Origin of the sequence: Rhodococcus sp. KRD162 (genome assembly GCF_017168335.1) — a bacterium.
Classification (GTDB): domain Bacteria; phylum Actinomycetota; class Actinomycetes; order Mycobacteriales; family Mycobacteriaceae; genus Rhodococcoides.
In genome coordinates this window covers 1-41,324 of sequence record NZ_JABFAU010000050.1, presented here as the reverse complement: position 1 = coordinate 41,324, position 41,324 = coordinate 1, and the positions used below count along the sequence as shown (strand labels likewise).

The window sequence follows — 41,324 nt, the reverse complement described above, 5'->3', positions numbered from 1 at the left end:
GGGTGGGGGTGGCGGTATTTTCCGGTTCGACCCATACCGGCGCCTGAGCGGGTACTGCAGGTTCGGGTACTGCTTCAGTGGCAGGTGCGGGGTTCGTCTGGGCTGCGGGCAGTGGTGCCGCGGCCTGAACGGTGGCGTGGTCTTCGGCGGGCGAGCCGCCCTTCTGATATCCGAGGGTGGGGGTGTCAGACACCTTCAGCTCTGTCTTCGACGGATTGTTCAGAGGTTCTTGGGTGATGCTCGCCTTTTCGGAGATGATGATGAACTGACTTTTGGTCGATTCTTCGACGTGTGCGATTGCGGAGCCGCCGAGCCACAGGGCGGGGGTGCCGTGAACTCCGACGGCGGACCGGCCTCGTGCTCGGAGGCTGGCGTGGTCCCCGTAGATCTCGACGATCGTCGCGTCGTACGCGTTCGCTCGGGCGGAGTCGAAAATGGTTCCCTGGCTGAAGTTGTGGAACGAGCCGACGGAGATGTCGCGAAGCTCGCCGAAGGATCTGTCGTTCAGGGTGAGGTGGCTGCGTTCGAAGCCGACCGCTGAGGACTTGTTGTTGCAGATGACGGAGGCTTGTTGGTATGCGCGAACTTCTGCGTCGTCGAATGCGAGCACTCGGACTTCGTCGTGGGCGTAGACCTTCGCGGTGCCACTGGCATAGACGGTGCCTTTGCCGTAGGCGTGGAGTATTCCGCCGTCGATGGTGATGGTCCCGAAGTCGTACACAGTGATGAGGTCGTCGTTGGTGACTGACAGCTGCGGGATGTATCCGCGGATCTGTGAGACTCGACCGCCGTGGACTTTGCGGTAGTTCACGAGTGTCGGCGATTCGTCGAACTCGCGCTGAAAGCCAATTCCGTCAACGATATTCACTGTGTGTCTCCTTCGGTGCTTCGCGAGAATGGGGGTGATTGCAGGAAAGATGAGGACCAGTCGAAGCCGGTCAGTGCCGTCTCGAAGAGGTGGAGTTGGCTGTGAACCGTGGCGAGGTCTTCGAGCGCGCGGTCCTCGTCGACAACCGCTCGACTCTTCCTCAACAGTTCGTCGTCCGCGGTCGTGGGGGCCGGTTTTCGGTGTTTCCAGTCAAGCTCGTGCACAGCCAAACCCATCTCGTCGACGACGGCACGAGCGACACGCAGTGCACTGTCATGGGTGAGGGACGTCGGGTCGATCGTTGTCACCGTCGCGAAGGCGAGGGGATACAAGGATTCCAGATCGTCCAGGGCACTGAGTGTTCGAGCGTGCTCGATCAGTGCGATCACCCGCGAGAAATGCCCGATGTGGATTTCACACAGGGCAGTCCGTGCCATCGCAGCCTTGTACTCGGCACCGGCAGCAGTGTCGGTGTCGTTGATCTGGCTGGCAGTGCGGTGGTTCGCGCTCACTGGGCCTGAACTGCCGTGATCTTCCACTGCCCCTCAGGCGTTTTCGGAACGGTCATGGTTTGGCTCCACGTGGTGACGGTCGCACCGTCGGCTTCGACGAAGCGGACGGCGACTGCGAACTTGTCGGCTTCACCTGTGGGGGTGATGTTTACGCACCACGGGGTGTCCACCGGCATCGACAGGATGCTGTTGGCGAGCTGCTCCTCGGTGGCCACTGACGGGGAGGGGACAGACAACTCGGCCATCTGGCGGGCGTCACGGGCATTGAAAAAGGCGTGCTCGTAAGCGAATATCGCACCTTCGGCGGATTCTGTGTCCCCCTTGCCGGAGCTTTCGCTCTGTTCGGCCGATCGAATCTCTTTGCACCCGAGAATCGAACTGCTGCTCGAGGTGTCGATCGTGCCTGGCGTTTGGGGACTGAGTGCGCCTGCGGGGCTACCACCATCGGCGCCCGGCTTGTCGGAATCGCCGCTGAAGATCGACACGACACCGAAGGCCAGGCCCACCACTAACGCCGCCGCGGCTATACCCGCTCCGCCGATCCGCAGTTTCTTCTGCACCTCAGGGTCGGACCACCTCGATGGCATTGCGACAGAATCGTTTTCGTCGAGCCATGTGTTGACCGGTTGCTTCACCGATTTCCTCCATAAAAAGGGGTGCGGGCACCCGCCGTGAGAACGGGTCTCTGGCGGATGCCCGCACCTAGTTGATCAGTGTCGTCAGGCGGGAAGAACCGGCAGATCGATCACGATCACATTAGGGATCGTGGGCAGTGGAACGACCGGCAGATCGATCTGCGGGAGTTCGATCCGCGGAAGCTCGATCTGCGGCAGCGGGATCACCGGCAGGACAGGCGGAGCGGGCGGGTAGACGGGAACCACCACGGTGTCCTGAGGGGCAGTCCACTCCACATGCGGAGGCGTCCAGGGTGCGTCGGCTGCGACGACGACGGGCACCGACGGCACGTTGTTGACCACGATGGTCGTGATGGGTGCCGGTCCGGTCGGAGCTGCGGGCTCGGTGGTGCCGCCGCCAGCGTTGCCGCCGGTGTTGGCGCCAGCGTTACCACCCGTGGTGCCGCCGCCGTTGCCACCGGTGTTGCCGCCGCCTGCATTACCGCCGGTGCCGCCACCCGTATTACCGCTGGTGTTGCCACCGGTGTTTCCACCTGTATTACCGCCGGTGTTCCCTCCCGTGTTGCCGCCCTCTCCGGACGGGTTCGTCGGAACGGTTTCCCCGCCGGGGACCTGCGGATTGGTGGTCTCGCCGCCGTTGCCGGGGACCTGCGGGTTCGTGGTCTCTCCACCATTGCCGGGGACCTGCGGGTTCGTGGTCTCGCCGGGCGCCTGCGGGTTCGTCGTCCCGGGCGCCTGCGGATTGGCGGTCTCCCCGCCCTCACCGGACGGGTTCGTCGGAACGGATTCCCCGCCGGGTGCCTGCGGGTTCGTCGTGCCAGGTGCCTGCGGGCTTGTGGTCTCCCCGCCCCCCGGTGTCTGTGGATTGGTGGTCCCAGGCGCCTGCGGATTCTCCGGCGAAGCGAAGGCCGGAGACGCGCCAGCTCCGATGATCGCGACAGCAGCCGCTGCGGCGACGATCGTGCGCGAATAGTTGGTTCTCATGAATCGTTTCCCCTCAGGTTCCCAAACAAGCGTGTATCAGTTCGCAGTGAGTATATGCAGAAATGGTCACATAAATTCCACCCCAATCGAAGCCCTCGCGGTGCCAAATATGGGTGAGAAACTTCCGAACAGAATCGATAGAATGCGCAGTTGATAAATAACGCCGACAAGAGGGAGGTAACTGTGGCGGTAAAGCGAATCTTTTACACATGTCTTGGCGCATTGGTGGTCGGACTGATTTTGTCGGTCACCTCGCTGACCTTTGTAAACAACGCGGTAGAGCTGGGTTTTCTCACCGGGGTCGGCGGACGAAAACTGTTCGAAATCCCGTTCTCCGGAGGGGTAGGGATTGGAACCGTGAACCTCCTCCCCGTGGGCGGTTTGCTCGTCACAATTGGGTCAGCGGTGAACCTCCTCGCTGGGATACCCTGGGCCAACGGTACTGACGAAACGGAGTTGAAGTTATGAGCAGTCCTGAGCAATCTATCCAGCTCGATGATGACGTTGCAGGCGCGGCAGCAGGCGAACTATTGGGGGTCGCCACTCGCGTCGTAGAGATGAAGAAAAGATTCGTCGAAGCCGCAGAAGCCTTCGAGGCAGATGCGCGCCTTGACGGAGACGTCATGCCCGCCAGTAAGGCGACCGTGGATTTCTTCAAGAAAGCGGCCACTGAGGCAGGCAGCAATCTTGTAGACAGTTCGGACAAGCTCGAACAGATCGGCAACGCAATCAACGGTCGAATTGCCGAAGGCCAGTTCGAACAAGCGCAGACGGTCTCCGAGGTCGGTGCAGTCGATAGCGGAGGTACGCCTCGGTGACGGAAATCAGCTTCGACGCCGGTGCAGTGGGCGACACAGTCGCACACGCGAAAACGGCGTTGAATGACGCGCTCGGCGGCGAACGCGGTGACGTCAATGCCGATGATCCCCGGGTCGCTGAAGCTCTCGACAAGCTGAGCGGCGCGACACAGGAAGAGAAAGACAAAGCAGAGGGAACACTCGACAAAGGTGCCGGTGCCGCTCGAACGATGGAAGTGAGCGACGCCGAAGGTTCCGGTGCGGCCGGTGCCGTCCCCGTCGGCGGTGCTGCTGGAACGTCCGGCGCTGGCGTTGCTGGCGGTGCAGGTGCCAGGGTCCAGCCGAGTGTCCAGGTCACCCCGGCTGCGCTCGCGCAGATGTCGGGGTTGCAGCCGATGAGTCAGCCGATGCCGAGTCAGATGATGAACCCGGTGTCGAGTCCCGTCTCGAACCTGATGAACGCCGCGAACATGGTGGCGCCGTTGGCGCAGGCGGCAACTCAGGCCAAGGCTCCTACCTCGATGGCAGGCAAGGTCGCATTGAGTCCTGAACAGCAGGTCAAGCTCGCCGAAGCGCTGGCCGACAGAGGCGGCGACGTCTCTTCGTCCGAGGAGATCTCGCTCAACGCTGGCGGTGGCAGCGTCGCAGAGATAGCGAAATCGGTGGTCGCTGCCGACCTGCCTTACGCATGGGGCGGCGGAACGCTGGAAGGCCCGAGCCAGGGCATCTCCGACGGTGGCGGTGCCGCCGACGCGAATGGCGACTACAACAAGGTCGGCTTCGACTGCTCGGGTCTCTCCCGGTACGTGCACTACCAAGACACCGGGGTGGAAGTCCCTCGCACATCGCAGGCCCAGTACGCGGCAGGTACGGAAGTCTCCCTCGCCGAGGCGAAACCCGGCGACTTCGTGTTCCCCAATTCCAGCTTCAGCGGCGGCGGTGGTCCCGGCCACGTTCAGGTGTACCTCGGCGACGGAAAAGTCCTCGAAGCACCTCAGTCCGGCGACAAGGTGAAGATCTCAGAAATGACGCCTTCCGTCATCAAAAGGATGTGAGAGAAATGCACGAGTCTCTACAAACGATGGTCGACACTGCCGCCAGCGTGAGAAGGTCCGAAACGCGGATCCACGAGGCCTATCTAGAAGCAATGGGCGTAGCCGGAGACAACCCGGAGCATCCATCTGTTCTGGCTGTCGTTCAGCAAAACCGATTGACGAAGTTCGAGATCCACGAATCTGTGCTCGATTACTACCGCAATATGCCGCGGACGGCAGAGCGCGACCCGAACGTCGAACTCGCGATCTACATCAACGTCATCATCCGCGGCGCGTTCGAAGACTGGCATCAAGACCTCCAACAGCGGCTGCGGCAGTCATGAGCGGGCCTTTCGGCCAGTTCGCCGAAGAGATCGACAACGAAGCATCCGTCGTTGCAGCCGTGAACACCGAAGGCGTCACCGGCGCGTTCGGTGAAGCGTTGAACGAACAGAAGCAAGCGCTGAGCAGCAAATTGGACGAGTTCAGTGCCGTGCTCAGTCAACTCGAAGCCGTGGCGGAAGAACACAAGGCGACCGAATCGACCTTCGTCTCCACCGCCCCGACCCTCGCCGAGGTCGAGGCGGCTCTGCAAGAGCTTCAAGCCCTGCAGGCGGCGAGCCCAAGTGTGTCCAGCCCGGTCACGATGCTGCCCACCGTCCTCGACGTGTCGAACCTGGCGGCTGTTGAGGCCGCAAACCAGCGCTACACCGAACTCTCCCAACGTCGCCGGGACGCTGTCCGGGTTTTCCTCGAAGCGCAGGGGCGCCTTGGCGAGCAGATCAACAGCGCCATCATCCCGGGCGGACCGGACCGGCGTAGCGGCTCGGGCATTTCGACACCTGGATCCGGCTCCGGGGCATCTGTCGGTGGTTCAGGTGCCGGTGCAAGCTCAGGACGTGGTTCAGGCACGAGCAGTCCATCGTCAGCTGGTGGTGTGTCGAGCCGGGGATCGGATTCCTCATCTGAGAGTGCAGGAGGCGGCTCCGGTCGCGCGTCGGTGGAGGACGTACTGGCCTCGGGCACTCCAGTCGCGGCTGCTGGCGCTGGCGTGGCCCCGATGATGTATCCGCAGGCGGGGATGATGAACCAGCCGGGAATTACCGGCCGGTTCGGTCCGCAGGTCGTGCCGGGCTACACCCTTCCCGGGACAGTGACCAGTGCAGGTCAGGCGAGCACGATGTCCGACCGGGAGTTCAACAGCTTGCTCGACCGAATCCGGCCTGACCGGGCGGGAAGCAGTTCGAGTGCTCCGTCGTCGTCCTTGGGTTCCAGTGGTGGAGCTGGCGCATCCGGTGGTGGGTTGTCTGGCGGTTCCAGTGCTATTGCCGCGCCGCGATTGGTGCAACCGACGTCCTGGTCGAATGCATCGTCGCCGACCGGGGTGTCCGAGTCGCAGGCTGCGCGTGCTGCCGCGGCAGCGTCGCAGGCGTCTCCGTCGACTGCAGCACCGGCTGCCCGTGCGGGTGGAATGCCGATGGCTCCGATGGGGCCTATGGGCGGTAATCCCGGTGGGCCACCTAGAGATCCGAAAGATCAGCCGCAGATCAAGAATGCCGATCCTGACGTCTACGGCGACGACGTCAAAACCCTCGACCCGATCATCGACAACCAGAAAGGGAGGTTCACATGACCACGTCCATCGCTGATGCGCTCAACCCGTCTTCGACGTCGGGCAATGGAGGTCTGCTCGATGCGATCAGTCCGGATGCCGGGCTGCCGCAGTCCGCTCTTGCGAACCCTGTCAGCCAGATTCAGGCGTCACCGTCCGTCGTTCCGGAAGCGGCTCCTCCCTTTGGTGATGCGTCCGACTGGGGTCGGTGGGGTGCGGTGGCGCTCGGAACCACTGCGTTGGCGCCGAAGGTGTCCACGAATGTCACTGGGCCGCTGAAGGCCAGTGTCAAGGACAAGATCCGGCTCAACAATGCGCCGGAAGCTGTCCGCACGCGCGTTGCGGCGGTGCAGGCCGCGAACGGCACCTCGAAGGTGTCGATGCTGGGCAAGGTCAAGGACGGCACGGCCGGTGCGCGCAGTGTGTTCAGCAAGTTCGGTTCGAACGTCGCTACCAAGGCGACAACGGGTTTGGCGTCGAAACTGCCCGGTGGGCGCACGGTGGTGAACTTGGCGCAGGGGGCGCTGCGGACTGTCGGTCCTCGTGTCGGGCCGAAGGCTGCCGCGATGGCGGCGCGGATCGGACTGCGGTTCGCCGCGTTCGCGATTCCCGGCCCGGGCTGGGCTGTCGGCTTGGCGGTTTTGGCTGCGTCGTGGTTGTTCGACAGCAGTATGCGCCGGTTCGTGAACAACATGATCGGGAAGTTGTTCGGGACCAACAACTCTCCGGCGCTGGATGCGCCTCCCGAGCCTCCGCGTACCCAGTTCCTGCCGTTGACGCACGACGGTGACCGGGACTCGGTCATCGACACCAAGGACGCCGAGATGGTGGCGTTCAACGATGCGGCGTTCAAGTTCGACCCGGCGAAGGTGTGGCATCCGACCGCCCCGGCGATCGCGAACACCCCGACGTTCGAGGCGAGCACTGCGATCCTCGAGGAACTCACCGCGACCTCGACTGGGCTGCGGGAAGAGCTTGACGGCATCCTGCGTAAGTACCGCGACGAGCAGGTGGTTGCGAAGGCTTCGGTCGCGATGAAGCAGACTCTCGATTCGCTCGAGGAATTCGGGTCGGTCATTTTGCCGATGATGTCGAATCTCGTTGCCACGACCGCGAACGACACCAACAAGCTCTACATGGATTTGCGTGATGCGAACAGCTCTGCCCGTGAGGAGATTTCGAACTCCGGTGCCGGTTTGTTCCCGTGGACTGCGGATGTGGAAGCGAGCAACATGGGGCAGCTCGCGGGCAAGGTCGAGGCATTCGCGACGCAGCAGGACTCGTATCTGCAGGAAGCGGGGAAGACGTTCGCCGGGTGGACTCCGCCGGTCAGTGCATCAACGACACCCCTGGTGCCCAGCCTGCCAGGAACGAATGCCGATAGGAAGTCTGGGGCCGGGGTTCTCCCGCAGGCTGGCGCGGGTGGACAGTCGTCGTCCCCCAGCAAGATCAGCCCCTCGACCTCGAGCACCCCGATCACGCCGTCCGAATCCAAGTCCGGCGCGGACAGTGGAAAGTCGAAGCAGGACGTCCTGGACGCGCTGAAGGGTCTTGGTGTTCAGCCCGGCGCTGCGGCAAATCCGACGACGCCGACGAACCCGTTGAGTCAGTTGGGGAACTCGAACCCTTTGGGTCAGATGGGGAATTCGAACCCGTTCGCTCAGTTGGGGAATTCGAACCCGTTTGCTTCGCAGATGCAGAATCCGCTCGCGAATGCGGCGAATGGGTTGGGGTCGGCGTTGCAGCAGCCCGCAGAGTCGAAGCTCGACAAGTCGAAGCTGGAATCGAAGCTGCGTGATCTGATGGGCGGCGCCAAGGAAGCGAAGGCGGACAGCACTGTCGCTGACAAGTTGGCGAATGCCGAGAAGGACAAGAAGGGCAAGGACGGTGCAGCCGAGGCGGAGAAGAAGGACGGTGAAGTCGCCGAACCGGTAGCTCCCGCAACGAATGACGCGCCCCCGGCGGCACCGGCTGCGGCAGGCGGCGCGGCGACTCCGGCGGAGGAAGCGTTGCATTCGATGGATCCCGCCGCGGACGACACGAAGAGTGACGTTCCGGAGAAGAAGACCGCCGAAATCGGTGGGAAGATCGTGGAATTCGAGGATTCGCGTAGCGCGAAGATGGCGGAGATCTTGAACCCGAGTGACGGGACGTCGGCGCCGACGATCCAGGAAGCTGCGACGCAGGCGGGTTACACGTTGCCTCCGGTGGGGGATCCGATCGGCAGTATCGTTCCGACCGCGGATCTGCGTCCTGGTGACTTGATCATGGGTGAGGGCAACCACAATGGGCTGTATCTCGGTGACGAGAGGGTTCTCAGTGGCGGTGAGGTGCGCCCGATCGGCGACATCGCGCATTTCAGTGACGACGGTCAGGGCATTTTCCGTCTCGAGGATGCGGCAGCTCCGGCTCCGAATGCTCAGGCGGTAGATGGTCCGGCTCCGGCGCCGGGTGCTCCGGCTCCCGCGGTTGACGCTGCGGCTCCTGCTCCGGCCCCTGCTGACGCTCCAGCGCCCGCTGGTGCTCCGGCTGCGGAACCGCAGCCGAGCGAGAGCATGCCGTTGCCGCATGCGTCGATCCAGACCTCCGACACCACCCAAGGATCCACGCCAGCCGAGCCGTCCGTTCCGGTCGGCGACTAACGGAAGTAGTGACCCATGGCTGAAATTGTCGTCGACGAAGCTGAAGCGACCGCGGCGCTGGACCGCGGTCGCGGGCAGGTCGAGGAAGTCGCGAATGACGCGAAGTCGGACGAACCGCAGAGCGATGACCCGAAAGTCGCCGATCTGCTGCGGGCGTTGTCTGATCGGACGGCGGAAGACAGTGACCGCGCTGCTGACACTGCTACCGACGGTGCTTCTGCTGCACAGGGTTTGACGAATGCGGACGAGGAGTCCGGTGCTGCGGTCGGTGCTGCGCCGACCGGGGCGTCTCCGGCGTCGTCGCGGTCGTCGACGGCGACACTCTCACCTACGCAGATGAGTGCGCAGCCCTCGCAGCAGTCGCAGTTGATGGCTGCCCAGCAGCAACAGCAGGCGGTGGCAGCTCAGCAGCAGCAGATGATGGCCGCGGCGGCGCAGCAACAGCAGCAGCAGTCGATGAAGGCGCAGCAGTCGATGATGCAGCAGGCGATCATGCAGCAGACGATGAATGCGGCGTCGGCGGGTGTGACGGCTGGGCTTCCTGCGGGAACGATTCTGGTCGATCCGAATGATCTCGCAGCGTTGATCGATTCCGGTGACAGTGGCGCGTCAGGTGGTGCGGAAGTGGGCGCCGAGGCGGGTAAGAAATGGAACGGTTCGACCAGTCCTGAACCGATCGATGTGGGTCAAGTTGAGTACAACAAAACTCACGGTGTCCAGACGACTGAAGAGATGTCGAAGTATGTCGATTCGGCGCTCGACAAAACGGGCGTCGAAGATCCGGCGGCGCGTGCGAAATGGAAGGACATTCTGCTGTACATGGCGGAATCGGAGTCCAGTAACGATGCAGACGCGGTCAACAACTGGGATTCGAATGCTGTTGGTGCGACGCAGGTAGACGGCTCGCCAGCACAGTCGTCGCGTGGTCCATGGCAGACGATTCCGACGACGTTCGCCGCGCATCACGCGGCGGGGACGAGTAACAACATTTACGACCCTGAAGCGTCCGCTGGCGCAGCGATCAATTACATGATGGATCGATATAGCATCAGTCCAGACGGCACCGGATTGGACGAGTTTTATGCAGCGAGAAGGCACGGAAGTTATGTCGGATACTGATACGGCGAAATGGGGAGGAAAGCGCGATGAGTGACAGCAGCGGTGGAATACGAGGAATGTGGTTCGGTAGCGGACCGATGCTGGTGATCTCGCAGCTTGGAGATGTCACGAGCGAGCAGTTCGAGACGTCCGTGATGGAGACGGTGAACAACCTCATGGACGAAGCCGACGGGGTCGGTGTCGATGATCCGAATCGGCTCGACTTCGGGCCTGCGTCCTCCGCTGCGCCGCCGGTCGCTCCACCTGTCGCGCCGCAGGTCGCCCCGGCCTCGCCGATGAACTGGCGCTAAAGACGATGAACAGCAATGCACGACGCCGCGGCGATGCGGCACCGACCGAGAGGGTCTGACCGTGGCCATCCAACCCAATGCGAATCCGGAATCCGCTCTGATCCTCGGTAGTGCGTGGATCAGCAAGGATGAGGACAAGTTCCGTGCCGACGCCGAAAATCAGCGCAAGCTGGCAGAGTCCGCAGCGTCGGGCGCTGATGCCGTGTCCACTGCTGGTGCAGGTACTGCGGATTCTCTGCGCGGCAATGCCGGTAATGCCTTGCAGGACAAGCTCGGTGAAGAATCGAATGCTCTGAACACCTCTGGTGATCGTCATGCCGAGGCTGCGTCGCACCTCGACGCCGCGGCGATCAACATCGAAGAAGCGAAGGCCGCGATGAACGCGACCGACGACCAGTTCCACACCCAGCTCGCGGCGACGACGGCGCAGGCCGCTGTCGAGGGGTGGACGCCGTTGGAGTTGGAGGCGGCGAAGTCGAGTTTGGTGGCGCAGGCGCAGAGCGCGATCGCGAACATCCAGGCGGGGTTCAGCGGCGCCTACGAAGGTGTGGTGACAGCGTTGGGCGCCACCAGTGGCGCTGGTGGTGGTCCGGCGATCGCTGAAGGGACCGTTGAGGTTCCGGGTGCTGACACGACGAACGCGCAAGCGATGGGTCAGGCCGCGGGTACCGCTGCAGTGGACTTCACGTCAGGGGTGCTGTCCGGCATCACTGGCCAGGGCGCCGGTGCCGGGGCCGGGGCCGGTGGAATGGCGGGAACACCCCAGCAGCAGGCGATGGCGCAGCAGCAGGCGATGGCGATGCAGCAGGCGATGGCCGCGCAGCAAGCGATGGCAGCCGGTCTCGGGGGATACGGCATGACCGGGATGGGCGGCATGGCCGGGATGGGCGGTTTCGGGATGAACGGCATGCCCGGCATGGTGGGTGCTCAGCCATCCCCGCTCAATCAGATCGGTCAGATGGTCGGCAGCGCGGCAGCAGGGTTCCTGAACCCGCAGGGTCAGGCTGGTGCTGCTGCTGGTGGACAGAGCGCGCTCGGCAACATCGCCGGGCAAGGCGGTCTGGCGAATCAGGTCGGTGCGGCCGGACAGTCGGCGGTCAACGGTCTTCTGCAGCAGAGCGGCCTCGCTGGTGCTGCCGACGCTGCGGACGGATTGAAGACAGAACTCAGTAGCGCGAATTCGCAGGAGGACGTGGAGGCGGCTCTCACCGAAGCAGTGGAAGCGGTCCTCGCCGATCCTGAAGGAACCGGCGCCGATGCCGACGCGGACGCGGATGCCGGTGGCGAGTCCGGCGACGCGGCTGCCGACGCCCCCGCGGACGGAGACGCCAAAGCCGACGGCGAGGACGCTCCAGCCGACGGCGACAAGGGTGCAGAGGACGCTGCTGCCGAACCGGCACCGGAAGCTCCGGAAGACGGCTCGATCCCCGCTCACCCGACCTCCGAAGCAGCTACTCCGGTGGACCCGATCACCCGTCTGCAGACCGATGTGAACTCTGCGATCTCCGGCGCAGCCGACGCAGCTCAGAATGGCGTCAACGGTGTCACCGACGCAGCACGGGGTGCGATGAACACCTCGGTCGGCTTCGTCTCGACCGGCCCGGACGGCGCTGTCAGCGCCGACACGTTGGGCTTGCAGGGGCCGCAGCACATCGACGCGATCCGCACGGAAACATCCGCAGCGGAGGTCGGCACTCGTGAGTCCGCAGCTCCGGCCGCGTCAGCCCCCACCGGCGGTGCCCCCGCTACCGCTGCGGCTGCCGCTCCGGCTGCTGCCGCGCCAATGGCGCCGTACGGTTCGGGTGGTCCCGTCATGGCCGCACCGCCCGCAGCTGGCGCCGCCAACGCACCGGCAACGAACGCTCCCGGTGGCGGTTCCGGTTCCGCTCCGGCCGCGCAGCGTCAGCCGCTCGGCGAAGGCCGTCACCGCCTCGACGACGCTGTGCCGTCGAGCAGCGGGCACACCCCGCCTGCGCCGACCGGCGCCGAGCAGATCGCCGCTGCCGCATCAGGTGTGGCGTTCCTGACGTTGCTGCGCAAGCAGATCGCCGGGGCTCACACTCGGTTGGCGTTGCTGCGCCTGCAGCAGCTGTCGAGCAACTCGGTGACCGCGTCCGCGATGGGTGTGTTCGAGTCCGAGACGGCAACCACCTACGTGCTGGCGACAGCGCACGGTGTGTCGTACCTGGCTCGGGAAAGTGCGTTGCCCACCGACACCGTGCTGTTGTCGGAGGTCGTCGACGACACCTTCTACCGGCAGTGGTGCGGATACGTGAACCCGGCAGCGAAGCTGGCCGCGTTCGATGCGACCGCCCACGATCTCGGCAAGCTCGCCTACGTGCTGACCACAGACAAGGGTGTCGCGTTGCCGGGTATCGAGGTGGTGACCCAGCCGCCGTCGGAGATCGAGAGCATCGCAGAGTCGAAGCTGCTGGCGCCGACCGCCCGTAGTCGCCGTGACGTCGTCCGGATCGAGGACATCGACCTCGCGAGCGAGATCCGGCAGATGGCGATGCGGACGATGGTGATGAGCGGCGATCAGTACCTGTCCGCGTTGGGGCGCGCGTCAGGTGCGTTGTGGAACAACGACTCCGACCGTGCCGGGTACCTCGAGCAGTGGCTCGGTGTACTCACCGCTGACGCGTTGCGCGCCGTCGAGGACGACAGCAGTGAGCATGCGTGGTTCGCGGTGGCGGAGTTCCGCCGGGCAACGCAGATGTCGGCGCCTCGGCGCTGATCGAGCGAACACTTTCGCTGCCGAAACGCGGCCTCACCTGATTGTCGGTGGGGCCGCGTTCGTGTGCGCGGAGACATGCGACGGCATGTGACCACGGCGCCGGAAAATCGGCTACGGTAGTGAAAGTTTCGGCGAGTGAAGTTGCCCGCCAACTACATTCGAACTCACTGAGGGGTAGAGACATGAGTGGAGCAGGCGCGATCAGTGTCGCGGATCCGGCCGCAACGAACTTCGTCGGGCTCGAAGGTCCGACGCCTTCGGCGGCGAAGCGCACTCCGAAGGAGACGCTCCTGTTCGTGCGAGCAGAAGCCGCGCGGTGGCGTGAACGGAACACTCGCCGCCCCGTCCCGTGCGTCAGCACTCTGCCGGGCCATACCTACCTCGTGAATATGCCCGACGGCAGCGAAGAGGCGGTCGAGCGTGTCCTGGGCCGGTTCGCTGGCCGTCCCCACCAGCGGCCAGACAGGCCCTAAACGTCCCCTTCGGGGGTACGAAAAAGCGGATGCGAGCCACTTCGACTGGCTCGCATCCGCTCTTTTTTCCGAGAAGGTCAGGAATGTGCTGCGTGGTACTGCTGGATCAGTTCCGCGGACAACCGGCCCCGGTCACTGACTTCGAGCCCTTCCTTCTTCGCCCAGTCACGGATCTTGTTGTGCTCGGTCCGTTTGTCGGCTTTCGGCGCTTTCATCCTGCGAGCCTTGTTGATGTACGGCCGCAATGCTTCGTAAAGCTCGTCGGTGTGTTCCGCGTTCAAATCTATCTCGTAGAACGACTTTCCGACCGAAAACTGGATGGTTGTCGCATTTGGTGAACGATCGAAATCGTCGACGACAGCCGTGGTGGTGACAGTAGCCACGATGCTCCTCTCTAGGGGTGGACCTCCCGCAGTTTATGCAGGAAAAGGTTCAGGGAAGAAAAAGAAATCAACCCATTCCTCTAGACGCGAAACTATACACGACCACCTGGGAAAAACCGGTGATAACGTGGGTAGATTCGCCGCAGACGGGGCCTGATAAGGGGAGAGAATGCGCAACAAATTACCTCCATGGATCGGCCGTTCAAGCATCCGAATAGCAACCAAACCGACCTCTCGTTACGCGTTTCCTGAATGACAAAGGCAATGATCACCATCGACCAAGAAACACTCCGCAGACCGGTGCAGCTGGTGAGCTTCGGAGCGCTGACAATTCCATACCCGGCAGGGTCCGCACTGTCGGTGGTGGTGCACGACGGCCACGCGGACACCATCGCCATCCGCACCTCCACCGGACAGATCGCACTCAACCTGTACGCCGCCACATCCAGCGGCCATGTCCCCGGCTACCTGGGAAGCTGCCTACGGTACTTGAGCAGCGAAAACATCGACACAAGCGCTCTAGAGTCCTTTGCTGGCGACGAACTCGGCGGAACAGCGGCCGACGGCATGCACTACCGGTTCCTGAGTACCAGCGGGGAGGGCTGGCTGCTGCGAGGATCGGTGCGATCACCACGTGCCTGCGCGCCCGCCGACATCGCCCTCACGCGGTCTGTGCTGCACGGCGCTATCGTCGTCGCCCCGCGCCATCATATGGCCGGAACAACACTCGAACTCGACACCGAACCGCGGTGGATTTCCCGCTCCGAATAGCCGAATGTCAGATGGTGGAGAAAACGGTCAAACAATCAGCTACCGTCTGAGGTGCCGCGCGAGAAATTGCGCGACACGCATCTGCCGAACGCACTATCCCCCGGTAGCGCGGTAGATGAAGTGAAACTCTCCAATCCAGTACGGAGAGGGGCACAGTCCGGCCTGGCGGTCACCCATTCCAGCTATATGCATCGCCAGGCCGGGCACCGTAAAGCATCAATCAATTACGTGTGGGTGGCGAGAAACGGCACTACGGGGGGACCGACACGAAAAGTAGCGAACACCGAACGACATGACACACATGGTCGTCTCGCGACGAGGCGGCGAAATCGGACAAAAAGGGGCGGCGAACATGTCAGAGAACACGGTCATCACCAACGCGGACGGCAAACGATTCACTGTGCGCACCGTGAATCGCAACGACGGATACGGCGTCGGGGACGCCATCGTTCATGAGGGCGACGATCCGATCATCGAGTTCTACGACCTCGATCAGGATCCGTCGAAGTTCGGTGAGCGTGGACAATTCGTCTCCCGCTACTACGCGTCCACCCTCGCGCACCGCGGTGCAGGTGCGCTTCCGCTCGACGGCGGCAATCCCGCCTGGACCGTCGACGCGGCGGCAATGACCCCGGTCCTCGAGCTCGCGCACAGTGTGCACCGCTCCTGCACGGACGGCAGCTGCCTGTAGGAATGCCCGTGAGGTCAGGGGGTAGGCGGCACCAGCGGGCGGGCCGCTGATGCGGTGGGTCGTCGACACGGCGCCGATCGCCGAGTGGCTGTCCTCGTTGGGTGCGGCCGACCACGCGCTCGTCGCCGCCGCGATCGACCGCCTCGAAGAGCATGGCCCGTCGTTGGGTCGACCCACGTGCGACCACGTGAAAGGGTCCTGCATCAAGAACCTCAAAGAGCTGCGTCCGGCGTCGTCGACGATGCGAATCCTGTTCGCGTTCGCCGCTGATCGCACCGCGATCCTTCTCGTCGGCGGCGACAAACACGGTTCCTGGACGGGGTGGTACCCGCACGCCATCGTCGACGCCGAACAGATCTTCGCCACCTACTCCTGACAGTGATCCGTGCACGGGAAATACGCAGCCTGACAGAAGTATTGACCAACTACGGCCCGCCTCACCAGCGGGCCGTAGTTGTCTCCCGGCCACCGCCGGAAGGCGTGACACAAACATCCCGAAACGGCTTATAGTCGATGGGAGAGAGCAGCATTCGAGTTTCCCGGATCGAGCACGGGAAGGCAGGGGAGAACACCGATGACCGCAATGATCGAACGTGTGGACCTGATCAGCTCCATCCTCGGTCCCGTCGAACGACAATTCTTCGACCAGAGTTGGCGACACGAAAGCCTCTGCAGTCAAGCCGATTCGGAGACATTCTTCCCGGACGTTCGAGCGAAAACGCAAGCGAAGAACGCCAAGCGAATCTGCGGCCAGTGCCCCGTCGCAACCGAATGCCTCGAATTCGCGCTATCCACTCACGAACGGTTCGGTGTGTGGGGCGGTAAGACCCCGGTCGAACGCCGCGACATCGCCCGCGCACGCAACGCCGCAACCCGGCCCAATGCCGATACCAACGTGCGGCCCGCGCTGAGTATGGTCGCGCCCGTCGCATGACCGCACCCGGAAACTCGGGCAGTGAAACAGCTGCCCACCAACAGTTCTGGGGACGAGCCGGTCACCGCCTCACAGAGAACGAACAGCGTCGACGCCGACAAGCCCGCGCCTACCGTCGACGCCAAGAACACAAAAACCGTGAGAAAGCGACGGAAGTCGCCCGCCGAGGCTGGGAACTCGGACTCGTCGCACCCTGGCGGATCACCGCAGCCCTCGACTCCGGTGGGCACGAAGGTCCAGACGTCGACATCGCCTGCGGCGCCGAAGAACCCGCAGTCGACGAATGGGAAGCCGGAACCCGGTACCCGACCTTCGAGCAACTCACCCTCCTCGCCGAACTCACCGGCTACGGCATCTCCTGGTTCGTCGAGACCGATGAGCCGATCGACATCCGCAGCACCACCATGTGGGGCCACATGAACAAACGTGCCCGTGAACAGTGGAAAGACCCGATCCTCGTGTGCAGTGACGATGCGATCGGCGCATGCCCGGGAACCGCGGACTACCTCGAAACGCATCTGTTCTGACCGCTCCACAGATCGCTGCCACCTTCGGCGCACGCGGTGAATCATGTTGCGCACGAAGCTGACCGGAGGATCACGAAAACCGATAGTGTGATCAGAAGTCAGGCGGAGCGATCGCTTCCGCCGCCACCTTCCCAGGAGAACCATTCATGGACCAACGCGACATTGCCGGATACACGTACAAGGCCGAGAACCTCATGCCCGAGAAGTTGATCGAGGTACTGATCGCCGAAGGAACAGCGAGCCCGGGCGCCCGCGGAATGACGTCGGAGGAACTCGTCGACCAGCTCGCTGCCGAACGGGGGATCGATCGCCTCGACCTCTACAGCTACGACAGCGGTGATTTCCCCAAGCACATCCTCACCGAAGAGGTCGGCCCGGACGACAAGAACTGGTACAAGCCCTGACCGTTTCGGAACGGAAACAGCCACTGGTGCCGCGAGATCCGGCGCCACTCCCCACGCGACGAGAGTGAACAACAGATGAGCGGTCTGGAAATCGACGGCGTAACCAAGTTCGACAGCAAAGAGACCACCCGCAACGTGTGGGTGTTCGACTCCACCGGCGGCGGCTACGACGCCACCCAGGTCCGTGACGAAATCGAGGACGGCGACATTCTCCTTGTCCCGTCGGAGAACGTCGCCGGATACCTGTACCAGGCGTGGCCGATGGCCGTCACCGAGGACAGGGGTGAATTCCACGGCTACGCCGACGGCGTCGTCGCCGACGACATGCGGGTCTCACACGACACCGCTGTCGACGTCTGGAAGGAATACCAGGCCGCAAACGGCCGCTAACTGAACCACCGGGCCGGTGCCAGCGACGGGCCATTCGCAGGCACCGCCCTTCGCATCCGCAGCCGACGCCGTGTCGTCATCGCTGCGTTCGCTGTACCGGCCAACCAGCTGCCCTCCGTCATGTTCTCCACTACGCACTCGGGTCCGAAGTTCGACGCCGACCAATACTCGGAGCGCCTGGCCATCGTGGCCGAGCACGCTCCCGGGGCCCGCAAACCCGATCCGCCAGTGCGTGCAGTGACTTCTCCCGTCACGATGTCACGGCCCGAGGCGCCCGGCACGTCCCTGCAGGGTCGATTTCGAGGACGTCCAGCGGCAAGATCGCTCGCCGCACGTGTAAAGCGAGCAATATCGAGGAAACACTACGAGGGAACCAACACCAGTCCCAACCATCCTTAACGCACTGCGGCACTGCACCTTCGACCCGGTGACGAGGCCATGTCCGGAAAATTACCTACAAGCCCCCCCGTTTCTCGGGACACGATCGAAACGGATGGCAAACTCAGAGCCCGGCGACGAGGAAACACCCTCGGCGACGAACCGCCCAGGAGGATACGGACATGCTCAAAGGCACAGTGAAATGGTTCAACAGCGAAAAGGGATTCGGGTTCATCACCCCAGAAGGTGGCGGCGCGGACGTGTTCGTGCACTACTCGCAGATCGCGGTGTCCGGTTACAAAAGCCTCGAGGACGGCGAACACGTCGAGTTCGCGATCGGTGACGGCGCCAAAGGACCGCAGGCCGTCGACGTCCGCCCTCTCTAATGGCGGCATCGGATTCGCGCGACGAGGCGATGACGGCGCTCCGACAGGGGGATTGGGAGTCGACGTCGACGGGAATCCGATGGTTTCGAGAACATGCCACCGGAGACACCGACTTTGGTGTCGTGGCCGAAACACTGCGATTCCACGATCTGGTTCCGATGGGTATCGCAGCCGAAACCCTCGTCCTGCGCTACGGAATCCCCGGATTGTCCGAGGTCATCAACTACCTGGTGTCCGACGGCATCGAGTTCAACGCCCACGAATACCTGCTCGGGGTGATCGAGGACCTGTACCACCAAGAGGACGTACCGATCCGCGGGATGCTCATTGCGATGGCCTCGGACAACCGTTACGTCTCGCAGCGATTGGCTATCGCGGAGATGCTCGACACCCCGTACTTGGCAGCTGACATGCAAGGAATACTCAAGGAATCGCCAACTTAGCCCAAGCAAATGCACGAAAAGTACGGCGGCACAACCGAAAGTCCCACACGCCACACGTCCCCAAGAACGAACCATGCGCTCCCGAGACCCATATAGTCGAAGTGGCACAACAACAGCCACCCGAACTCGTCGGGAACAGGGGAGGACACCATGGACGCTGAATCGACACTCGCGCGACTGATTTACCCGACCCTCGGCCGCGTCGACGCCGCCGAGGACAGCGACGACGAGGCGTGGCGCTCGTCAGCGCTTTGCGCACAATCGGATCCCGACGAGTTCTTCCCCGACAAACAAGGCCGCGGAGGCTCCGCCCTAGCCAAAAGAGTGTGCGCTCGCTGCCCCGTCTCCGCCGAATGCCTCGACTTCGCGCTCGAGAACCACGAAGAATACGGAATCTGGGGCGGAAAAACGCGTCGCGAACGCCGCGCGCTGCGCTCTACTCAGGCAGTCGCCGCCGCATCGTGACGTCGTCTGTGAAGCGACGAACTAGTGGCAGTGTCGATAATGGCGTGGCGCGGCGAACCGCTCGTTGAAGTATCCGGAACGAGAGCACGTGTTTCCGTCATAACGCTCCTTCGGGAGCGGTGATTCTCGCGGTCGCAGGATTGGCGCTGCTGGCGCACTCGATGGCCGGTCGCTGAGACCTCGGCCCGTAGCGATCCGCGAACGCTCACGGGTCCAGCGGTGAGCCGGTCTATGGTGCCTGTATGACGAAAAGTGGGGGAGCGGTACGCAGCTGGGTCCTATTCGGCCTGGGCATCGTCCTACTTGCGGGCGCATACGGTGCCTTCAGCGTCCTCGGGATCGGCTACACCTCGGCCGAATTGTGCATCGTCAGAGCGCTCAACGACATGTCGGCAAGTGGGACCACCGAACCGTTAGCGAAGGCGACCAGGCTCTGGCTGCCGGTCGTCGGCTCCTCCTGCACGTGGGCACCCGCCGACGACGTCCGAATAATTCAGTACGTGTTCGACACTCCGGCATCGGTATTCGCTGTCGCAGGCTGGACGATGATCGGTGCTTCCTTGTTCTCTCGACGATCCGCCAACCGTGTGATCTGATCGCCGAGAAGCGCACCGCACCGACAGTGCAGGAGGAAGCGCGATGGCCGAAGTCTACGGACGCATGATGGTCTGGTACTCGGCGATCTGGATCTGCGGAGCGCCAGTCGATTACAAGGGTGATCGATCACCCTCACTCATTGGCGGTGTCGACGACTTCGTGACGATCAAAGCCCTCGCCAACGATGTCTATGCCGGTGTCCGAGTCGTCACCAGCGAGACAGCGTTGCCCGTCGACAACCAGGAGCAGTGGGACCGCGTCGAACAGCGACCGGTGACGTTCCACGCCCCGCCCTACCTCATGGTTTCGCTCACCGAACCCGGCTTCCTCGTCGACCCCGCCCTGCAAGACCTCGGCCTGCCCGCTGGGCACTACATGCTTCGCTGCTACTCGCGGGGCAGCGTTGCGGCCGGGCGCGCGTACCCGTACGGGGCGCCGCCACGCGACGAACAAAGCGACGACCCCGCGTCCTTCATCCAACAGTTCCGGATCGAATTCTGGCCAGCCTCACCCGACACCGGCGCGGCGATCACGTAGTCGCCGCAGCAACAGCCAGCGCGGCTTTCTTGTCCTTCAGAATGGTGTCGAGTTCGAGGATGAAGCCGCGGCAGAACTGAGCGACGTGTGCGATCGTCTCCTCGGTCAGTACAAGCCGTGTTCCGGCGACGGTGATTTTGTGTTTGCTGAGCTTGTCTTCGAGTTCTGTGCGGTTGCCGCGCTGCTGTTTCCAAGTGAGGTGGCCATGGCCGTGGGCAACGGCGTTTCTCGCATTCGTCAGGTCGAGGAGTTGAGTCCATGTCTTCCGGGGAACCGCCAGCCACGAGTAGTAGGCATCTCTGATGCCGTTCCATGATCCGGTGGCGCGATCGTGCGAATCGTCCCACATTGCCTGTACTGCAGCATGATCAGAGACAGTGTTCGGAATCAGTGAGGCGATTTCTGTGAGAAGGCGGGCGGTGCAGAACGATTCGGTGATCGACAGAAACCGGATGAGGGTGGCTTGGCGCTGAATTTGGACGCGGTCGACCCGTGTTGCAGGCAGCCTCCGCGGTCGGCTTCCGTGCGCCGTGATCGCGTCGATGGACTCCTGGTGGGCTGCCAAGGTGTCATTGATCAGATTACGCGAGACTTCCGCGTCCTTTGAGACTGTTGTGCTGGTCATTGCGGGTCCGGGAGGACTAGGCGATCGAATTTGCTGTCCGCAACTTCGTAAGCCTCCTCGGAATCGAGTCTCCCGAGAGCCCAGAGAACCGAGAGGCGGTGCTCCGGGGCGATGCGACCGTAGGCCTTCTTCAAAATCGCGGTATTTCCCAAGCGTAAGTGTCCGAGTGCTTCGGCAGCGGCGGCAGCAAGGACGTCGGACGATTCGTCTTTCACGCATTCTTCGAGCCATCCGACGATCTGGGCGGGATCTGCTGCTGGCGGTTTCCATTGAGGTCGGAGGGCGTTCGGAGATCCGAGAACGGATGCGAGCCACACCTTCTGCCACTCACTGAGCCGATCTGACCGCACCTGCGAATATACGGCCGCCTGAGCGTGATCGACGAGGAATGAGCCCGACGCGGAAAGGTTTCTGAGATAGGCCGCAAGCTGTGGCGTCAGATGTGGTGCTGTCTCCAGAAGTGTCGGCAGTGCGATGAGTGGCCCATTTTCACCCAGTAGCCCCAGCCCCGGTAGCGCCTGCCCGAGGAAGCGTCGAAAGAACTCATCGGTGTGGCGGTCCGGGTTCGAGGCCCATGCCTCCCACACTCCGAGGACGAGAGTGCTGTCCTCCTCGTCGAACTCGGGTGCAGTGACGCTCTCGGCGTCGTCCGCGCCGGGCGTCGGGTCGGTAAATCGGCTGAAGTCTGGAGCGACAGGGGTTGGTTCACCCAGATCCTCGTACTCACCGCCCATGAGGAACTCGGCGGCCCGGTTGAGATCCATCTCCTCCAGCAGTGCAGTCGCGGCAGCGCTCAGCGGTTTCAATGTCGGCGCATAGGTCTCCCGTTTGTAGGTGCGGGTCTTCGAGTCGTTGAGAACCAAACCCAACGAACGCGCCGAGTTCGCACACAGTTCGAGCGACGCGCGTGCTTGCCCGAGAGACGAACACCCGATTCGGAAATCGTCTGCATAGACATACGTGTCGTATCCCTCGCGGATGAGGGTCCGTCGAATCGGGTCGATATACACGTCACCGAGAACGTCGCTGGAGGCGTGCACTTGAGGGATTCCGACTCTGGTGCCCATGACCTGTTCGAGAAGGTTAATCAGAGCGTTCACGGCGTGATAGTCGCCGGTTTGCGCCGTGAGTTCGTCCGCGAGCACGTCGTGGTCGATGTACTGGTAGTAGGCGGTGATGTCCGTAGAGCAGATGTATGTGTTGTCTTGGTTTTCGTAGGGTGCGGCTTCGAACTCGGAGTGAGGGCGCCGACTCTGCAGCTCGATCGGAAGTTGCAGGCGCAGCCGCTCAACCAGCGCGCGGTAGAGCACTCGGTCCTGCATGCGCCATTGGTTCAGTGGGCGCGAGCCCCTGACCTTGGGTGCGAGGACGACGCTGGCGGGCTTGGCTTGTGCGCCGCGGGCGAGTTCTTCTCGGATGAGCTTGGCGACTTTGTTGCTGCGAAACTTGAGTTCGGCGGTGACCGGTGTGGGTGGCAACAATCGAGTGGTGGAGTCCAGTTCCTTGACGACCGCAGCATCGAAGTCGAGTTCGCCGAGTAGATCCGATCGATTCATGGACCGGAGTATTCCCGATTACCTCGAGCGCACGACTTCTCACCCTGTTCGCGGCGTCAGTGTGCCTGGTGTGATGCTCTGCCGAAATCCGAGGGCGTGGCTAGCTTCTGGAGGCTGCTCATCTCGCGCCTCGTGGTTGCTCCGCGCGGGTGCGGTGCGCTGAGCGTCAGGAGTTGTTGTCTTGGACCAGGGTGTCTATCCACCGCGCGATCGCGTCCGGGGCGAAAGCAGCGGTCGAAACCCTGAGCGTGGGGCCGTGCAGTGGTGGGGTCTGGTCGTATGCGGCGATGCGTTCGGCGACGTCGCCGGTGCCGCGGGCGGTGACTCGTTCGATCATGATCTCGCGGGGGCACCACAGTTCGACGACGGTCCAGGAGATGTCCGGCGCTGCGGTGGTGACTGCGGGGATCGCGTCGGGCTGCCCGAGGTGCAGTACCGGGATCTGGTGGTCGGCGAGCATCTTGTCGAGATGAGGCCGGTCGGTGGCGTAGGTCGACGAGTAGCGGTCGTTGCGCCAGAGAACGTCGCCGCGGCCGGTGAGGGCGTCGATCGTCTCGATGGTGGTCATCCGGTACCCGTGGGTGCGTCCCGGGCCGGCTTTGAGGCGTTCGGCGAGTTGGTATGCGGGGTTCAGGTGTGTGAGCGCTGCGGTGATGGTGTCTTTGCCGGAACCGGGCGGGCCGTAGAGGAGCAGTGCGCGAGGGGTCACGTGGACGCGCCGATGGATGCGAGGAAGGCGCGGGCTTGGTCCTGGAGGGGTTCGGAGTCGGGGTCGTTGACGATGACTGTGTGGTCGAAGACTGGTGTGAAGCTGGTGTCGACGTCGGCGATGTAGCTGTTCCAGTTGGACAGTTTCCATCCGTCGCGGCCTGCGCCGCGGCGGCGTAGGTAGAGCTGCATGGTGTCGAGGGAGCATCGGACCCAGAGGACATGAACGTCGGCGCCTTGGGCTGTGTAGTGGGCGATGGTGCGGGCTGCCCAGGTCGGGTCCGAGAATTCGCGCAGATATGGCGCTGTGGCGATGACGGAGGTGCCGCAGGCGATGTTTTCGTCGATGGTGCTGGCGAGGGCCTCGTACTCGCGCGGACGGATGATCCGGACGTAGTCGTCTGATTCGCGGTCGTCGTAGGACCGGTCGAGGGTTTCGAGGGCTGCTTCGACGACGGGTCGGGTGATGGTGTCTTTGTCGATGATCGGCCAGTGGGTGAGTCGGGCGAGGATGCGGCCTAGTTCGCTTTTGCCGCTGCCTGCGTAGCCGCCGATGAGGATGACGTGGGGGCGGGTCGCGGAGGCTCGGAGTGCCGTTTCGTAGCCGGGGGCGATTTCGTACCCTCCGCGGGGGACGCTGATGATGACACCGGCGTCGACGAGCGTGCCGAGAGCTTGCGTGACGACTCCGCGGCTCACGCCCCATTGTTCTGCGAGGTTGCGGCTTGATGGCAGGACTTCGCCGGGCTTGTGGATGCCTGCGTCGATGTCGGTGTGGAGTGCTTGGGCGATCTCCCGGTAGCGGTGCCGCTGGGTCATCCTGTCGCTGGTCCTGTCGTGTGTTGCGCCGGTTAATTCTGTGTCGCCGACTAAGTGGTCTGTTCTGGTCCTGCAGGTGGTCGCAAGTGGTCGGTACTGGTCTTTCTGCACGTTACCAGGGTTGATGTGTGCGTTCTCGTCGGTTCAGGGATCCAAATGTGCGGTCGCCCGTTGGTTTCAATTTGGTTCCCCCTGTTGACAGGAGTTGGTTACCCCGATAGAAATGACCACAACAGGTCCAGAACAGGTCCAGTAAAGACCAGATCAAGACCAGGCGTTGTGACCAAGATTCAAGGGGATCTGACGATGAACACTCGACCGTGGTGCTACGACAACATCGAGGACTACGACCTCGACCGCAGCACCCTGCCGAAGGTCCTCGTCGCCCGCAACGCGTGCCTGAACTGCCCCCGCCTCATCCAGTGCCGCCTCGACGCCGCAGCCCTCCGCGACAAGGGCACCCCGCCCCAGTCCCAGGTGCTCGGCGCAGTCGCCTACGGCCATGACGGCAAACCCCGCGACGGCGCCGCCCTCGTCAACTACTTCAACTCCCGCAAGCCGGAGAAATCCGCGCCCCCATACGTCAGCAAGATCTGCTGACGCTTCACAGAAGAACAGGCTCCCCCCGGTGCCAGCCGGGGGGAGCCGACCCCCAACAGCACGCCCAGGAGGCACGCCAATGTCGTACAACACCGACACCGCCAAGGTCGGCGATCGAATCCTCGTCGCCGAACCGAACCGCGACCCGCTTGTCATGACGGTCTGGCACATCAGCCCGACCGGCGACGGTGGGCGCAAGTACTCGGCAGGGCCCCTCATTCACGCGCACATCAAAGTGGGCGGATACGGGATCGCGTTCGATGCGCACAGTGCCGTCACCCAACACATCACCGCGGCCTGACCGCGCAGGAGCAACCGACATGGCCGAGCTTCTGAACTTCGACGAATGGAATCGCGCTGTCACCGCGCGGATCTGCGCGAACGAGGACCCCGTCACTGGGGCCACGGTGCGCCGCGAACGTTCAGGGGCGTCGGCCTACATCTATTTCTGGGACGACTACCTCGCAGACTGTGCGGCCGAGAACCGCGCGTGTGAACCGAAGCCGTTCTAAGTCGCCGACGGAAGGAACAATCATGCTCGTCATCTCCACGCACGCAAAAGATCTCACCGAACACGACACCATCGATCTGGCTGATCCACTCGAATGGCTCAGGGGGCATACCGACGAGTCGATGGTCCTCGATTCACCGCTGGCATACAGCCGGGAAAACTTCGTCGTCGCCGACGGCATCGTGTTCGACGAATTCGCTGTCGCACGCGACATCGCCGCCATCGACTACGCCACCATCTACGAGCTCGAACGGACGGAGCACTCCGTCACCGGTGAGCCCGTGGTGATCATCCGCAACAGCATCTACGACCTCGCCGTCCCCGCCACCTTGCCCATTCCGCGCATCACCAGCTGAGAAAAGGACCCCGCCATCATGTCGATCACCATCGAGTACGTCGAAACGCGAATGAGTGCAGTCTCTGTGGACCGCGAAGAGATACGAGTGTTGTTGTGCCAGAACGGACAGAAACCTGCCAAGCACTACATGGACTGCTCGGAGAGTGAACTGATCGCCGAGCTGCAGGACGAGCTGACCGCGGGCCGAGTATCCGAAATGCCCACCGCGCTCGAACCTCTCGTGGACAACGTCGCCGAGATCAGCCACCGCGCCTGGACCGTCACCGTCAAATAACCCAGTTCCATGCACCCGGGCTGCCGAGGGTCGGCGCCGCACCCACCGCAAGCGCCGACCCCGCATCCCCTCCACGTTCGATCGGAGTCCGCCATGAACGAGACCGCCCACATCATCTGCGAGACACCACCGGCCGCGCAGCCAGGAATCCACGTCGAGTGCCCATTGTGCCGTTCGTTCACCTTCATTCCGCAGTCGCGCCTCACCTTGCCCACGTTCGACTGCGAGTACTGCCACCACACATGCAATACCGATCCGACAAGGAGACCAGGGAAATGACTGCCGCAGAAGCGAAGTGCATCCTCGACCACCCCGACGACTTCGCTGCCGAAACGATCACTCTCGCCTCGCTACACGCTCGACTACTCGCTGGAGGCGGGGCCGCGATGACCACCGCCGCACCGACAGCTGGTGAATTACCCGCTCCAACAGCGCATGAGGACCCTCCCGTCCCCACAACACCCAACGCGGCAGCCCGGCTCGTCGAGCGCGCCCAACATCACGTCGACGCCTGGGCCGACACCGGCGACGGCTACCGCAACCTCGGCAAACGCCACGTTCTTCAATGCCTGTGGTGCGAGGAGTATTTCGGAGGCAGAACCAAAGCCGACGCCCTGGTGAACTACCGCAAGCACGAGAAGGAGATGAGCGATGTCGCCCACCGCGCCCACGCTGCACAGTTCGACGCCGACCGCCGCGCCTGACCCCGCGGTGCTCGACCTGATCGCCGCCGAACTCGGCAAGCACATCCCGGCCTACCTCCGGGCTCACGACGGCGAACCCGAGTTCCTCGGTTGCTCGGCATGCGAGTGGGGCGGCGGCGAAGACGAGTTCGAACGGCATCAAGCCGAACGCGTGATGGAGGTGACCTACCTGTCGCCCGGCTCGGCAACGTCCGCAGAACTCCGATCCCGCATCGTCGACCTCGAAGAAGACGTCGCTCGCCGTCAGGCTGGCGCCGAGATCATCGGCGCCCTGCACGCCCAGGTCTGCGACAGCGTCCCCACCGCGGTCGGTGTGGACGTCGCCCCGGACGGTGACGCCGACTGGGCCGCGATCTTCGAGTGCCTCGCCGAACTGGGCGCCGACCGCGACCACTGGAAAGAACGCGCACTGCGCGTAGAAGACGAGGCCACCGCATGAACGCCACTGAACTGCTCGCCGTCCTCTCGCGGCACTACAACGCGCCGAATCGGCCCAAGGGTTGGCTTTTGGCGCCGGAGATCGCTTCTCCGCGGGGGGATCGCCGCGCTGACCTCATTGCCGCGCCGCTCACGCTCTCAGGTGAGAGCATCATCGTCGGCCACGAGCTGAAGGTGTCCCGCGCGGACGTCCTCGCCGAACTCGCCAATCCCACCAAGCACGACGAATGGGCGCGACACTGCCACCGGTGGTGGCTTGTCGTCGCGGATCCGGCACTGGTGGACGGTCTGGACATTCCCGCCCATTGGGGTGTGATGGCGCCGCCCTCCGGCCGTCGGACGCGTTCGATGACGGTGCTCAAGCCCGCGCCGCGGTTGGATCCTCTTGCGTCCTCGGACGGGTGGATGAAGTTGGCTCGCTGGCAGTCGTTCCGTGCCGACGCCGCAGTCCGGGACGCTACCGCGACGACCGTGAGTCAGAGCCGGGAGATCGAGCGTCTCAAGCGCACGGTCGAGGAACTCAAAGATGCTGGCGCGGATATTGCGCTGTCCCCGCTTCGGCAGAGCGCGACGCAGCTCCTCGAGAAGATCGCCGAACGAAGGTCCCAGGAACAGCTCTGGGGATTCGGGGACCTTGACGTCATCGTCGACGCCGTCCTCGACGTCGAAGGGACACGCCGCGCAGCCCGGGAACAACGTCAACTGGTCACCCGCGTGCAGCGAATGTTGGCACCGGCGATCGAGTCGATGTCAGCAACCCTCGCGCACGCCGAAAAGATGGGCGGCGAGGGCCCGGTCACAGCGAGTCGCCGAACCTGACAATTGGGTGAGCGGTAAACCGCCCAAACCAGATATCTTCAGATCAATCACACGCCGGGAAGGAGGAGAGCAATGAGTACCGAGTCGAAGATCGAATGGACTGACAGAACCTGGAATCCGACGACAGGCTGCTCGAAGATCTCACCCGGCTGCGACAACTGCTACGCGCTCTCCCAGAGCAAGCGACTCAAGGCGATGGGCGCAGCGAAGTACCAGACCGACGGTGATCCGGTCACCAGCGGACCTGGCTTCGGGGTCGCATTCCATGACAGTGCTCTGACCCTCCCGTTACAGTGGCGCAAACCCAGGCGAGTGTTCGTGAACTCGATGTCCGACATCGGGCACGCCCAGATCAATGACACGCAGATCGCCCGCATCTTCGCGGTCATGGCGGCGGCGGAGCAACACACGTTCCAGGTGCTCACGAAACGCCCCAAGAGGATCGCAAAACTTCTGACTCGGCAGAGCTTTGTCGAGCAGGTCCACGACGCGTACGCGACGCTGCCGCAGAACACCTCTCGTGTCGGCGCGCCCGTGTGGCCGCTGCCGAACGTGTGGATGGGCACCTCGATCGAATCCGATGACTACTGCTGGCGCGCGGACGAGCTACGAGCTACACCTGCTGCGATGCGGTTCCTGTCGTTGGAGCCGCTGCTCGGTCCGCTGCCGAGCTTGGACTTGACCGGAATCGACTGGGTGATCGTCGGCGGTGAAAGTGGTTCCGGGCACAGGGATCTCGATTTGGACTGGGTGCGCGATATTCGCGATCGCTGCCTCGGCTGCGCGACTCGCTTCTTCTTCAAACAGGTCGGCGGCGTGAGGGCTGCAGCCGGTGGCCGACTTCTCGACGGCCGCACCTGGGATGAAATGCCTGAACTCGCCGGATCCCGCTGACGGTTCCGCTATCTGCCAACTGCTGTGAACAACACATATTTCGACGGAGGACAACACGATGATGATGCTCATGATCACCTGCGACGGCGGCTGCCTCACGCACATGGAAACCCAGACGGAGCACGGCGACAAGTGCAGTGACATCGATCGTGAACTCGAACTGGGGTGGATTCACCAAGGGGAGACGGACTACTGCCCGAACTGCGCGAAGAAACTCGCTCGTTGAGTCTCGGGCGGTGAGGACATGATCGCCCTCACCGTCCGAGATGTTCAGCGGAAGTCTTCGCCGAGATCGATTTCTACTCCGTCGACGACGAAGGCCGTTGCGGTCGATTCCGGATCTCGTTGAATCCTGAAAGCCATCTCTGCCGCTTCCCGGGGGCTCTCAGCCTCGATGGGCATGCGCCATTCCACATTGAATTCCTGCATCGGCGTCCTTCTGATATGGGGGGTTGCGTGCCGAAGTGACACGCGGTCAATGATAGTTATGAACGCCAATGGCGGCGACCTCAGCTTACGTTCACATCTTTTCCGGAATATCGAAAGAATGAAGCCATGTATCAGAAATGTCTCTTCGAAGGTGAACATCTCATCATTGCCGAAGCGGCGAGCGATGAACGGGCAATCGGGATGGAACTTGCTCACCAAGGACTTGTCCGCGCAGTGACGGTCGGCCTATGGAACCGATTCATCATCCTCCGTTGGAAAGCCAATAAATGACGACGCCACAACCGTTGACGTGCACTGCGTGCGGCGAAACCGCGAAACCTGCCGTCGACGAAAAGTGCTCCGGCCCTGCCGAAATGGTGACTCTGCCCGCGGGGTGGACGAGCAGTCACGACGAGACGTACTGCCCCATTTGTGCGGACGTGCGGGCTCGTACATGGGGACTCGACGCCTGATGTGCTGAATTCTGAATCTGTCGGCCTGCTGTGAATCGAACCAGAATTTAATGCCGAAACTGGTCGCGCATTAATGCCTTCGAAAATGTTACGGTCAAAGAAATCGATTGCCATTCACAGTCCGAAAAGGCTATCTTCCCGGAAGGAATTTAATAGATGTCACAGGCGCGTTGGATCGACACTTTGATCGACGAAAAGGGCTACGACCCGGAACATGTATTCGAGGTCGAAGGCCCGAGTGGCATCAACACCATTCCCCTCGGAGTCGTTATCGAATCATTCAAAAATGCTTCCTCGGACGAGCAGCTCGCCATCAAGAAGAACTTGATCGCACTCGACTTCCGTGCGGCCGACCTTCTCGAATACTTCGGCAAACTCGCCGAAGCGCTCGCCCGGTGAGCACGGCGACAATGAGTACCGACCTCATGGATTTCGACACCTGGATCGACAACTTCGTCGTCCGGCGCCGCTACGACCTCAACCATCGGTTCGAGAACCTCGGAACGGACGGCAACCGCAGTGTCCCGCTCGGGGCGATCGTCGAACACTGCAAACGCACCGGCCCCGACGACAAGGTCAAGATCCGGGGATCGCTGATCAGCCTCGATCTCCACGGTGACCCCCTCGATCACTTCCAACGCCTCGCCGCCGCCCTCGCCCCGTAACCGACACCAGGAAGGCCACGACATGACCGCCAGCACCGCCGCTGCCGCTGATCTGCTCACACGCGCCGACCGCGCCCTGGACGATCTCGTCGGTCGCGAGAGCATCAAAAGCGCCGTCCACAAGATCTGCCACACCGCCGAACACCGCGCACCAGGAGTTGCGCAGCCTGGCCACCTGGTGTTCACCGGCCCGCTCGGCACCGGCAAATCCGCCGTCGCACAGATCATCGCCGACATCTACGCCGGGACCGGCATCATCACCTCGCCGACCGTGCACTCCGTCAGTGACCGAGACCTCGCCGGACGGTACTGGGACGACCCCCTCGCGCAACTCCACAAGGCCGTCGACAGTGCACTCGGCGGCATCCTCTACGTCGACGAAGCCAGCCGCCTCAGCGTCGGCGCCACCGGCGTCGTCGATCCCAGCGGCCCAGACGTCATCGCGGCGCTACTCGACGCCATGGACACCCACGCAGGGAACCTGATCGTCATCCTCGCCGGATACGGCGACGAAATCGAGACCTTCCTCGCGGGCAACGAACGACTCGCAGCACAGTTCCCGACCTCCCTCGACTTCGAGAGCTACAACGCCTACGACATCGCCGAGATCACCGCCGTCATCGCCGCCCGCGCAGGCATACGGCTCACCGCGAAAGCGAGAGCCGCGATCCGCGTCGCCGTCCAAGTTAAAATCGACCACTCGCTCCCGCGGAAATATCCGATCATCGACAGATTCGCCAACGCCCGCCTGTCCCACCAGATCTACGTCCAGGCCAAGGAACGTCGCACCCAGCGACTTGCAGAAATGAAGCCCGACGACATCACCAGCGCCGACACCCGCACACTGGACGTCGCCGACGTACAAGCCGCCACCACACGCATCCTCGCCAAACTTCACTGACAAGACCGTACCGACACGAGAAACAAGGAAAGGCCGAAACATCATGAGCGACAACAGCTACAAACTGTGCCACCGCTGCGCGACAGCCATCACCAACGACGACTACAGCGCCTTCGACTTCGACAACGCCGAGAAAGCGAAGGAGAAGGCCATCGACTTCGTCGAGAAGGCCGGACTCATCGTCATCGACGTCGACGAAACCGAACTCCGTGGATCCTGCGACGCATGCGGCGAGGACATCGACGGACCCGGCCACACCGCGGAACCCCAGTGACACCCGCACTGCCGCACACCTTCACCGAAGGCGACGCGACCTTCACTGTTACCAGTAACCACCCCGGCTACTACGACATCACCGTCAGTGGCCCCCAGGTCGCGCTCGTCATGCCCGGCGGCGGCGACTACACCATGAACATCGACGGCACCCGCGGCCGTGTCCTCGACACCGCTGAACTGCACACCGAAGTACTCGACCGCTGGAAGATCGTGCTCCGAGAAACCGCCGCCCCGCTCCGGCCCTGAACGGGAATCACCGATCGCAGGAAGCGTCGCCGTTCGGCACCGACTCGAAGGTGTCGAACGGCGACGCCACCTTGTTCGTCTCGCCACCGTTGTGTGCCCCGGACCTGCTGTGGGGCTGAGCTTTTACGCTCGACACCGCTGACGCAATCTGTCGGTGGTAGCGATCTCCATGAGGCAAAACACACTGAACCACGGCAACGAGCCAGTTACCTGTTTACGTCGAGGTACGTATAGAATCGTTCCGAATAGAGGGGACGGAACGAGTGACGCCGAGCAAGAAACAAGCAGCCCTGATCGTGGTTACGTCAATCCTCGCAATAGCCCTTGTGGTGCTCGCAGCGATACCTCTCACGGGTCTGGCGATTACGAAACTAGGCCAAGCAGACCACACTCGTCAAAGCGGCGAAATAGACGCCACCAGTGGCATTCTCACCGACGGCACGATGACATTCTTCGACCCGGAATGCGTGCCCCTCCCATGGGTGAAGCGACTCGACGAGCAGAAAAAGTACGCGGAGAAGATCATCTCGTGCATGGACGCGAATGTGGAGACCCGCGATCGACCAACAGTTCCACAAGGGGATGTCGATTCCCACCGTCATCCTCGATTCCCCCAATCGGCCCGGCGAATACATCTGCGGCAAGACCGAAGCCGACGAAGAGACCAGCTTCTACTGCAACTCGAACCACAAAATCCGGATCTGGAAATACCGGGGGATGACCGAGCACGAAATGGCGCAGACCGTTGCCCATGAGTACGGACATCACATCCAGAACCAGATCGGAGTGGAAGAATCGTTCAGACGAATGCTCGCGACGGTTCAATCGGACCATCGCGCGGACAGAATTTTGCACAAAAGGTATGAGGCGCAAGCGGAATGCCTCGGCGGTTTCACTTTCAAGTATCTACTGCCCGAGATGGCGGACCAGTTCCTCGCTGATCATGACAACGGCCCCGAAGGTGAAGACATCAACGACACCCATCCCAGTTACGCAAACAATCGGATGTGGTTCCAGAGGGGGATGAACAGCATCACCTCGTGTGACAGCTGGTCCGCCCCAGAATCAGAAGTCCTGTGACAGTAAAAAACTTCGACGTACTCGTTGAACTGGAGATGCATCGCACCTCCAGTCTCGCTGTCAGTGCGTGCTTCGCCGTCGTGGTCGTCTTCCTCGCTCCTCCATGCTGGAAGCGGCTCAACACAATACGTAAGGGGCGCCGAGACAGCTCATACGTTCGGTCCACCATCGCGATGTGTGCGGTGTGGGTGTTGATCACAACGGGCGGAATAGCTTTGATGGCCCATGAAGGATCCGTGAATGGCGACCGCTGGCGGAAGCAGGAAGCCCAAGCCATCCACGCCCAGACCGGGCTGACGTTGACCCCAGACGGTGTGGCACACCTTCCCGGGGTGCAACCCACCAAAGGATTCGTGACCCCCGCCGTGGACAAGGACGACGGTGTGTGGATCTGCGCCATAGACACACTCATCCGAGTCAGCGATGGAAAATGGTGGAGCAACCCACCTTCCGGCAAGTTCGATCCATACAAAGACGGAGGAGTGCGACTCCTGATGAACTGCTCCAGATAGGTTGCAGACAACATCGTGCCCGAAACCGGCGAGTGGATTCAGCGGAGTCGACTATCGAAGTCCGGCAACGAGAATGACCTCCGCCCGACTCGCCCACGCCTAGAAAACGCCCGTATCCCCTGAGCTTGCCCCTGCGCGCCGTCGCTCACTCCCGACCACCGCTGCAACAGCATTCGCGGCCAGCGCTACGTCCCCGCCGTCGCCGTCGACGAGGCAACACCACCCGCCCACAACGCGGTAACCTCATACCCAGACCACGACCAGTAAGGAACGACGACATGAGCACCGGATTCAACAACATCGCCGAGATCAAAGCCGCAAACGAGGCCAAGGGCCACAGCTGGTTCTCCCAAGAAACCACGGACTACCACGGCGCCAAGGTCGAGACTGACGTCATCGGCGGGTTCTACTTCGTGGAATCGAACGATCTGAACTTGGGGGAGCCGGAGAGCGGACGCGCCTTCCGGGCCGTCGGCGCCAGCCCCGAGGGTGCCGTGCAGTACCTCAAGGGCGGCGACAAGTTCGCAACCCTTGAAGAAGCGGTTGCCTACATCGACGGCGTCATCGCCGACCGATAGCGCACACGACACCGCCAGACAACAGTGGCGCCGCACCCGAGACGGGTTGCGGCGCCACTGTCGTTCAACGCTGTGGGTGCGGAGATCAGGTGTCGGCGTTGTCGAGCTGCGCTGCGACCCACGCCCAATAGCCGAGTCGCGTGTCTCCGTCGGCGACCTCGTGCTGCCAGTCCCGCGCCGGGTGTGAGGGATGCTCGCCCCACACGCCGAACCGCTCGACAAGAACTGATTCGTTGTGTGCCATGAGATCTCCCCTCTAGATGTGGTCGAACATGTACGGCGCGTTGAAGGTGCCCGGATCGCAAATGTTGATCAACGTTGCACTGAACGGCCACAGCGTCTCGTCCCAGTACCTTTGGAACTTCGTCGAAAGACCGGGTGTGGATGTGAGGATGACCGCGAACCCCGGGTCCTCGCCAAGGGTGGATGTCTGCTCATCGGTGCTGACCTCCAACGTGGAGGTGTCCAGACCGCTCTCCTCACTCAGATATTTCCGCAGGTACGTCTGCAGACGCTCTGCCCCACTCGTGGTCAATTCGCCGTCACTGTCGACGATTCCGTCTTTGAGACCCAACTGGCGGTGGAACGCCAAGGTGACACCGAAGATCGCGGAGACCGCTCCGTCTTCGTTGATCTCGACCTCGAACCGCTCGTCGTCCAATGCGAGATCGAGGTGCGAAAGGGTGTCGTTCTTGAGGTCGGCGATAGTGGCCGAAAAGTCCATGTTCTTTCCTGTCGTCGTCGTGGAGGTACACCCAGAGAGCGGAGCCGCAAGAACGGTCCGCCGGGTACTGAAACACGGTGTGGAACAAGTGTATCGACGAAAGCGAGTGCTCGGTCAGGCCTGCAGTGCGGGGCATTCGAAGATGCGGGCGCGATGCGGGCTGATCAACACGGTCAGGCCCGTGCACGTTCGATAGGTCGGAGCGCAGGCAGGCCGTCTCTGTGAATCCCGAAACCCGGGGGAGGGGTCGGTGGTAGCGGAAAAGTAAGGACGACAACAGGGTTGCTGGCAAGTAACATTCTCGATACCAGCCCAGGGACCCAGCCGAACCGTTCGCGTCCCATTCGAACCTGAACCGAGCCTGCAGCAACAGGCGACCGAACTTGCCCAGTAGTCCGCGCCGACCTCGGCACCGGAGAGAAGGGGATCGAGAACATGAGTCACGCCCCGCATTGCACCCGCACCACAGCCAACCTCCGTACACGGGTAAGCCGATGAAAGACATGGCAGTCAACGCGTTGATCACCCTGTCCGCGCCCCACGGCATCGCCGGACCCGACGTCGTCGCCCTGATCCACTTCGACGCCGACGGCGTCGAAAACGAACTGAGCCAGATCATCTGGCGGGACGGCTACCGCAATGTCTACGCCGCCTTCAGCGATCAACCGTCGCGGCACTGGGGTCAACTGTTCGCCAACGCGAAAGCCACACTGCCCAACGAAATTGCCCATATCGCCTACGAAGTCGAACAATCGCGCCCCGTCGAAGGTTACGGAATCGTCTGGATCGGCGAAATGACCCTCACCGCCAACGAAATGGGCGACGGATCACGATGGGACTGCGACCGCGCGTACTCCGTCAACCCGAGCGGGCGAGTCGCGCGGATCGACAACCTCGACACCGGCGCAACACGACCTCGGAGACGGCGCCACGCGCGGCGGCGCAAGTCCGAGAGCATCTTTCGGCACTTTCACCTCGTCGGTCAACACTCGGCGGGACCCGTGCCGCATTGACCGAACGCCCATCGCGACCCGTCACACGCGCGCTGCTCGTGCGTGAACCGCCCCGCGACTACGCGCGCTTCACGCCGACACGTGTCGCGGCCTTCCTACGATGCCCCGCCCGTCACGGGCGGGGCATCGCCCCTGTCAGCGTCCGCGCGCAGCCACTGTTTCCGCGATCGTGAACGGCACACCCACCCGCGCATCGAAGTCCTCCAGGTGCTGGTCGAACATGGGCTGCAAAGACAACGGCAGAACCTCGCGCACAGCGCCAACTCGCTCCGGTGTCGCAGCGGCATGAAAAGTGATCACCGCCCGCTGACGGTGGCCGGGAGGGGCCGGTGCCATCGTCGTCACGGACGCCTCGAGGACCAGAGGATTCATTGCAGTGCCTCTCGTCGGAAACATGATCTGGCGGAACAGAAATAGCCGATCCGAGAAGCAGGATACTGCCGAGGCTGCACCCTCGAGCGCACCAACACGCATCGTCCCCGGAGGCCCCGACCCCGCGACCACCGCCGAGCGTGAACCGGTAGCGTAAACCTCATCCACCCGCGGCCGGACAGCCACGAACCCACAGACGGAGACAACCCCTACGATGATCACGATCGACGAAGCCAAAGAGGCATCGCGCAACTACACCGCCGAACCTAAAGAGCCAGGCGCCGGATACGCGAAATGTGCAGTGTGCCAGAACAACGCCGGACATCACGTACGAGTGCTCGGCCCACTCGTACCGTTCTGCACCAACCACCTCCCACCGCACACCAAAGACGAGTTCGGCACCTACCTCCTCGACGAGGGCGGCAAGTGATGAAACCCGGCGACACAGTCACCATCGGCGAACACGGCGCATCAGTGTTCAAAGTCGTCGCAGACGGGGGACCAGACCACCTGATCATCGAATCCGTCGAAGACGCGCCGGGAAAGTACCAGTTCCCCTCGCGACGTGACGGACTCTTCCCGCACCAACCATGACCGGTGACCCGGAGATTGAGCATCACAGCGGCAGGCCGCGAACAGCCGACACCGACCGCCTCCTCGCCACCCTCGCCGCACACCGGTCCGGTCTCCGGGATCTCGCCCACACCTACTGCGCCCGCGACATCCATGTCTTCGGATCCGTCGCCCGCGGCGACGCAGGCCCGCACAGCGACATCGACCTGCTCGCCAGCTTCAACGGCCCGGACTACGAGCAATTGATGGCCATGCTCGGGTTCGCAGAGCAACTCACCGAACTCCTCGGCGTTGCCGTCGACGTCGTCGCACGTGAGCTGTCCGTCGACTTCGTTCCCGGCCCGACCATCGCACTCGAGATGTGACTGCCATTCCTGTCCCTGGTGGTGTCGCGACAGTAGTGGGTTTTTGCGATAGTTCTTATGGCAGAACATCAACGCACGTTCGAAGGACATCGTCATGGGCGCGGATCACAACAAAGGAACGCGCGTGGGGGACTGTCCGCAATGCGGTGGAGACTCCCGAGCCGCAGCTTCGCCGGGTGGCGGAACTCTGGGACAGCGCGAGTGTATCAACTACCTGGCCCTAAAGGGCCAGGTTTGCTGCTCACCGACCTAGCTGGATGCTAGAGCGGTGGCTGCTTTAGGCACGGTTGATTGAGCGGCCCAATACTTTTCATGTCCGAGTGCAGCGATGTTGTGGGAAGCATTGTGGTCCGCGTGCGCGGCCCACCCACATTCGCGGCACTCGAACCGAGCTTGCCTGCGGCGATTCTTCGCATCACAGAACCCGCACTGCGAACAGGTGCGGGAGGTGTTGCGCGGGTTGACCACCGCCACCGGAACACCCACCATCTCTGCCTTGTAGGTGAGGAAGTCCCGCAATTGCGCGAAGGCCCAGCTGTGTACCTGTGCTCGTTGTTTCTTGGCCAGCCGTACCCGATCGCGGATACCCGACAGATCTTCTATCGCGATACCGCGGCCGGTGCGTTGCGCCTGAGCAACAATATGTTTCGACAATTGGTGATTGATATCGGTGGCGAACCTCTGTTCCTTCCGTCGCCGAGTCTTCAACTTCCGCTTCGCGGACTTCGTGCCAACCTTCTGCAAGGCCGTCCGCATCACCTGGTTCTTCTTCCGGCGAGCGGTGACAGCACCGCCGGACCACCGCACATCAAGTTCCGTGGGGTCGTCATCGGTGGTGACCGCCAGGTTCACGATCCCCAGATCCACGCCCAACCACCCGTCAACCGGATCCTTCACCGGCACAACCGGCGAGGGTGCAGGTTGATCGACGGTGGCATACAGGTAGAAGCAGCCGCCGCGGTAAACCAGATCCGTTTCACCCTGGCGGTCTGAAAGGAGTTTGAGTTGCCACGGCGCGCACACGAACCGCACACCCCTCATCCGGCCCGACACCGTCCAGATCGACACGGTCGACGAATCGAGTTGCCAGGACAAGCACCGATCGTCGAACGGTTGCGCCGCCAGCGGCCGGAACCGCACCGCGGTACCGGAGACTGCGGCATACCGTTTCGAACCTGACTGACCGTAGTTCCCGGCATTGAGGTTCGCTTTCCGGGTGGTGTACGCGTCGGCAACCTTCTTGATCACCCGGACCGCGGGCTGCGCCGACAACCCGAGTGCCTTGATCTGTGTGTACACCGTCTTCTGCAACGCGAACGCACGCCGATCAGAAGAGTGTTGGGCAACATCGGAAACAACGTCGGCGGCGGCGTTACAAGTGAGTAGCGTCTGCTTCAACGTGGCAGCTTGCTCGTCGGTGACGGCGAGTTTGACCATCACGATCCGTTTCACTGCCGCCACCGCCTTCCGAAATCGGGTCTACGCCTTCACTTGCCCGGACATTGCGCTAGGAACAGATCCTTGCAGCGTGGTACGACACGTATTCGAATCCAGTCGGGTCCATATCCCACCGTCGTATGCGAACCTGCGGTCTACTGCGCAATTCAGAGCGGCTTCCTCCCGGCCCTGAAGGGCCAGGCCTCCGCCGATAGGTCAGGTGAACGAGCCGACTCACCGGTTCCGAGTACCGCCACTGGTGCTGCTCCTCGACGAGTTCTACGCCAGCATTCCGCTTAGGCAGCCGCGTCGGAGATGTCATCGCCGCAGCGATGTTGTCGCGCATCCCGCAGCAGTACATGAGATTTTTCGGCGCCCTTGTCGGTATAGTCGACGACGTGGTCAGTAGCTAAGGCCCACCTGGTGCGCGACGACGGTTTGGTCGCCGGACGACTCGCGCTTTACCAGGCCCACCTTTCGAGGTGGGGTGGCGTGGCAGGTGTTCAACTGGGACGTTAAATACCTGCCACGCTGTAGCTTTCACACACCACGAGACGGGTACCGGGTGAGGAAATACACGCTTTCAGTCGACGGTGACACGCGCCTTGACCCAGAAGCCGGTAGCGACACCAGCTTGGTGTCCAAACAAGGCGAATACCGCTCCCGCCACACCTACGACGACCGTGCCGACGAGCGCAGATCCGCGCGCGGACTCGACCGCACCGTCGAAGACGGCGCCTACACCCGCGCCCGCAAAGACTTGGAACGCGCCTACCCCCGCTCGGCCGTCAAAGAAGTCAACGAACGCAAACGCCGACCGCTACCCATCCCCGATGCGATCCGCCTCCCACCATCCTCACGTCAACGTAAAGCGCGGTCGGTCGCCAAACATCAAGCGCAATCGAACCTTTCCCGTATCGGATACCGCGAGACACACCGGCTGATCACCGACGCACAGACCTGGGTGGGCGTCGGGGACGCACTCACCGAGGTCGGCGGCGACGCCCAGCTACTGCCCGAGGAAGCGCGGGCGCAAGTGCAGCGCATCGACCGAGCCATCCAGACAGCGGAACGTGGCAACGACCGCGGCCACGTCGTGTACTGCGCGGTCTCGTTGCCGCACGAGCTGCCGGAGCAGCCACAGAATTTGCCGTCGACGCTGCAGGAAGGCGCACGGATAGAGTTCGACCGATTCACCATGACCACTCACGCCATTCACGAGCTGGACGAGGTCATCGGGGACCAGGAGGTGGTGTTCGAGATGGAAACGACGCGCGGGATGTACCTGGGCCGCTCGGATTCTGTCGACGACACCGCGCACCTGCTTCCCCGCGGATTGCAGTGGGATGTGGTTGGCGCTCACGAGGGCCGGTACCAGAGACCGGACGGGTCGTTGGCGAGATGTCGGATCGTACAGTTGCGGGAGATCGCAGAGGAGCAGCCCTGATGGGTTTCGTAGACGACAAAGGCCGACCCGAGCTGGTGGTCAGCCATGCGATCAAGCTGGGGATGGCGTTCTTCAAGCCTGTACCGCCCGTTGAGCCCGCACCGGAACCTGCTCAGGCTGCGGAGAAGCCGAAGCGTGTGCGACGCTCGACGGCCGTCACAGAGCCGACGGCGACGAACCCGACCCCCACGGAGAAGGCGACGCCGGTCAAGCGGCGGCGTAAAGCCGCTGATCCCAACGCGTCCGGACACGAAACGGCGACCCCCGCGAAGGCGGTAAGGCGACAGGGTGCTACTGCCGCGGCGACAGAACCGAAGCAACCGGCAACGAAGAGCGCCGCAGCATCGAAGAACACAGCGGCGCCGCGGTCCAGGAAACAGAAAACCGGAGGTCACCCATAGGGGTGAAGCCTCCGGCTCATCCTGGTCATACGCAGTGACGATGACTATACCGATTGCCTCAGGTGCTGGTGTGCAGGCGTGCCAGCTCGCGAGGCGAGGACGCGGTGGTGATATCGACGCCGCTTTCGGCTTTCCCGAGTTCGACAGTGATCGATTCGTCGCTCAAGCATCATCCTTCGCGAGCTGCTCAGTGTCAGCGGATTTCGCTCGTGCACGTGTCGATGGCGTTGCCGCACTCGTAGTTCGGCGTGTCCGTTTCGGGTCGGAGATGTCCGTGCGGGCGCCACTTCCAGGACGATTCTGTGCCCATTCGATGATCTGTTTGCGACTGAACAGAAGCGTGCGTCCGACCTTCTTCACCGGTGCAGGTGCCAAGTCTCGGTAGACGTACGAGCGGAAGGTCTGGGCCTTCATCACCGATTTCGTTTCGGCCTCAATAAGCGCCACGGCTTCCTGGGCTGTGACCAGCTTCGGTTCGGACACGGCAATTCCAATCTGGGTGTTCATGGTCTTCGGACTGCGCTTCTGTCGTCACTCTACAGCGTCACGCTGCTGGTCAGCCTCCATCCGAACGGCCGCTTTGCCTTCGCTGCCAGTGTGGTCAGACGAGGAGGGGGCGGGCAGATATAGCCAGTTCAACGGCGGTGTGAGCGCCGAGCTGCCACATTTTCGTTCACTGAGGTGATGTCGGTGGGGTGGCGGTTGAGTGTCGGTCTCACCGCCTATTCGCAACCCGCTAACCATGCAGCGTGACGCCGTAGAAATGCCTCACGTGACCTTGCAGCGTCACGCTGCGAACAGTTGCTCTTGAACCTTGCAGCGTCACGCTGTACGGTTGGCGCTCAGACAGCCACCAACGAAAGGCAAAACAATGACCAACCCCACCGCCACCACCCGCACCAGCCACCGCAACACCG

General features: G+C 62.7%; 59 protein-coding genes and 2 pseudogenes. 45 read left to right on the top strand and 16 right to left on the bottom strand.

All coding sequences use genetic code 11. From position 1 onward, the window contains the following. From J1M87_RS25685 to J1M87_RS25670, 4 genes and pseudogenes are all read right to left on the bottom strand, one after another. Positions 1-868: pseudogene (locus tag J1M87_RS25685) on the bottom strand (hypothetical protein); the annotation flags it as partial. Further along, positions 865-1,380: a hypothetical protein gene (locus J1M87_RS25680; protein ID WP_157920674.1), complete on the bottom strand. Its 516-nt coding sequence runs from the start codon at positions 1,378-1,380 to the stop codon at positions 865-867. The pseudogene J1M87_RS25685 and the gene J1M87_RS25680, both read right to left, overlap by 4 nt. Next, positions 1,377-1,967, bottom strand: a complete 591-nt coding sequence (locus tag J1M87_RS25675) for a hypothetical protein (RefSeq protein WP_206492543.1) — start codon at positions 1,965-1,967, stop codon at positions 1,377-1,379. The genes J1M87_RS25680 and J1M87_RS25675 overlap by 4 nt, the downstream gene beginning before the upstream one ends. Positions 1,968-2,099: 132 nt before the next feature. Continuing rightward, on the bottom strand, positions 2,100-2,999 hold the full coding sequence (locus tag J1M87_RS25670; RefSeq protein WP_097388435.1) for a hypothetical protein: 900 nt from the start codon (positions 2,997-2,999) through the stop codon (positions 2,100-2,102). A 150-nt stretch (positions 3,000-3,149) separates the two neighbouring features. Between J1M87_RS25670 and J1M87_RS25665 the strand changes: the two genes are divergently transcribed. The 9 genes from J1M87_RS25665 (at position 3,150) to J1M87_RS25625 (ending at position 13,230) form a co-directional block, all read left to right on the top strand. Further along, entirely contained in the window at positions 3,150-3,467 is a 318-nt protein-coding gene (locus J1M87_RS25665; RefSeq protein ID WP_206492542.1) for a hypothetical protein, read from the top strand. Continuing rightward, positions 3,464-3,817 (top strand): hypothetical protein, encoded by a 354-nt coding sequence (locus J1M87_RS25660; RefSeq protein WP_097388437.1) that lies wholly within the window; start codon positions 3,464-3,466, stop codon positions 3,815-3,817. The genes J1M87_RS25665 and J1M87_RS25660 overlap by 4 nt, the downstream gene beginning before the upstream one ends. After that, positions 3,814-4,851: a C40 family peptidase gene (locus tag J1M87_RS29345; protein ID WP_307830925.1), complete on the top strand. Its 1,038-nt coding sequence runs from the start codon at positions 3,814-3,816 to the stop codon at positions 4,849-4,851. Before J1M87_RS25660 ends, J1M87_RS29345 begins: the two co-directional genes overlap by 4 nt. Before the next feature lie 26 nt (positions 4,852-4,877). Then, on the top strand, positions 4,878-5,174 hold the full coding sequence (locus J1M87_RS25650) for a hypothetical protein (RefSeq protein ID WP_206492541.1): 297 nt from the start codon (positions 4,878-4,880) through the stop codon (positions 5,172-5,174). Beyond that, positions 5,171-6,463, top strand: a complete 1,293-nt coding sequence (locus J1M87_RS25645; RefSeq protein ID WP_206492540.1) for a hypothetical protein — start codon at positions 5,171-5,173, stop codon at positions 6,461-6,463. The genes J1M87_RS25650 and J1M87_RS25645 overlap by 4 nt, the downstream gene beginning before the upstream one ends. Next, positions 6,460-9,084, top strand: coding sequence for a hypothetical protein (locus J1M87_RS25640; protein WP_206492539.1), 2,625 nt, complete (start codon positions 6,460-6,462; stop codon positions 9,082-9,084). Before J1M87_RS25645 ends, J1M87_RS25640 begins: the two co-directional genes overlap by 4 nt. A gap of 15 nt (positions 9,085-9,099) precedes the next feature. After that, the gene (locus J1M87_RS25635) at positions 9,100-10,203 is read left to right on the top strand and encodes a transglycosylase SLT domain-containing protein (RefSeq protein WP_206492538.1); all 1,104 of its coding nucleotides are present in this window, start codon (positions 9,100-9,102) and stop codon (positions 10,201-10,203) included. 26 nt (positions 10,204-10,229) lie between these two features. Further along, positions 10,230-10,493 carry a hypothetical protein gene (locus J1M87_RS25630; RefSeq protein WP_206492537.1) on the top strand — a complete coding sequence of 88 codons (264 nt, stop codon included), beginning with the start codon at positions 10,230-10,232 and terminating at the stop codon, positions 10,491-10,493. Positions 10,494-10,554: 61 nt separating this feature from the next. Continuing rightward, the gene (locus J1M87_RS25625; protein ID WP_206492536.1) at positions 10,555-13,230 is read left to right on the top strand and encodes a hypothetical protein; all 2,676 of its coding nucleotides are present in this window, start codon (positions 10,555-10,557) and stop codon (positions 13,228-13,230) included. 550 nt (positions 13,231-13,780) lie between these two features. Here J1M87_RS25625 and J1M87_RS25620 read toward each other — a convergent pair. Further along, entirely contained in the window at positions 13,781-14,086 is a 306-nt protein-coding gene (locus tag J1M87_RS25620) for an Lsr2 family protein (protein WP_157920678.1), read from the bottom strand. A 264-nt stretch (positions 14,087-14,350) separates the two neighbouring features. Here J1M87_RS25620 and J1M87_RS25615 point away from each other — a divergent pair, with 264 nt between their 5' ends. The 13 genes and pseudogenes from J1M87_RS25615 (at position 14,351) to J1M87_RS25560 (ending at position 20,609) form a co-directional block, all read left to right on the top strand. Next, positions 14,351-14,857, top strand: a complete 507-nt coding sequence (locus J1M87_RS25615) for a DUF3710 domain-containing protein (RefSeq protein WP_206492535.1) — start codon at positions 14,351-14,353, stop codon at positions 14,855-14,857. 352 nt (positions 14,858-15,209) lie between these two features. Continuing rightward, positions 15,210-15,548, top strand: a complete 339-nt coding sequence (locus J1M87_RS25610; RefSeq protein WP_206492534.1) for a hypothetical protein — start codon at positions 15,210-15,212, stop codon at positions 15,546-15,548. 49 nt (positions 15,549-15,597) lie between these two features. Then, positions 15,598-15,924 carry a type II toxin-antitoxin system RelE/ParE family toxin gene (locus J1M87_RS25605; RefSeq protein ID WP_206492533.1) on the top strand — a complete coding sequence of 109 codons (327 nt, stop codon included), beginning with the start codon at positions 15,598-15,600 and terminating at the stop codon, positions 15,922-15,924. 198 nt (positions 15,925-16,122) lie between these two features. Next, entirely contained in the window at positions 16,123-16,482 is a 360-nt protein-coding gene (locus tag J1M87_RS25600) for a WhiB family transcriptional regulator (protein WP_206492532.1), read from the top strand. After that, on the top strand, positions 16,479-17,009 hold the full coding sequence (locus tag J1M87_RS25595; RefSeq protein ID WP_206492531.1) for a hypothetical protein: 531 nt from the start codon (positions 16,479-16,481) through the stop codon (positions 17,007-17,009). The genes J1M87_RS25600 and J1M87_RS25595 overlap by 4 nt, the downstream gene beginning before the upstream one ends. A 146-nt stretch (positions 17,010-17,155) precedes the next feature. Then, positions 17,156-17,413 (top strand): hypothetical protein, encoded by a 258-nt coding sequence (locus J1M87_RS25590; RefSeq protein ID WP_206492530.1) that lies wholly within the window; start codon positions 17,156-17,158, stop codon positions 17,411-17,413. A 75-nt stretch (positions 17,414-17,488) separates the two neighbouring features. Then, on the top strand, positions 17,489-17,803 hold the full coding sequence (locus J1M87_RS25585) for a hypothetical protein (RefSeq protein WP_206492529.1): 315 nt from the start codon (positions 17,489-17,491) through the stop codon (positions 17,801-17,803). A gap of 78 nt (positions 17,804-17,881) precedes the next feature. Then, a pseudogene (locus J1M87_RS28895) lies at positions 17,882-18,234 on the top strand (hypothetical protein); the annotation flags it as partial. Positions 18,235-18,363: 129 nt separating this feature from the next. Further along, complete coding sequence (locus tag J1M87_RS25580; RefSeq protein ID WP_206492528.1) at positions 18,364-18,567, top strand: cold-shock protein; 204 nt, start codon at positions 18,364-18,366, stop codon at positions 18,565-18,567. A 122-nt stretch (positions 18,568-18,689) separates the two neighbouring features. After that, complete coding sequence (locus J1M87_RS25575) at positions 18,690-19,010, top strand: hypothetical protein (protein ID WP_206492527.1); 321 nt, start codon at positions 18,690-18,692, stop codon at positions 19,008-19,010. A gap of 150 nt (positions 19,011-19,160) precedes the next feature. Continuing rightward, on the top strand, positions 19,161-19,475 hold the full coding sequence (locus tag J1M87_RS25570; RefSeq protein WP_206492526.1) for a WhiB family transcriptional regulator: 315 nt from the start codon (positions 19,161-19,163) through the stop codon (positions 19,473-19,475). Positions 19,476-19,717: 242 nt separating this feature from the next. Then, positions 19,718-20,071 (top strand): hypothetical protein, encoded by a 354-nt coding sequence (locus tag J1M87_RS25565; RefSeq protein ID WP_206492525.1) that lies wholly within the window; start codon positions 19,718-19,720, stop codon positions 20,069-20,071. A gap of 43 nt (positions 20,072-20,114) precedes the next feature. Further along, positions 20,115-20,609, top strand: a complete 495-nt coding sequence (locus tag J1M87_RS25560; RefSeq protein ID WP_206492524.1) for a hypothetical protein — start codon at positions 20,115-20,117, stop codon at positions 20,607-20,609. On the opposite strand, the gene J1M87_RS25555 is transcribed toward J1M87_RS25560, so the two are convergent. The 4 genes from J1M87_RS25555 to J1M87_RS25540 form a co-directional block, all read right to left on the bottom strand. Further along, positions 20,602-21,234 (bottom strand): hypothetical protein, encoded by a 633-nt coding sequence (locus J1M87_RS25555; RefSeq protein ID WP_206492523.1) that lies wholly within the window; start codon positions 21,232-21,234, stop codon positions 20,602-20,604. The two genes, J1M87_RS25560 and J1M87_RS25555, sit on opposite strands and share 8 nt — an antisense overlap. Then, on the bottom strand, positions 21,231-22,790 hold the full coding sequence (locus J1M87_RS25550; RefSeq protein ID WP_206492522.1) for an RNA-directed DNA polymerase: 1,560 nt from the start codon (positions 22,788-22,790) through the stop codon (positions 21,231-21,233). The genes J1M87_RS25555 and J1M87_RS25550 overlap by 4 nt, the downstream gene beginning before the upstream one ends. A 166-nt stretch (positions 22,791-22,956) precedes the next feature. Further along, positions 22,957-23,499, bottom strand: coding sequence for a kinase (locus J1M87_RS25545; protein ID WP_206492521.1), 543 nt, complete (start codon positions 23,497-23,499; stop codon positions 22,957-22,959). Then, positions 23,496-24,317 (bottom strand): GntR family transcriptional regulator, encoded by an 822-nt coding sequence (locus J1M87_RS25540; protein WP_206492520.1) that lies wholly within the window; start codon positions 24,315-24,317, stop codon positions 23,496-23,498. Before J1M87_RS25540 ends, J1M87_RS25545 begins: the two co-directional genes overlap by 4 nt. A 279-nt stretch (positions 24,318-24,596) precedes the next feature. Between J1M87_RS25540 and J1M87_RS25535 the strand changes: the two genes are divergently transcribed. The 10 genes from J1M87_RS25535 (at position 24,597) to J1M87_RS25490 (ending at position 29,141) form a co-directional block, all read left to right on the top strand. Then, the gene (locus tag J1M87_RS25535) at positions 24,597-24,917 is read left to right on the top strand and encodes a hypothetical protein (RefSeq protein WP_097388464.1); all 321 of its coding nucleotides are present in this window, start codon (positions 24,597-24,599) and stop codon (positions 24,915-24,917) included. A 79-nt stretch (positions 24,918-24,996) separates the two neighbouring features. Further along, positions 24,997-25,218: a hypothetical protein gene (locus J1M87_RS25530; protein WP_206492519.1), complete on the top strand. Its 222-nt coding sequence runs from the start codon at positions 24,997-24,999 to the stop codon at positions 25,216-25,218. A gap of 19 nt (positions 25,219-25,237) precedes the next feature. After that, positions 25,238-25,429 carry a hypothetical protein gene (locus J1M87_RS25525; protein WP_206492518.1) on the top strand — a complete coding sequence of 64 codons (192 nt, stop codon included), beginning with the start codon at positions 25,238-25,240 and terminating at the stop codon, positions 25,427-25,429. A 22-nt stretch (positions 25,430-25,451) separates the two neighbouring features. Continuing rightward, entirely contained in the window at positions 25,452-25,784 is a 333-nt protein-coding gene (locus tag J1M87_RS25520) for a hypothetical protein (RefSeq protein WP_206492517.1), read from the top strand. An 18-nt stretch (positions 25,785-25,802) separates the two neighbouring features. Beyond that, entirely contained in the window at positions 25,803-26,060 is a 258-nt protein-coding gene (locus J1M87_RS25515; RefSeq protein ID WP_206492516.1) for a hypothetical protein, read from the top strand. A 275-nt stretch (positions 26,061-26,335) separates the two neighbouring features. Continuing rightward, positions 26,336-26,764: a hypothetical protein gene (locus tag J1M87_RS25510; RefSeq protein ID WP_206492515.1), complete on the top strand. Its 429-nt coding sequence runs from the start codon at positions 26,336-26,338 to the stop codon at positions 26,762-26,764. Then, entirely contained in the window at positions 26,712-27,203 is a 492-nt protein-coding gene (locus tag J1M87_RS25505) for a hypothetical protein (RefSeq protein WP_206492514.1), read from the top strand. The genes J1M87_RS25510 and J1M87_RS25505 overlap by 53 nt, the downstream gene beginning before the upstream one ends. Further along, entirely contained in the window at positions 27,200-28,021 is an 822-nt protein-coding gene (locus tag J1M87_RS25500) for a hypothetical protein (RefSeq protein ID WP_206492513.1), read from the top strand. The genes J1M87_RS25505 and J1M87_RS25500 overlap by 4 nt, the downstream gene beginning before the upstream one ends. Positions 28,022-28,093: 72 nt before the next feature. After that, positions 28,094-28,915 carry a DUF5131 family protein gene (locus J1M87_RS25495; protein ID WP_206492512.1) on the top strand — a complete coding sequence of 274 codons (822 nt, stop codon included), beginning with the start codon at positions 28,094-28,096 and terminating at the stop codon, positions 28,913-28,915. A gap of 58 nt (positions 28,916-28,973) precedes the next feature. Further along, a complete protein-coding gene (locus tag J1M87_RS25490; RefSeq protein WP_206492511.1) occupies positions 28,974-29,141 on the top strand; it encodes a hypothetical protein in 168 nt (55 codons plus the stop codon). 44 nt (positions 29,142-29,185) lie between these two features. Here the strand turns inward: J1M87_RS25490 and J1M87_RS25485 are convergent, their stop codons facing one another. Then, positions 29,186-29,560: a hypothetical protein gene (locus J1M87_RS25485; protein WP_206492510.1), complete on the bottom strand. Its 375-nt coding sequence runs from the start codon at positions 29,558-29,560 to the stop codon at positions 29,186-29,188. Positions 29,561-29,973: 413 nt separating this feature from the next. Between J1M87_RS25485 and J1M87_RS25480 the strand changes: the two genes are divergently transcribed. The 8 genes from J1M87_RS25480 to J1M87_RS25445 all read left to right on the top strand — a co-directional run bounded on the left by J1M87_RS25480 (position 29,974) and on the right by J1M87_RS25445 (position 34,075). After that, positions 29,974-30,216, top strand: a complete 243-nt coding sequence (locus J1M87_RS25480) for a hypothetical protein (protein ID WP_206492509.1) — start codon at positions 29,974-29,976, stop codon at positions 30,214-30,216. An 11-nt stretch (positions 30,217-30,227) separates the two neighbouring features. Continuing rightward, positions 30,228-30,482: a hypothetical protein gene (locus tag J1M87_RS25475; RefSeq protein ID WP_097388475.1), complete on the top strand. Its 255-nt coding sequence runs from the start codon at positions 30,228-30,230 to the stop codon at positions 30,480-30,482. Positions 30,483-30,504: 22 nt separating this feature from the next. Beyond that, positions 30,505-31,383, top strand: a complete 879-nt coding sequence (locus J1M87_RS25470; protein WP_206492508.1) for an AAA family ATPase — start codon at positions 30,505-30,507, stop codon at positions 31,381-31,383. A gap of 43 nt (positions 31,384-31,426) precedes the next feature. Then, positions 31,427-31,657 carry a hypothetical protein gene (locus tag J1M87_RS25465; RefSeq protein ID WP_206492507.1) on the top strand — a complete coding sequence of 77 codons (231 nt, stop codon included), beginning with the start codon at positions 31,427-31,429 and terminating at the stop codon, positions 31,655-31,657. Next, entirely contained in the window at positions 31,654-31,905 is a 252-nt protein-coding gene (locus J1M87_RS25460) for a hypothetical protein (RefSeq protein WP_206492506.1), read from the top strand. Before J1M87_RS25465 ends, J1M87_RS25460 begins: the two co-directional genes overlap by 4 nt. 582 nt (positions 31,906-32,487) lie before the next feature. Then, the gene (locus tag J1M87_RS25455; RefSeq protein WP_241257460.1) at positions 32,488-32,985 is read left to right on the top strand and encodes a neutral zinc metallopeptidase; all 498 of its coding nucleotides are present in this window, start codon (positions 32,488-32,490) and stop codon (positions 32,983-32,985) included. A 236-nt stretch (positions 32,986-33,221) separates the two neighbouring features. Then, complete coding sequence (locus J1M87_RS25450; RefSeq protein WP_206492504.1) at positions 33,222-33,497, top strand: hypothetical protein; 276 nt, start codon at positions 33,222-33,224, stop codon at positions 33,495-33,497. 278 nt (positions 33,498-33,775) lie between these two features. Further along, positions 33,776-34,075 (top strand): hypothetical protein, encoded by a 300-nt coding sequence (locus J1M87_RS25445; RefSeq protein ID WP_206492503.1) that lies wholly within the window; start codon positions 33,776-33,778, stop codon positions 34,073-34,075. 85 nt (positions 34,076-34,160) lie between these two features. On the opposite strand, the gene J1M87_RS25440 is transcribed toward J1M87_RS25445, so the two are convergent. Next, positions 34,161-34,319, bottom strand: coding sequence for a hypothetical protein (locus J1M87_RS25440; RefSeq protein ID WP_206492502.1), 159 nt, complete (start codon positions 34,317-34,319; stop codon positions 34,161-34,163). Between the two features lie 12 nt (positions 34,320-34,331). After that, positions 34,332-34,799, bottom strand: coding sequence for a hypothetical protein (locus J1M87_RS25435; RefSeq protein ID WP_206492501.1), 468 nt, complete (start codon positions 34,797-34,799; stop codon positions 34,332-34,334). Between the two features lie 494 nt (positions 34,800-35,293). On the opposite strand from J1M87_RS25435, the gene J1M87_RS25430 reads away from it, so the two are divergent. After that, the gene (locus J1M87_RS25430) at positions 35,294-35,812 is read left to right on the top strand and encodes a hypothetical protein (RefSeq protein WP_206492500.1); all 519 of its coding nucleotides are present in this window, start codon (positions 35,294-35,296) and stop codon (positions 35,810-35,812) included. Positions 35,813-35,947: 135 nt separating this feature from the next. Here the strand turns inward: J1M87_RS25430 and J1M87_RS25425 are convergent, their stop codons facing one another. Next, the gene (locus tag J1M87_RS25425) at positions 35,948-36,184 is read right to left on the bottom strand and encodes a hypothetical protein (RefSeq protein ID WP_206492499.1); all 237 of its coding nucleotides are present in this window, start codon (positions 36,182-36,184) and stop codon (positions 35,948-35,950) included. A gap of 214 nt (positions 36,185-36,398) precedes the next feature. On the opposite strand from J1M87_RS25425, the gene J1M87_RS25420 reads away from it, so the two are divergent. From J1M87_RS25420 to J1M87_RS25410, 3 genes are read left to right on the top strand one after another with little or no spacing between them, the layout of a single operon-like run. Then, on the top strand, positions 36,399-36,614 hold the full coding sequence (locus tag J1M87_RS25420; protein WP_206492498.1) for a hypothetical protein: 216 nt from the start codon (positions 36,399-36,401) through the stop codon (positions 36,612-36,614). Then, entirely contained in the window at positions 36,614-36,778 is a 165-nt protein-coding gene (locus J1M87_RS25415) for a hypothetical protein (RefSeq protein ID WP_206492497.1), read from the top strand. The genes J1M87_RS25420 and J1M87_RS25415 overlap by 1 nt, the downstream gene beginning before the upstream one ends. Beyond that, positions 36,775-37,122 (top strand): nucleotidyltransferase family protein, encoded by a 348-nt coding sequence (locus J1M87_RS25410; RefSeq protein WP_206492496.1) that lies wholly within the window; start codon positions 36,775-36,777, stop codon positions 37,120-37,122. Before J1M87_RS25415 ends, J1M87_RS25410 begins: the two co-directional genes overlap by 4 nt. Positions 37,123-37,371: 249 nt before the next feature. Here the strand turns inward: J1M87_RS25410 and J1M87_RS25405 are convergent, their stop codons facing one another. Next, the gene (locus J1M87_RS25405; protein ID WP_206492495.1) at positions 37,372-38,574 is read right to left on the bottom strand and encodes an RNA-guided endonuclease TnpB family protein; all 1,203 of its coding nucleotides are present in this window, start codon (positions 38,572-38,574) and stop codon (positions 37,372-37,374) included. Between the two features lie 622 nt (positions 38,575-39,196). Between J1M87_RS25405 and J1M87_RS25400 the strand changes: the two genes are divergently transcribed. Then, positions 39,197-40,006, top strand: a complete 810-nt coding sequence (locus tag J1M87_RS25400) for a hypothetical protein (protein WP_307830926.1) — start codon at positions 39,197-39,199, stop codon at positions 40,004-40,006. Positions 40,007-40,569: 563 nt separating this feature from the next. Here J1M87_RS25400 and J1M87_RS25395 read toward each other — a convergent pair. Then, the gene (locus J1M87_RS25395; protein WP_307830924.1) at positions 40,570-40,914 is read right to left on the bottom strand and encodes a transcriptional regulator; all 345 of its coding nucleotides are present in this window, start codon (positions 40,912-40,914) and stop codon (positions 40,570-40,572) included. A 229-nt stretch (positions 40,915-41,143) separates the two neighbouring features. Beyond that, positions 41,144-41,324 (bottom strand): hypothetical protein (locus J1M87_RS25390; RefSeq protein WP_206492493.1); only part of this gene is annotated, 181 nt, incomplete at its 5' end.

What these genes read in the sequence shown, in the direction of transcription:
- J1M87_RS25635 (WP_206492538.1), top strand. Translation starts at nt 9,100, where the DNA reads ATGGCTGAAATTGTCGTCGACGAAGCTGAAGCGACCGCGGCGCTGGAC.
- J1M87_RS25415 (WP_206492497.1), top strand. Translation starts at nt 36,614, where the DNA reads ATGAAACCCGGCGACACAGTCACCATCGGCGAACACGGCGCATCAGTG.
- J1M87_RS25540 (WP_206492520.1), bottom strand. Translation starts at nt 24,317, where the DNA reads ATGACCCAGCGGCACCGCTACCGGGAGATCGCCCAAGCACTCCACACC.
- J1M87_RS25495 (WP_206492512.1), top strand. Translation starts at nt 28,094, where the DNA reads ATGAGTACCGAGTCGAAGATCGAATGGACTGACAGAACCTGGAATCCG.
- J1M87_RS25500 (WP_206492513.1), top strand. Translation starts at nt 27,200, where the DNA reads ATGAACGCCACTGAACTGCTCGCCGTCCTCTCGCGGCACTACAACGCG.
- J1M87_RS25560 (WP_206492524.1), top strand. Translation starts at nt 20,115, where the DNA reads ATGGCCGAAGTCTACGGACGCATGATGGTCTGGTACTCGGCGATCTGG.
- J1M87_RS25675 (WP_206492543.1), bottom strand. Translation starts at nt 1,967, where the DNA reads ATGCCATCGAGGTGGTCCGACCCTGAGGTGCAGAAGAAACTGCGGATC.
- J1M87_RS25410 (WP_206492496.1), top strand. Translation starts at nt 36,775, where the DNA reads ATGACCGGTGACCCGGAGATTGAGCATCACAGCGGCAGGCCGCGAACA.
- J1M87_RS25585 (WP_206492529.1), top strand. Translation starts at nt 17,489, where the DNA reads ATGAGCGGTCTGGAAATCGACGGCGTAACCAAGTTCGACAGCAAAGAG.
- J1M87_RS25505 (WP_206492514.1), top strand. Translation starts at nt 26,712, where the DNA reads ATGTCGCCCACCGCGCCCACGCTGCACAGTTCGACGCCGACCGCCGCG.
- J1M87_RS25435 (WP_206492501.1), bottom strand. Translation starts at nt 34,799, where the DNA reads ATGGACTTTTCGGCCACTATCGCCGACCTCAAGAACGACACCCTTTCG.
- J1M87_RS25580 (WP_206492528.1), top strand. Translation starts at nt 18,364, where the DNA reads ATGCTCAAAGGCACAGTGAAATGGTTCAACAGCGAAAAGGGATTCGGG.
- J1M87_RS25610 (WP_206492534.1), top strand. Translation starts at nt 15,210, where the DNA reads ATGTCAGAGAACACGGTCATCACCAACGCGGACGGCAAACGATTCACT.
- J1M87_RS25590 (WP_206492530.1), top strand. Translation starts at nt 17,156, where the DNA reads ATGGACCAACGCGACATTGCCGGATACACGTACAAGGCCGAGAACCTC.
- J1M87_RS25395 (WP_307830924.1), bottom strand. Translation starts at nt 40,914, where the DNA reads ATGAACACCCAGATTGGAATTGCCGTGTCCGAACCGAAGCTGGTCACA.
- J1M87_RS25465 (WP_206492507.1), top strand. Translation starts at nt 31,427, where the DNA reads ATGAGCGACAACAGCTACAAACTGTGCCACCGCTGCGCGACAGCCATC.
- J1M87_RS25670 (WP_097388435.1), bottom strand. Translation starts at nt 2,999, where the DNA reads ATGAGAACCAACTATTCGCGCACGATCGTCGCCGCAGCGGCTGCTGTC.
- J1M87_RS25605 (WP_206492533.1), top strand. Translation starts at nt 15,598, where the DNA reads ATGCGGTGGGTCGTCGACACGGCGCCGATCGCCGAGTGGCTGTCCTCG.
- J1M87_RS25600 (WP_206492532.1), top strand. Translation starts at nt 16,123, where the DNA reads ATGACCGCAATGATCGAACGTGTGGACCTGATCAGCTCCATCCTCGGT.
- J1M87_RS25480 (WP_206492509.1), top strand. Translation starts at nt 29,974, where the DNA reads ATGTCACAGGCGCGTTGGATCGACACTTTGATCGACGAAAAGGGCTAC.
- J1M87_RS25595 (WP_206492531.1), top strand. Translation starts at nt 16,479, where the DNA reads ATGACCGCACCCGGAAACTCGGGCAGTGAAACAGCTGCCCACCAACAG.
- J1M87_RS25570 (WP_206492526.1), top strand. Translation starts at nt 19,161, where the DNA reads ATGGACGCTGAATCGACACTCGCGCGACTGATTTACCCGACCCTCGGC.
- J1M87_RS25550 (WP_206492522.1), bottom strand. Translation starts at nt 22,790, where the DNA reads ATGAATCGATCGGATCTACTCGGCGAACTCGACTTCGATGCTGCGGTC.
- J1M87_RS25555 (WP_206492523.1), bottom strand. Translation starts at nt 21,234, where the DNA reads ATGACCAGCACAACAGTCTCAAAGGACGCGGAAGTCTCGCGTAATCTG.
- J1M87_RS25510 (WP_206492515.1), top strand. Translation starts at nt 26,336, where the DNA reads ATGACTGCCGCAGAAGCGAAGTGCATCCTCGACCACCCCGACGACTTC.
- J1M87_RS25445 (WP_206492503.1), top strand. Translation starts at nt 33,776, where the DNA reads ATGAGCACCGGATTCAACAACATCGCCGAGATCAAAGCCGCAAACGAG.
- J1M87_RS25530 (WP_206492519.1), top strand. Translation starts at nt 24,997, where the DNA reads ATGTCGTACAACACCGACACCGCCAAGGTCGGCGATCGAATCCTCGTC.
- J1M87_RS25430 (WP_206492500.1), top strand. Translation starts at nt 35,294, where the DNA reads ATGAAAGACATGGCAGTCAACGCGTTGATCACCCTGTCCGCGCCCCAC.
- J1M87_RS25475 (WP_097388475.1), top strand. Translation starts at nt 30,228, where the DNA reads ATGAGTACCGACCTCATGGATTTCGACACCTGGATCGACAACTTCGTC.
- J1M87_RS25525 (WP_206492518.1), top strand. Translation starts at nt 25,238, where the DNA reads ATGGCCGAGCTTCTGAACTTCGACGAATGGAATCGCGCTGTCACCGCG.
- J1M87_RS25650 (WP_206492541.1), top strand. Translation starts at nt 4,878, where the DNA reads ATGGTCGACACTGCCGCCAGCGTGAGAAGGTCCGAAACGCGGATCCAC.
- J1M87_RS25640 (WP_206492539.1), top strand. Translation starts at nt 6,460, where the DNA reads ATGACCACGTCCATCGCTGATGCGCTCAACCCGTCTTCGACGTCGGGC.
- J1M87_RS25645 (WP_206492540.1), top strand. Translation starts at nt 5,171, where the DNA reads ATGAGCGGGCCTTTCGGCCAGTTCGCCGAAGAGATCGACAACGAAGCA.
- J1M87_RS25425 (WP_206492499.1), bottom strand. Translation starts at nt 36,184, where the DNA reads ATGAATCCTCTGGTCCTCGAGGCGTCCGTGACGACGATGGCACCGGCC.
- J1M87_RS25470 (WP_206492508.1), top strand. Translation starts at nt 30,505, where the DNA reads ATGACCGCCAGCACCGCCGCTGCCGCTGATCTGCTCACACGCGCCGAC.
- J1M87_RS25490 (WP_206492511.1), top strand. Translation starts at nt 28,974, where the DNA reads ATGATGATGCTCATGATCACCTGCGACGGCGGCTGCCTCACGCACATG.
- J1M87_RS25455 (WP_241257460.1), top strand. Translation starts at nt 32,488, where the DNA reads ATGTCGATTCCCACCGTCATCCTCGATTCCCCCAATCGGCCCGGCGAA.
- J1M87_RS25630 (WP_206492537.1), top strand. Translation starts at nt 10,230, where the DNA reads ATGAGTGACAGCAGCGGTGGAATACGAGGAATGTGGTTCGGTAGCGGA.
- J1M87_RS25615 (WP_206492535.1), top strand. Translation starts at nt 14,351, where the DNA reads ATGATCACCATCGACCAAGAAACACTCCGCAGACCGGTGCAGCTGGTG.
- J1M87_RS25565 (WP_206492525.1), top strand. Translation starts at nt 19,718, where the DNA reads ATGACGAAAAGTGGGGGAGCGGTACGCAGCTGGGTCCTATTCGGCCTG.
- J1M87_RS25440 (WP_206492502.1), bottom strand. Translation starts at nt 34,319, where the DNA reads ATGGCACACAACGAATCAGTTCTTGTCGAGCGGTTCGGCGTGTGGGGC.
- J1M87_RS25660 (WP_097388437.1), top strand. Translation starts at nt 3,464, where the DNA reads ATGAGCAGTCCTGAGCAATCTATCCAGCTCGATGATGACGTTGCAGGC.
- J1M87_RS25515 (WP_206492516.1), top strand. Translation starts at nt 25,803, where the DNA reads ATGTCGATCACCATCGAGTACGTCGAAACGCGAATGAGTGCAGTCTCT.
- J1M87_RS25420 (WP_206492498.1), top strand. Translation starts at nt 36,399, where the DNA reads ATGATCACGATCGACGAAGCCAAAGAGGCATCGCGCAACTACACCGCC.
- J1M87_RS25520 (WP_206492517.1), top strand. Translation starts at nt 25,452, where the DNA reads ATGCTCGTCATCTCCACGCACGCAAAAGATCTCACCGAACACGACACC.